The sequence below is a fragment of the Serratia sp. NA_13 genome (assembly GCF_052691735.1).
The window spans coordinates 56,844-113,985 of sequence record NZ_JBQZFV010000004.1; the positions used below are offsets into that span (position 1 = coordinate 56,844).

At 52.6% G+C, this 57,142-nt stretch carries 50 protein-coding genes, 6 tRNA genes, 1 other RNA gene and 3 pseudogenes (2 of these 60 only partly in view); 23 read left to right on the top strand and 37 right to left on the bottom strand.

Going from position 1 to position 57,142, the window contains the following annotated elements; translation table 11 throughout:
* Positions 1-3,859 carry the 3' portion of an enterobactin synthase subunit F gene (locus tag ACUTSU_RS08710; protein WP_445654035.1) on the top strand. 86 nt of this gene lie to the left of the window's left edge, so 3,859 of the gene's 3,945 nt are visible here — the last part of the coding sequence; the start codon falls outside the window, past its left edge; its stop codon occupies positions 3,857-3,859.
* Positions 3,860-4,148: 289 nt separating this feature from the next.
* Here ACUTSU_RS08710 and ACUTSU_RS08715 read toward each other — a convergent pair whose 3' ends face one another.
* Genes ACUTSU_RS08715 through fepD form a run of 3 tightly spaced genes read right to left on the bottom strand, consistent with a single transcriptional unit; the run spans position 4,149 to position 7,044 of the window.
* Positions 4,149-4,949: an ATP-binding cassette domain-containing protein gene (locus ACUTSU_RS08715; protein WP_445654036.1), complete on the bottom strand. Its 801-nt coding sequence runs from the start codon at positions 4,947-4,949 to the stop codon at positions 4,149-4,151.
* A complete protein-coding gene (gene fepG / locus ACUTSU_RS08720) occupies positions 4,946-5,971 on the bottom strand; it encodes an iron-enterobactin ABC transporter permease (protein ID WP_445652430.1) in 1,026 nt (341 codons plus the stop codon). The genes ACUTSU_RS08715 and fepG overlap by 4 nt, the downstream gene beginning before the upstream one ends.
* Positions 5,971-7,044, bottom strand: coding sequence for a Fe(3+)-siderophore ABC transporter permease (gene fepD / locus ACUTSU_RS08725; protein ID WP_445654037.1), 1,074 nt, complete (start codon positions 7,042-7,044; stop codon positions 5,971-5,973). Before fepD ends, fepG begins: the two co-directional genes overlap by 1 nt.
* Before the next feature lie 260 nt (positions 7,045-7,304).
* On the opposite strand from fepD, the gene entS reads away from it, so the two are divergent.
* Positions 7,305-8,573, top strand: a complete 1,269-nt coding sequence (gene entS / locus ACUTSU_RS08730; protein WP_445652428.1) for an enterobactin transporter EntS — start codon at positions 7,305-7,307, stop codon at positions 8,571-8,573.
* Here the strand turns inward: entS and fepB are convergent.
* Complete coding sequence (gene fepB, locus ACUTSU_RS08735; protein ID WP_445652427.1) at positions 8,560-9,519, bottom strand: Fe2+-enterobactin ABC transporter substrate-binding protein; 960 nt, start codon at positions 9,517-9,519, stop codon at positions 8,560-8,562. The two genes, entS and fepB, sit on opposite strands and share 14 nt — an antisense overlap.
* A gap of 198 nt (positions 9,520-9,717) precedes the next feature.
* Between fepB and ACUTSU_RS08740 the strand changes: the two genes are divergently transcribed.
* From ACUTSU_RS08740 to dhbA, 4 genes are read left to right on the top strand one after another with little or no spacing between them, the layout of a single operon-like run.
* Positions 9,718-10,926 carry an isochorismate synthase gene (locus ACUTSU_RS08740; RefSeq protein ID WP_445652426.1) on the top strand — a complete coding sequence of 403 codons (1,209 nt, stop codon included), beginning with the start codon at positions 9,718-9,720 and terminating at the stop codon, positions 10,924-10,926.
* A gap of 8 nt (positions 10,927-10,934) precedes the next feature.
* The gene (locus ACUTSU_RS08745; RefSeq protein WP_445654038.1) at positions 10,935-12,563 is read left to right on the top strand and encodes a (2,3-dihydroxybenzoyl)adenylate synthase; all 1,629 of its coding nucleotides are present in this window, start codon (positions 10,935-10,937) and stop codon (positions 12,561-12,563) included.
* A gap of 3 nt (positions 12,564-12,566) precedes the next feature.
* Positions 12,567-13,421 carry an isochorismatase family protein gene (locus ACUTSU_RS08750; RefSeq protein ID WP_445652424.1) on the top strand — a complete coding sequence of 285 codons (855 nt, stop codon included), beginning with the start codon at positions 12,567-12,569 and terminating at the stop codon, positions 13,419-13,421.
* Positions 13,421-14,179: a 2,3-dihydro-2,3-dihydroxybenzoate dehydrogenase gene (dhbA, locus tag ACUTSU_RS08755; RefSeq protein ID WP_445652423.1), complete on the top strand. Its 759-nt coding sequence runs from the start codon at positions 13,421-13,423 to the stop codon at positions 14,177-14,179. The genes ACUTSU_RS08750 and dhbA overlap by 1 nt, the downstream gene beginning before the upstream one ends.
* A gap of 131 nt (positions 14,180-14,310) precedes the next feature.
* Here dhbA and ACUTSU_RS08760 read toward each other — a convergent pair.
* The 5 genes from ACUTSU_RS08760 to ACUTSU_RS08780 form a co-directional block, all read right to left on the bottom strand.
* Positions 14,311-14,436, bottom strand: a non-coding RNA gene (locus ACUTSU_RS08760) — RtT sRNA.
* Between the two features lie 74 nt (positions 14,437-14,510).
* A tRNA-Lys gene (locus ACUTSU_RS08765) sits at positions 14,511-14,586 on the bottom strand.
* 7 nt (positions 14,587-14,593) lie between these two features.
* Positions 14,594-14,669, bottom strand: a tRNA-Val gene (locus ACUTSU_RS08770).
* Positions 14,670-14,708: 39 nt separating this feature from the next.
* Positions 14,709-14,784: transfer RNA gene (locus ACUTSU_RS08775), tRNA-Val, on the bottom strand.
* A 32-nt stretch (positions 14,785-14,816) separates the two neighbouring features.
* Positions 14,817-14,892 (bottom strand) — tRNA-Val (locus ACUTSU_RS08780).
* A gap of 292 nt (positions 14,893-15,184) precedes the next feature.
* Between ACUTSU_RS08780 and gltX the strand changes: the two genes are divergently transcribed.
* From gltX to ACUTSU_RS08795, 3 genes are all read left to right on the top strand, one after another.
* The gene (gene gltX / locus ACUTSU_RS08785) at positions 15,185-16,594 is read left to right on the top strand and encodes a glutamate--tRNA ligase (RefSeq protein ID WP_445652422.1); all 1,410 of its coding nucleotides are present in this window, start codon (positions 15,185-15,187) and stop codon (positions 16,592-16,594) included.
* A gap of 260 nt (positions 16,595-16,854) precedes the next feature.
* Positions 16,855-16,930, top strand: a tRNA-Ala gene (locus tag ACUTSU_RS08790).
* A 60-nt stretch (positions 16,931-16,990) separates the two neighbouring features.
* Positions 16,991-17,066, top strand: a tRNA-Ala gene (locus tag ACUTSU_RS08795).
* Between the two features lie 164 nt (positions 17,067-17,230).
* Here the strand turns inward: ACUTSU_RS08795 and ACUTSU_RS08800 are convergent.
* Positions 17,231-18,418 carry a NupC/NupG family nucleoside CNT transporter gene (locus ACUTSU_RS08800; protein ID WP_445652421.1) on the bottom strand — a complete coding sequence of 396 codons (1,188 nt, stop codon included), beginning with the start codon at positions 18,416-18,418 and terminating at the stop codon, positions 17,231-17,233.
* Positions 18,419-18,796: 378 nt separating this feature from the next.
* On the opposite strand from ACUTSU_RS08800, the gene ACUTSU_RS08805 reads away from it, so the two are divergent.
* Positions 18,797-20,029: an Nramp family divalent metal transporter gene (locus tag ACUTSU_RS08805; RefSeq protein ID WP_445652420.1), complete on the top strand. Its 1,233-nt coding sequence runs from the start codon at positions 18,797-18,799 to the stop codon at positions 20,027-20,029.
* Positions 20,030-20,233: 204 nt separating this feature from the next.
* Here the strand turns inward: ACUTSU_RS08805 and ACUTSU_RS08810 are convergent, their stop codons facing one another.
* Positions 20,234-20,644, bottom strand: a complete 411-nt coding sequence (locus tag ACUTSU_RS08810; RefSeq protein ID WP_261091188.1) for a DUF2502 domain-containing protein — start codon at positions 20,642-20,644, stop codon at positions 20,234-20,236.
* Positions 20,645-20,873: 229 nt separating this feature from the next.
* Positions 20,874-21,863: an L-glyceraldehyde 3-phosphate reductase gene (mgrA, locus tag ACUTSU_RS08815; protein ID WP_445652419.1), complete on the bottom strand. Its 990-nt coding sequence runs from the start codon at positions 21,861-21,863 to the stop codon at positions 20,874-20,876.
* A 248-nt stretch (positions 21,864-22,111) separates the two neighbouring features.
* Here mgrA and ACUTSU_RS08820 point away from each other — a divergent pair, with 248 nt between their 5' ends.
* On the top strand, positions 22,112-23,773 hold the full coding sequence (locus tag ACUTSU_RS08820; protein ID WP_445654039.1) for an alpha-keto acid decarboxylase family protein: 1,662 nt from the start codon (positions 22,112-22,114) through the stop codon (positions 23,771-23,773).
* On the opposite strand, the gene ACUTSU_RS08825 is transcribed toward ACUTSU_RS08820, so the two are convergent.
* Positions 23,749-24,639: a LysR family transcriptional regulator gene (locus tag ACUTSU_RS08825; protein WP_445652417.1), complete on the bottom strand. Its 891-nt coding sequence runs from the start codon at positions 24,637-24,639 to the stop codon at positions 23,749-23,751. The genes ACUTSU_RS08820 and ACUTSU_RS08825 overlap by 25 nt on opposite strands.
* Positions 24,640-24,797: 158 nt before the next feature.
* On the opposite strand from ACUTSU_RS08825, the gene ACUTSU_RS08830 reads away from it, so the two are divergent.
* Together ACUTSU_RS08830 and ACUTSU_RS08835 are read left to right on the top strand one after the other, a co-directional pair.
* Positions 24,798-25,250, top strand: coding sequence for a multidrug/biocide efflux PACE transporter (locus ACUTSU_RS08830; RefSeq protein WP_445654040.1), 453 nt, complete (start codon positions 24,798-24,800; stop codon positions 25,248-25,250).
* Positions 25,251-25,316: 66 nt separating this feature from the next.
* Complete coding sequence (locus ACUTSU_RS08835) at positions 25,317-26,009, top strand: aspartate/glutamate racemase family protein (RefSeq protein WP_445652415.1); 693 nt, start codon at positions 25,317-25,319, stop codon at positions 26,007-26,009.
* On the opposite strand, the gene ACUTSU_RS08840 is transcribed toward ACUTSU_RS08835, so the two are convergent.
* The gene (locus ACUTSU_RS08840; RefSeq protein ID WP_445654041.1) at positions 26,006-27,253 is read right to left on the bottom strand and encodes an ion channel protein; all 1,248 of its coding nucleotides are present in this window, start codon (positions 27,251-27,253) and stop codon (positions 26,006-26,008) included. The genes ACUTSU_RS08835 and ACUTSU_RS08840 overlap by 4 nt on opposite strands.
* Before the next feature lie 339 nt (positions 27,254-27,592).
* On the opposite strand from ACUTSU_RS08840, the gene glk reads away from it, so the two are divergent.
* Positions 27,593-28,558 carry a glucokinase gene (gene glk, locus ACUTSU_RS08845; protein ID WP_445652475.1) on the top strand — a complete coding sequence of 322 codons (966 nt, stop codon included), beginning with the start codon at positions 27,593-27,595 and terminating at the stop codon, positions 28,556-28,558.
* Between the two features lie 64 nt (positions 28,559-28,622).
* On the opposite strand, the gene ACUTSU_RS08850 is transcribed toward glk, so the two are convergent.
* From ACUTSU_RS08850 to ACUTSU_RS08865, 4 genes are all read right to left on the bottom strand, one after another.
* On the bottom strand, positions 28,623-29,849 hold the full coding sequence (locus tag ACUTSU_RS08850) for an L-lactate MFS transporter (RefSeq protein ID WP_261091220.1): 1,227 nt from the start codon (positions 29,847-29,849) through the stop codon (positions 28,623-28,625).
* 324 nt (positions 29,850-30,173) lie between these two features.
* Positions 30,174-30,908: a LytR/AlgR family response regulator transcription factor gene (locus tag ACUTSU_RS08855; RefSeq protein WP_445652413.1), complete on the bottom strand. Its 735-nt coding sequence runs from the start codon at positions 30,906-30,908 to the stop codon at positions 30,174-30,176.
* Positions 30,905-32,596 (bottom strand): LytS/YhcK type 5TM receptor domain-containing protein, encoded by a 1,692-nt coding sequence (locus ACUTSU_RS08860; protein WP_445654098.1) that lies wholly within the window; start codon positions 32,594-32,596, stop codon positions 30,905-30,907. The genes ACUTSU_RS08855 and ACUTSU_RS08860 overlap by 4 nt, the downstream gene beginning before the upstream one ends.
* Positions 32,597-32,705: 109 nt before the next feature.
* Entirely contained in the window at positions 32,706-33,950 is a 1,245-nt protein-coding gene (locus ACUTSU_RS08865) for a DUF1479 domain-containing protein (RefSeq protein ID WP_445652412.1), read from the bottom strand.
* Between the two features lie 188 nt (positions 33,951-34,138).
* On the opposite strand from ACUTSU_RS08865, the gene ACUTSU_RS08870 reads away from it, so the two are divergent.
* The 3 genes from ACUTSU_RS08870 to ACUTSU_RS08880 all read left to right on the top strand — a co-directional run bounded on the left by ACUTSU_RS08870 (position 34,139) and on the right by ACUTSU_RS08880 (position 36,668).
* Entirely contained in the window at positions 34,139-34,678 is a 540-nt protein-coding gene (locus ACUTSU_RS08870; protein WP_445654042.1) for a GNAT family N-acetyltransferase, read from the top strand.
* Positions 34,679-34,799: 121 nt separating this feature from the next.
* Positions 34,800-36,035 carry an alanine transaminase gene (alaC, locus tag ACUTSU_RS08875; RefSeq protein ID WP_445652410.1) on the top strand — a complete coding sequence of 412 codons (1,236 nt, stop codon included), beginning with the start codon at positions 34,800-34,802 and terminating at the stop codon, positions 36,033-36,035.
* A 108-nt stretch (positions 36,036-36,143) separates the two neighbouring features.
* Positions 36,144-36,668, top strand: a complete 525-nt coding sequence (locus ACUTSU_RS08880) for a cytochrome b (protein ID WP_445652409.1) — start codon at positions 36,144-36,146, stop codon at positions 36,666-36,668.
* 66 nt (positions 36,669-36,734) lie between these two features.
* Here the strand turns inward: ACUTSU_RS08880 and ypdK are convergent, their stop codons facing one another.
* Together ypdK and ACUTSU_RS08890 are read right to left on the bottom strand one after the other, a co-directional pair.
* Positions 36,735-36,809 carry a membrane protein YpdK gene (gene ypdK, locus ACUTSU_RS08885; RefSeq protein WP_112349011.1) on the bottom strand — a complete coding sequence of 25 codons (75 nt, stop codon included), beginning with the start codon at positions 36,807-36,809 and terminating at the stop codon, positions 36,735-36,737.
* A gap of 557 nt (positions 36,810-37,366) precedes the next feature.
* Positions 37,367-37,807, bottom strand: coding sequence for a hypothetical protein (locus ACUTSU_RS08890; protein ID WP_445652408.1), 441 nt, complete (start codon positions 37,805-37,807; stop codon positions 37,367-37,369).
* A 491-nt stretch (positions 37,808-38,298) separates the two neighbouring features.
* On the opposite strand from ACUTSU_RS08890, the gene mltB reads away from it, so the two are divergent.
* Positions 38,299-39,384, top strand: coding sequence for a lytic murein transglycosylase B (gene mltB / locus ACUTSU_RS08895; protein WP_445652407.1), 1,086 nt, complete (start codon positions 38,299-38,301; stop codon positions 39,382-39,384).
* A 250-nt stretch (positions 39,385-39,634) separates the two neighbouring features.
* Here mltB and ACUTSU_RS08900 read toward each other — a convergent pair.
* Both ACUTSU_RS08900 and ACUTSU_RS08905 read right to left on the bottom strand, forming a co-directional pair.
* Positions 39,635-39,962: pseudogene (locus ACUTSU_RS08900) on the bottom strand (porin); the annotation flags it as partial.
* A gap of 50 nt (positions 39,963-40,012) precedes the next feature.
* Positions 40,013-40,552, bottom strand: a complete 540-nt coding sequence (locus ACUTSU_RS08905; RefSeq protein WP_445652406.1) for a DUF2058 domain-containing protein — start codon at positions 40,550-40,552, stop codon at positions 40,013-40,015.
* Between the two features lie 169 nt (positions 40,553-40,721).
* Here ACUTSU_RS08905 and ACUTSU_RS08910 point away from each other — a divergent pair, with 169 nt between their 5' ends.
* Complete coding sequence (locus ACUTSU_RS08910) at positions 40,722-40,847, top strand: ogr/Delta-like zinc finger family protein (RefSeq protein ID WP_445654099.1); 126 nt, start codon at positions 40,722-40,724, stop codon at positions 40,845-40,847.
* Positions 40,848-40,862: 15 nt separating this feature from the next.
* On the opposite strand, the pseudogene ACUTSU_RS08915 reads toward ACUTSU_RS08910, so the two are convergent.
* A pseudogene (locus tag ACUTSU_RS08915) lies at positions 40,863-41,894 on the bottom strand (IS630 family transposase).
* A gap of 844 nt (positions 41,895-42,738) precedes the next feature.
* Here ACUTSU_RS08915 and ACUTSU_RS08920 point away from each other — a divergent pair.
* Together ACUTSU_RS08920 and ACUTSU_RS08925 are read left to right on the top strand one after the other, a co-directional pair.
* A complete protein-coding gene (locus ACUTSU_RS08920) occupies positions 42,739-43,599 on the top strand; it encodes a sce7726 family protein (protein WP_445654043.1) in 861 nt (286 codons plus the stop codon).
* A gap of 27 nt (positions 43,600-43,626) precedes the next feature.
* A complete protein-coding gene (locus ACUTSU_RS08925) occupies positions 43,627-44,571 on the top strand; it encodes a sce7725 family protein (RefSeq protein WP_445654044.1) in 945 nt (314 codons plus the stop codon).
* On the opposite strand, the pseudogene ACUTSU_RS08930 reads toward ACUTSU_RS08925, so the two are convergent.
* The 7 genes and pseudogenes from ACUTSU_RS08930 to ACUTSU_RS08960 form a co-directional block, all read right to left on the bottom strand.
* Positions 44,545-45,722 (bottom strand): annotated as a pseudogene (locus tag ACUTSU_RS08930) (tyrosine-type recombinase/integrase). The gene ACUTSU_RS08925 and the pseudogene ACUTSU_RS08930 overlap by 27 nt on opposite strands.
* 529 nt (positions 45,723-46,251) lie before the next feature.
* Positions 46,252-46,479, bottom strand: a complete 228-nt coding sequence (locus ACUTSU_RS08935) for a hypothetical protein (RefSeq protein WP_445654045.1) — start codon at positions 46,477-46,479, stop codon at positions 46,252-46,254.
* The gene (locus ACUTSU_RS08940; protein ID WP_445654046.1) at positions 46,466-48,283 is read right to left on the bottom strand and encodes a DEAD/DEAH box helicase; all 1,818 of its coding nucleotides are present in this window, start codon (positions 48,281-48,283) and stop codon (positions 46,466-46,468) included. Before ACUTSU_RS08940 ends, ACUTSU_RS08935 begins: the two co-directional genes overlap by 14 nt.
* 413 nt (positions 48,284-48,696) lie before the next feature.
* Positions 48,697-48,957 (bottom strand): ogr/Delta-like zinc finger family protein, encoded by a 261-nt coding sequence (locus ACUTSU_RS08945; protein ID WP_445654047.1) that lies wholly within the window; start codon positions 48,955-48,957, stop codon positions 48,697-48,699.
* A complete protein-coding gene (locus ACUTSU_RS08950; protein ID WP_410071771.1) occupies positions 48,954-49,127 on the bottom strand; it encodes an ogr/Delta-like zinc finger family protein in 174 nt (57 codons plus the stop codon). The genes ACUTSU_RS08945 and ACUTSU_RS08950 overlap by 4 nt, the downstream gene beginning before the upstream one ends.
* A 46-nt stretch (positions 49,128-49,173) precedes the next feature.
* Positions 49,174-49,353, bottom strand: a complete 180-nt coding sequence (locus tag ACUTSU_RS08955; RefSeq protein WP_445654048.1) for an ogr/Delta-like zinc finger family protein — start codon at positions 49,351-49,353, stop codon at positions 49,174-49,176.
* Complete coding sequence (locus ACUTSU_RS08960; protein WP_445654049.1) at positions 49,346-50,197, bottom strand: hypothetical protein; 852 nt, start codon at positions 50,195-50,197, stop codon at positions 49,346-49,348. Before ACUTSU_RS08960 ends, ACUTSU_RS08955 begins: the two co-directional genes overlap by 8 nt.
* Positions 50,198-50,384: 187 nt before the next feature.
* Here ACUTSU_RS08960 and ACUTSU_RS08965 point away from each other — a divergent pair, with 187 nt between their 5' ends.
* A complete protein-coding gene (locus tag ACUTSU_RS08965; protein ID WP_445654050.1) occupies positions 50,385-50,588 on the top strand; it encodes a hypothetical protein in 204 nt (67 codons plus the stop codon).
* Positions 50,589-50,964: 376 nt separating this feature from the next.
* On the opposite strand, the gene ACUTSU_RS08970 is transcribed toward ACUTSU_RS08965, so the two are convergent.
* From ACUTSU_RS08970 to ACUTSU_RS08990, 5 genes are all read right to left on the bottom strand, one after another.
* On the bottom strand, positions 50,965-53,643 hold the full coding sequence (locus ACUTSU_RS08970) for a DUF927 domain-containing protein (protein WP_445654051.1): 2,679 nt from the start codon (positions 53,641-53,643) through the stop codon (positions 50,965-50,967).
* Positions 53,640-54,050: a hypothetical protein gene (locus ACUTSU_RS08975; protein ID WP_445654052.1), complete on the bottom strand. Its 411-nt coding sequence runs from the start codon at positions 54,048-54,050 to the stop codon at positions 53,640-53,642. Before ACUTSU_RS08975 ends, ACUTSU_RS08970 begins: the two co-directional genes overlap by 4 nt.
* An 88-nt stretch (positions 54,051-54,138) precedes the next feature.
* The gene (locus tag ACUTSU_RS08980; protein ID WP_445654053.1) at positions 54,139-54,585 is read right to left on the bottom strand and encodes a hypothetical protein; all 447 of its coding nucleotides are present in this window, start codon (positions 54,583-54,585) and stop codon (positions 54,139-54,141) included.
* A 54-nt stretch (positions 54,586-54,639) separates the two neighbouring features.
* Positions 54,640-54,930, bottom strand: a complete 291-nt coding sequence (locus ACUTSU_RS08985) for a Derepression protein (RefSeq protein ID WP_445654054.1) — start codon at positions 54,928-54,930, stop codon at positions 54,640-54,642.
* Positions 54,923-55,126: a host cell division inhibitor Icd-like protein gene (locus ACUTSU_RS08990; protein ID WP_445654055.1), complete on the bottom strand. Its 204-nt coding sequence runs from the start codon at positions 55,124-55,126 to the stop codon at positions 54,923-54,925. Before ACUTSU_RS08990 ends, ACUTSU_RS08985 begins: the two co-directional genes overlap by 8 nt.
* A gap of 91 nt (positions 55,127-55,217) precedes the next feature.
* Between ACUTSU_RS08990 and ACUTSU_RS08995 the strand changes: the two genes are divergently transcribed.
* Positions 55,218-55,505 (top strand): YlcI/YnfO family protein, encoded by a 288-nt coding sequence (locus ACUTSU_RS08995; RefSeq protein WP_445654056.1) that lies wholly within the window; start codon positions 55,218-55,220, stop codon positions 55,503-55,505.
* 119 nt (positions 55,506-55,624) lie between these two features.
* On the opposite strand, the gene ACUTSU_RS09000 is transcribed toward ACUTSU_RS08995, so the two are convergent.
* On the bottom strand, positions 55,625-55,837 hold the full coding sequence (locus tag ACUTSU_RS09000; protein ID WP_445654057.1) for an AlpA family phage regulatory protein: 213 nt from the start codon (positions 55,835-55,837) through the stop codon (positions 55,625-55,627).
* Positions 55,838-56,196: 359 nt separating this feature from the next.
* A protein-coding gene (locus ACUTSU_RS09005; protein ID WP_445654058.1) for a tyrosine-type recombinase/integrase crosses the window boundary here: on the bottom strand, positions 56,197-57,142 show its 3' portion. The gene runs 290 nt beyond the window's last position; only the last 946 of its 1,236 coding nucleotides appear in the window; its start codon lies beyond the right edge, outside the window; the stop codon is at positions 56,197-56,199.

Consider the following 57,142-nt stretch of genomic DNA (forward strand, 5'->3'; position numbering starts at 1 on the left):
CGACCAAATTTCACCGCACGCCAACGCCTATGCGGTTTCCCACTATATCGAGCTCTGCGGGCCGTTGGATCAGGATTGCCTGCTGCAGGCGATCGCGCAGGGGCTGTCCGAAGTGGATACTCTGCAATTCCGCTTTGAAGAGCGTGACGGGGTGCCGATGCAGTGGCATGACCCGCAACTGGCGATCCTGCCGGTGGAGTTGATTGAGCTGCGCGATTCCCCCGATGCTGCTGCGGCAGCGCGTGCCTTGATGCAACTGGATATGTCCGGTGACTTACGTATCGGCAGCGGCAATGCGCTGTATCGTCATATGTTGATCCGCCTGTCGGAACAGCGTTGGTTCTGGTATCAGCGTTATCACCATATTCTGGTGGATGGCTTCAGTTTCACTGCCATTGCCCGCAGAATTTCCCATATTTACACTCGGATGTCGTGTAATGAGCAGCCGGACCCGACGCCGTTTAGTGCCTTCAGTGAAGTGGTTGAAGAATATCAACGCTACGCACAATCGGCGGCTTGCCAGCGTGACGCGGCCTTTTGGCTGAACAAGGCAAAGCAGTTGCCTGCGCCGGCCACACTCTGTCCGCAACCACTGGCCGGCCAGACGCCGACCACCCGTATTCATCGTTTATCACAGCTGTGTGACCGCCAAGACTTTAGCCAACTGGTGAACGCCGGTCAGCAGCAGTTCAGTGTGGCAGATATGGCGCTGGCGCTGGTGGCGCTGTGGGTGTCTCGCCTGAGCGGTCACGCCAGCTTCAGCGCCGGCTTTATCTTTATGCGCCGTACCGGCTCGGCGGCGTTATGCGCCAACGGCCCGGTGATTAACGTACTGCCGATCGAAATGCACCTTGATCCTCAGGCTCGGCTTGGCGAGGTTGCCGGCAATATCGGCCGTGAGCTGAAAACCGTCCGTCGCCATCAGCGTTATGAGGCGGAACAGGTGCAACGTGATCTGGGGCGAATTGGCGATGCCCAGCCGCTGTATGGCACCGTTTTCAACTTTAAGATGTTCGATTTCCAGTTGGACTTTGGCGGTATCGAAGGCATTACCCATGAGTTGGCCTCCGGCCCGGTACGTGATTTGGAGATCGCGCTGTATCTCGATGAGGCCGGCACGCTGAAGGTCGATCTGTTGGCCAATGCCGAGCGTTATCAGCGGGATGAGTTGGCGGCTCATCTGCAACGCCTGCCGTTATTGTTACGTCAGTTCGCCGCGCAGCCGCAAATGCCGATCGGTGACGCCGACTTGCTCACCGAACAGGATCACCAATTATTGGCTCGGGTCAACGACACCGTTTATCCGGTGGCGCCGCAAACCCTCAGTGGCCTGCTGGCGCAGCAGGCACAGAAAACCCCGGATGCCCCGGCGCTGGCCGATGCGCAGTATCAATTTAACTACCGCGAGACCCGCGAACAGGTCAGCGCGTTGGCGCGCCAGCTGGTGGCTCAGGGCGTGCAGCCCGGCGATATCGTCGCCGTTGCCTTGCCGCGCTCGGTGTTTCTGTCGCTGGCGTTAATGGCCATTGTCGAGGCGGGGGCGGCTTATTTACCGTTGGATACCGGTTATCCAGATGAGCGCCTCAGCATGATGCTGGAGGACGCCGCGCCACGTCTGATTATCACCGAAGCCAGCCAGCAGGCACGTTTTGCCGGCAAGAGTGAAATTTTTCTGTATGACGCGCCGCTGGCCGCAGACAGCGCGGCGGACGTCGTGCTTAGCGGACCCACGCCGCACCATCCGGCCTATATTATCTTTACCTCGGGTTCGACCGGACGGCCGAAAGGCGTGCTGGTGGGGCATCAGGCGATCGTCAACCGACTGCTGTGGATGCAGCATCAGTATCCGATGGCTGCGGGTGATGTGGTGTTGCAGAAAACCCCCTGCAGTTTTGACGTCTCGGTGTGGGAGTTCTTCTGGCCGTTGATGGTGGGGGCTCAGTTGGTGATGGCACCGCCGGAGGCTCATCGCGATCCGGAACAGCTGCTGCAACTGATTGACCGCTATCGGGTCACCACTATGCACTTTGTGCCTTCGATGCTGGCGGCCTTTGTCGGTGCGTTGGACACTCGGCAGGCGGTGGCGTGTTGTGCGCCGTTGCGGCAGGTGTTCTGCAGTGGTGAAGCCTTGCCGGCCGAGCTGTGCCGCCTGTGGCAAAGCCGCACCGGGGTGCCGTTGCATAACCTGTACGGCCCGACCGAAGCAGCAGTGGACGTCAGTTGGCACCCCGCCTGGGGCGAGGCGTTGGCCGCCGTCACCGGGGCTAACGTGCCTATTGGTCTGCCGGTATGGAATACCGGGTTGCGCATTCTTGACGCGCGTTTGCGGCCGGTGCCGCCGGGTGTTGCCGGGGATTTGTATCTCACCGGCGTACAGCTTGCGCACGGCTATCTGGGGCGACCTGAACTGACCGCCAGCCGCTTTGTGGCTGACCCGGCAGGCGACGGTGGGCGGATGTATCGCACGGGTGACGTCGCGCGCTGGTTACCGGGTGGCGAAGTGGAGTATCTCGGGCGCAGCGACGATCAACTGAAAATTCGTGGCCAACGTATAGAGCTGAGTGAAATCGATCATGCGTTGCTGTCATTGCCGGGCATTAAACAGGCGGTGACCCATGCATTGGTGCTGGATAATACGCCGACAGATCCGGCCGGTGGCGATGCCCGCCAACTGGTGGGCTATTTGGTAGCGCAGCCGAGTGTACGCCTTGATCTGGAGGTGTTGCGAGCCGCACTGGCCGATCGCCTGCCGCCACATATGGTACCGGTAGCACTGGTCGAGATGGAGTCCCTGCCGCTGAGTGCCAATGGCAAGCTGGATCGCAAAGCGCTGCCGCAACCGCAAGGCGGGGGCAGGGCCGCAGGACGCGAGCCGGAAGCGGGGCTGGAAACGGCGATCGCGGCGGTGTTCGCCCGTTTGCTACAGCGTGAAACCGTGTTTGCCGATGATGATTTCTTTGCCCTTGGCGGTCACTCGCTGCTGGCGATGCGCCTGGCGGCGGAATTGCGTCGTGAACTGGGTAAAGCGGTTTCGGTCGGGCAGGTGATGGTGGCTTCCCGCGTGGAACAACTGGCGCAACTGCTGGCGGAAGATCGCACGCAGGAAGAGGCCGATAGGACCGGTTTCGACAGCGTACTGCCGTTACGGACCACCGAAGGACCTACGCTGTTTTGCCTGCATCCGGCTTCCGGATTCTCCTGGCAGTTCAGCGTGCTGCCACGCTATATCGACCAGCATTGGTCGCTGGTGGGTATTCAGTCACCGCGCCCCGATGGTCCGCTGGCGCTGAGCGAGAATATGGATCAGGTGTGTGACGCACATCTGGAGCAGGTAGTGCAGGTACAGCCGCAGGGCCCGTATCACTTTATCGGTTACTCATTGGGTGGCACTCTGGCGCAGGGCATTGCCGCCAGATTGCAGGCGCGCGGGGAAGAAGTGGCCTTCCTGGGGCTGCTGGATACCTATCCGCCGGAAACCCAGAACTGGGACGTGATGCTCGATGACAACGTGCTCAAAGAAGTCCAGCGCGAGCGCGAGCAGTTCCTGGCGGTTTCCGAGGATGCGCTTGATCCGGCATTGGGCGAAACCCGGGTGGCGATGTTCGATAATATCGAAGCCAACTATGCCGATTCAGTGCGCCTGCTTTCAGCAACCCATACGGCGAACTTCAAAGGGCAGGCGACGCTGTTTGTCGCGCGTCAGACGTTGCAGGAAGGGATGGACGTGCAGCAGACCTGGTCGCAATACGTCGATGCCTTGCAGGTGCATGAGCTGGACTGCGCGCACGTCGATATTGTGTCCCCGGCGTCGTTCAAGGTACTGGGGCCGTTGCTGAACCGCATACTCCGCGCTCTATAATACCCGTCGTCTTTCAAGCTGCAGCGTTGTTACCTGCACTCAGTTACGTGGCCCATCCGTGGGCCACGCCCCTTAAGGGGCCGCTGCAAGCTGCGTTCAAATCTGTTCCCGACAGATTTGTCACCCCAGTGACTTACTCAAGTAAGCGCCTGGGGGTGAGTGAGCTGGGCGCCTGGCAGTGCTGTACAGGGATGTACAAATGCCGCGAGTGCATGGACGCGCTAGAGCGGCCAACTTGAAATCCATAGGGTATAATTTGATGATATATCCTATGGTTCTACCTATTATTTCATTTGCCTAGTGGCACCACCAATGGCGTATGCGAAACCGGATCGTCAATGATCATGCAGCGCAGCCCGTACACCTCTTCGATCAGTTCCGCGGTCACGATATCCTTCGGTGCCCCTTCGGCCACCACTTTACCATCGCGCATGGCAATCAGATGCGTAGCGTAACGGCAGGCATGGTTGAGGTCGTGCAGCACCACTACCAGTGTATGGCCGTTTTCGCGGTTTAGCTGACGCATCAGCTCCAGCAGATCGATCTGATGGGTGATGTCCAGCCAGGTAGTCGGCTCATCCAGCAGCAGCAGCGGCGTTTGCTGTGCCAGCACCATCGCAATCCACACTCGTTGCCTTTGCCCGCCGGAGAGCGTATCGACCGGCTGTTCGGCCAGTTCGAATACGCCGGTGGAGCGCATCGCCTGATCGACAGCCTGTTGATCTTCTTCGCTCCAACGACTGAACAGGCGCTGATGTGGATAGCGACCGCGGGCCACCAGATCAAACACGGTGATATCACCCGGCGCGGTGGAGCTTTGCGGCAGCAGCCCCAACTGGCGCGCCACCTCTTTGGTGGCGTATTCGCTGATGTGTTTACCGTTCAGCCAGACGGCCCCGGCCTGCGGTTGCATCAGGCGGCTGAGGGTGCGCAGCAAGGTGGATTTGCCGCAGGCGTTTGGCCCGATAATCACAGTCAGTTCGCCGTGCGGGATAGCGACGGACAGGTCGCTGGCGACAATCTTTTTGTCGTAGCCCAGCGTCAGGTGTTCGGCGCGCAATGGCGCGGACTGCAGGGGTTCAGCATTCATTTTTTACGTGACTCACGGATTAATAGCCAAATCAGATAAATGCCGCCCAGACTGACGGTCAACACCCCGACCGGCAACTGATAAGGCATAAACAGGCGCTGCGCCGCGATATCGGCGAGCAACAGCAACAGGGCGCCGATCAGGGCGGTCAGCAGCAGCACGCTACGGTTGGCACACAGGCGTCGTGCAATCTGCGGGGCCACCAGCGCAATAAAGGAGATTGGCCCGGCTACGGCGGTGGCTGCGGCCGTTAGCGTTACGCCGATCAACAGCAGCATAATGCGCGAGCGTTCTACCGGCACGCCCAGCGCGCAGGCGGTATCGTCACCCATATCCAGCAGGCGCATACGGCGGGTCAGGGTAAGCAGTAGCAGGCAGCACAGGGCAATCACCGCCAACACTGGCAGGCTTTTCGCCCAACTGACGCCGTTAAGTGAACCGGCGCTCCACAGCCCGGCGGTCATGGCGGATTCCAGCGAGGCGCTGATGATAATCCAGGTATTGCCGGCCACCAGCAGGGCGCGTACCGCGATACCGACAATAATCAAACGGAATGACTCGACGCCATTACGCCATGCCAGCAGATAAATCAGCGCGGCGGTTAATAGCCCACCGGCCAGCGCCCCGGCGGTAATGCCGATAACGCCACTGTTAAACAGCACTATGGCCACCAGGACGCCGCTGTAGGCACCGGTATTAAAGCCAATCACGTCCGGGCTGCCGAGCGGGTTGCGCAGTATCGACTGGAAAATGGCCCCGCTGAGCCCCAGTGCCGCCCCGAGCAGCAGCGCCATGATCACGCGTGGCAAGCGCCACTGGGTGACGATCACCGCCAGATTGGCCGGGCCTTCACCGCGCAAGGCGTCGATCACCTGTGCCGCCGTCAGTGACAAGGCGCCTGAACCCAGGGCATAAATTGCCAGCGCCAAAGCAGCCAGCAACAGCAGCAAGGCAGTCAGTGCTGGACGCGACAGGGCGCGCATTTTGTGAATGGCCATCAGACGGGCCGCAGACGTCGACATCAGCGCTGCCTCCTGAACATATGGCGTTGCCGCACCAGCATGATCAGCAGTGGGGCACCAATCAGGGCGGTGACGATGGAAACGCGCAGTTCACCGGCCACCAGGAAGCGGCCGATCAGATCGGCGCTCAGCAGCAGGATAGGGGTCAGTACCAGCGTCCATGGCAGCATCCAGTGCAGTTCGGAACCGCCCAGCCGCCGGGCGATGTGCGGCATCATCAGGCCCACAAAGGCGATGGGGCCGACGGCAGCGGTAGTCCCGCCGCACAGCAGAGTAATCGCCAGCAGGCCCAGCAATTGAGTACGGACAATGCCGGTACCCAGCGCGGTGGCCAATTCATTGCCCATGCTCAGGCTGTTCAGCGACTTGCTCATCCATAGCGTAATCAGCGTCCCCAACAGGATCGGCAGGGCGACGGTGCGCACCACCTGCATATTTTGAATATCCAGCGAACCGGCCTGCCAAAAACGGAGCTGGTCGAAAACCAGTGGGTTCAACAGGGAAATCCCGGAGGTCATGCCTTCCAGCACCGCCGCCAGTGCGACACCGGCCAGCGTCAGGCGCACCGGGTTGAGGCTGCTGCCGCCCAGAGCGCCTATTAGCGCCACCAGCAGTGCAGCAAACATCGCGCCGGCAAAGGAGAACCACAAATATTGGCCGACGTCGACGGCACCGAAGAAGGTGATCCCCAGCACCACGGCAAAGCCTGCTCCGGCGTTAACCCCGAGAATGCCCGGATCGGCCAGTGGGTTGCGGGTGAGGGTTTGCATCAGCACGCCGGACAGGCCCAGTGCGATACCGGCCAGAATACCAACCAGCGTACGTGGCAGGCGGGCGTTGGTGATGATGGTGCAGTCCGCGCCGCTGCACTGGCCTTTCAACGCCAGGATAACCGTGTCGAAGGGAATAGATTTAGCGCCGAGTGACAGGCTGAGCAGCATAACGATCAGTAGCGCACCAACGGCAATCAGCAGGCCAAACAGCCTGCGACGAAATGAACGGGAAGTACCGCCAATAAGACGCTCCTGGGGAGCGGGGACGGGCTGTGTGCCTGAGCGTGTAATCCGTAACATACCAATCCATTATTTAATTGAATATAAATGAGTTTTATTATCATTATTGATTGCTTTCGTCTATGGTACCATGAGTCCCTTCGCTATTGCAGCATATACCCTTCATTCTTGAAGCTGCATCTGTGTTGGCTGCGAGCGCTCACCCCAGTCACTTACTTGAGTAAGCTCCTGGGGATTCTCGCTCTTGCCGCCTTGATGCAACTCCAATTATTTTGGCTATAGACGCTGCCCTTTTTTCTTTAGTTTTGGTGAGAAAGCTCATGAGTAAGCCCTCTATTTTGCTTGATTTTGGCCTGCTTAAGACCAATGGCGCTTTTCGTGCCGTTTTTTGCGCGCGCTTTATTTCGATTTTAGCGTTGGGGTTGATGGCCATTGCGATCCCGGTGCAGATCCAGTCCTTGACCGGGTCGACGTTGCTGGTTGGGTTATCGGTAACGCTGGCGGGTAGCGGCATGTTTGCCGGTTTGCTGATGGGGGGCGTGCTGGCCGACCGCTACGAACGCCGTCGCCTGATACTGTTCGCCCGCTCTACCTGCGGTATTGGCTTTGTCGGTCTGTGCCTGAACGCCGCACTGCCCACGCCTTCATTAACGCTGATTTACTTGCTGGCAGTCTGGGACGGTTTTTTTGGTGCGGTTGGCGTCACGGCGCTGCTGGCGGCGACACCGGCGTTGGTAGGGCGTGAAAATATCGTGCAGGCCGGGGCTATCAGCATGCTGACGGTGCGCTTTGGTTCGATCCTCTCTCCGGCGATCGGCGGGCTGGTGATTGCCAACGCCGGTGTGGCATGGAACTACGGTCTGGCCGCATTTGGCACCTTGCTGACGCTGATCCCGTTACTGCGTCTGCCACAGTTGCTACCGCCGCCGCAGCCGCGTGAGCACCCGCTACGTGCGCTGGCCGGTGGCTTTGGTTTTCTGTTCCGCAACCGGGTGATTGGCATGGTGGCGCTGATCGGCGCGCTGTTGACCATGGCCAGTGCGGTGCGGGTGCTGTATCCGGCGATGTCCGGTATGTGGCAGGTCAGTGCGGCCCAACTGGGCTTTATGTATTCGGCGGTGCCACTGGGCGCAGCCATTGGTGCCTTTACCAGCGGCCGGGTGGCTCATGTCGCGCGTCCGGGCTGGATGATGCTGATGACGGCGATTGGTGCTTTCGTCGCTATCGGTCTGTTCGGTCTGATGCCGTGGTACGGCCTGGCGCTGTTGTTCCTGGTGGTTTTCGGCTACCTGAGCGCGCTGAACTCACTGCTGCAATATGGGTTGATCCAGAACCTGACGCCGGATGCGTTCCTCGGGCGTATCAATGGCCTGTGGACGGCGCAAAACGTGGTGGGTGACGCACTGGGCGCGTTGTTGCTGGGGGCGATGGGGGCATTTATGCTGCCGGCAATGACCTCTACCAGTTTTGGTTTTGGCGTGGCGCTGCTCGGCGTGGTGCTGGCTTTTGCGATGCGCGGTTTGCGTCAGGTGGGCAGTGGCGGGCAAGAAAGCGATCTCCAGCCCGCCGCGGGAACTACTGAGAAATAAATTGCTTTTCCAACAGCGTCAGCAGGTTGCTGGCGCTGTAGTAATCGAGCCGGAAGGTGTCGCCGCCCAATGCGTAAACCCGCTTGTGCTGCACCGCCGGCAGGTCAGCCAGAAAAGGATTGACCATCAGCCGCTGGACATCGCTGTCATTGTTGGCGAACAGCATTAGCGTCTGGCCATTCAGGCCTTCCGCCAGGTTCTCCCCGGCCAGTTGAATAATATCTTTGCGGATCCCTTGGCTGTGGCTGTTGTTCAGCTTGGCGGGTAGCGTCGCCAGCGTAAAACCCAACTGCTCGAGCATTTGCCCCTGGGAAGAGGCGGCCGTCCACAGGTTGGCGGATTTGCCGTCGGCGTTGAAGACCAGGGCAGAGACCGGTTGTTCCGGCAGTTTCATGCGTTGCTTCAGTGATTGCTCACGCGCATCGAAATCACTGACGACTTTCTGCGCCTGGGCTTCATGCCCGGTAGCCTGGCCCAGCTCGAGTGCCAGTGCCTGCCAGCTTTTGTCGTCGTAATTGACCACCAGCACCGGGGCAATGGCAGAAAGCTGGTCGTACAGACGTAGGGCGGAATCGGCACCGGTAGCCGAGATGATAATCAGATCGGGAGCCACACCCGCAATGGTTTCTGCGTTGGGTTCGCCGATATACAGACGTTTAACGCCGCGCTGCGTTGCGACAGAGCTCCATTGATGGAAGAACCCTTGTGAGTCTGCCACCCGGTTGTTGGGGGTGGTGGCGCCACTGGCGATCACCGGGGCATCAATCGCCAGCAGGGTACCGGTGACGGTGACGCTGGTAGAAACGATGCGGACAGGGGGCTGCGTGAGGGTCACTACGCCGTGTGAGGTTTCAATTTTTCGTGGCCAACCGGCGTCTGCGGCATGGGCCGAGCCAATCAGCATCAGCCCAAACAGCATCAGGCTGAAGACGGGGTTCTTCTTCACAATGCATTCCTTAGAAGTTAAATAATAATACTTATCATTTATATAATGAAAGCTGCTGGTTTTATATCACGATTATGAATGGAATAACTGTTTACATTTATTGACATAGAATATTCACGAGGGTAATTTAACGCGATTCAATACAAATGATAATCATTATTATACGGGTTATTGTTCATGATGCGAAAGGGAGCACCGATGAGCGTTACATTAAACAGTACCGGGCAGAAGAAGCCGCAAAGCAAGGGTAGCGAACAACCTGCTGCAAATGTGTCGCCGACCTCCGGCTTTTTCTTTACCTCTCCTTTCCGTAGCTTGAGCACCCAAGGCTGTTTCGCCAAAATCACCCTGCCGGCTCAGGGAGGGGATCAGCTTAACGGCGAGTTCCAGCAGGCGGTACAACATGCTTTTGCCGAAGCCAGGCTGGCGGGGGTTAAAAACCCGGTACTGTGCGGCGCGATCCCGTTTGACACTCATCAGCCCTCCGCGCTGTTTATTCCCCAACAAACCCAATGGTTTGAGCGTGATGTCTTTCTGGCTGGCGTAGCTTCTCCGCAAGCCGCGTTGCCGGAAATTATCCGCCAAAATGAAGTGCCTGCCCAGCAACCCTTTATGCAAATGGTGGCGGATGCGGTGGAAGCGACCCGCGGTGATCAGTTGGATAAAGTGGTGCTGTCGCGCCTGCTGGAGATTGAAACCCGTGAGCCGGTAGATCGCCAGGCGTTGATGGCGCGGATCATCGCCCAGAATCCTCATGGCTTCCACTTCCATGTCCCGCTGGAACAGGGGGCATTACTGGGAGCCAGCCCGGAATTGCTGTTACGCAAATCCGGCGCGCAGTTCTATTCCAACCCGCTGGCCGGTTCTGCCCGTCGTGATGCCGATCCGCAGCGGGATCTGGAAGTCAGCCAACGGCTGTTGGTGTCAGAAAAAGATCGCTATGAGCACCAGTTTGTCACTGAAGGAATGCGGCAGGTGTTAGCCGATCGTTGTCGTTATCTGAATATTCCCACCGTGCCTGAATTATTGAGCACCACCACCCTGTGGCACCTGTCCACACCTATTGACGGTGAAGCCGCCAGCCGCGCTGAAAATGCGCTGTCGCTGGCCTGCCTGCTGCACCCGACACCGGCGCTGTGCGGGACGCCGACCGCGTTGGCGCATCAGGTGATCAAGCAGTTGGAGCCGTTCGATCGCGGCCTGTTTGGCGGCATCGTCGGCTGGTGTGACGCCGAAGGCAACGGTGAGTGGGTCGTGTCCATCCGTTGCGGCACGGTGCAGGGCAATCAGGTGCGACTGTTTGCCGGTGCCGGCATTGTGCAAGACTCTTCGCCGGAATCCGAATGGCATGAAACCGGCACCAAACTCAGTACCATTTCGCGGGCGTTTGGCCTGAACCAAGGATAGACATTCCCATGACCATTGCTTTTACCCCCTGGCCTGAGGCGTTAGCCCATCGTTATCGCGAACGCGGCTATTGGACCGACCGGCCCCTGACCGACATCATCACTCGCCAGGCCAAAAATGACGCTATCGCGCTGATCGACCCGGAGCAAAGCCTGAGTTATCGGCGGCTTAATCAGCTCTCCGATCGGCTGGCCGCTGCCCTGCAGCGCCGTGGCATTCAAAGCGGAGAGACTGCGCTGGTGCAGTTGGGCAACGTGGTCGAGTTCTATGTGACCTTTTTCGCGTTGTTGAAAATTGGCGTGGTACCGGTGAATGCGTTGTTCAGCCATCAACGCAACGAGCTGAACGCCTACGCCGTACAGATCAAGCCGGCATTGCTGATTGCCGACCGCCAGCATGGCCTGTTTGGTAACGACGAGTTTCTGACGACGTTTCGCGCCGAGCATCCTTCACTGCGCGTGGTGGCACTGCGCAATCAGAACGGGGGCGAGCAGTCGCTGGCGGCCTGGCTGGAAGAGGACTGCAGTGGTTTTGTCGCGACGCCAAGCCCGGCCGATCAGGTAGCGTTTTTCCAGCTTTCCGGTGGCAGCACCGGCACGCCAAAGCTGATCCCGCGAACCCACAATGATTACTACTACAGCATTCGCCGCAGCGTGGAAATTTGCCATTTCGATGTCGATACCCGTTACCTGTGCGCGCTGCCGGTCGCCCACAACTATCCGATGAGTTCTCCGGGCATCTTGGGCGTGTTTTATGGCGCCGGGTTGGCGGTGTTTGCCAGCGATCCGGATGCCGGACAATGTTTCCGTTTGATCGAGCAGCATCAGATTAACGTGACGGCGCTGGTGCCGCCGGCGGTGACGCTGTGGCTGCAGGCGATTGAGGAGTGGGGCGGTCGGCAGCAACTGGCCAGCCTTAAGCTGCTGCAGGTGGGCGGTGCCAAGCTGGGCGAAACCCTGGCTGCACGCATTCCGGACGAGATCGGCTGCCAGTTGCAGCAGGTGTTCGGTATGGCGGAAGGTTTGGTGAATTACACCCGCCTGGACGATGACGACCAGCATATCCTGACCACCCAGGGCTGCCCGATGTCGCCGGATGACGAGCTGTGGGTCGCTGACGAAGACGGCAACCCGCTGCCGGTGGGGGAAACCGGGCGTCTGATGACCCGTGGCCCTTATACCTTCCGCGGCTATTACCAAAGTCCGGAGCACAATGCTGCCTCCTTTGATAAGGACGGTTTCTACTGTTCCGGTGATTTGATCAGCCTGACCGAAGATGGCTATGTGAAGGTTGAAGGGCGACAGAAAGATCAGATTAACCGTGGTGGGGAAAAGATCGCAGCGGAAGAAATCGAAAACCTGTTATTGCGCCATCCGGAAGTGATCAATGCGGCGTTGGTGTCGATGCCAGACGAGCTGATGGGTGAAAAAAGCTGCGCCTATATCATCGCGACCAGCGCGTTGAAGCCGGTGGTGTTGCGCCGCCATTTGCGCGGCGAGGGCGTGGCCGAATTTAAATTACCCGATCGCTTTATACAGGTTGATACGCTGCCGCTCACCCCGGTTGGCAAAGTGGATAAAAAACTGTTGCGTCAACGCCTGGAGGCGCAACAACTGACTCTGGTCCAGGGAGAATAAGTCATGGCCATTCCAAAACTTAATGATTACGCGTTGCCGACTCAGGCTGAAATGCCGACCAACAAAGTGAGTTGGACGGTGGAACCGCAGCGCGCTGCACTGTTGATCCATGATATGCAAAAGTATTTCCTGAATTTCTGGGGTGAAGACAGCCCATTGATCAAACAGGTGGTGGAGAATATCGCCAACCTGCGTCGTTACTGCAAATCACAGGGGATCCCGGTGTTTTATACCGCACAGCCTAATCAGCAGAGCGATGAAGATCGTGCCTTGTTGAATGACATGTGGGGGCCGGGCCTGAATAAGCACCCGGAACAGCAGGCGGTGGTTGCCGCTCTGGCCCCGGAAGAAGACGATACGGTATTGGTGAAGTGGCGTTACAGTGCCTTCCATCGCTCACCGCTGCAGGAAATTCTGCAGGAGTCGGGGCGCGATCAGTTGATTATCTGTGGCGTCTACGCCCATATCGGCTGCATGACTACGGCTATCGATGCCTTCATGCGCAATATTCAGCCGTTTATGGTGGCTGACGGCCTGGCCGATTTCTCCCGCGAAGAGCATCTGATGGCGCTGCGTTATACCGCTGGTCGTTGCGGCTGCGTGGTGACCACCGCTGAACTGTTGCCGGGTATTGCCAACAAGGCTGCGCTGCGTCAGCAAATCATGCCTTTCCTCGATGAAGACAGCGAAGACATGGGCGACGATGAAAACCTGATCGATTACGGTCTGGATTCGGTTCGCATCATGGAGTTGGCGGCACGCTGGCGTAAAATTCGTGGCGATATTGATTTTATCGCGCTGGCCAAGAACCCGACCATCGATGGCTGGTGGGCGTTATTGTCGGAGGGAAAAGCCTGATGGAGCAACGGGGCGATTTCGCCGGTAAGCGAGTTTGGGTCACTGGCGCTGGGGCCGGGATTGGCCTGGCAACGGCACTGGCATTTGTGCAGGGCGGTGCCGAAGTGATTGGCTTTGATAAACATTTTGGCGAGCCGGAATACGCATTCCGTACCGAAGTGCTGGATATCGCCGACAGTGACGCCGTAGATCGGGTTTGCGGGCGTTTACTGGCGGAACAGGGGGAGTTGGACGTGCTGGTCAACGGTGCCGGCATTCTGCGCATGGGACTGGCGGACGAAACCAGCACGGCAGACTGGCTGGCTTGCTTGGCCGTCAATGCCGGTGGGGCATTTAATCTGTTCCGCCACGCCTTGCCGGTATTCCGTCGCCAACGACGCGGTGCGATTGTCAGCGTGGCGTCTAACGCCGCGCATGTGCCACGCGTAGGTATGGCGGCCTACTGTGCCTCCAAGGCGGCATTACGCAGCCTGTGCAACACCGTAGGGCTGGAAATGGCCCCTTATGGCGTACGTTGCAACCTGGTTTCGCCAGGATCGACCAATACGCCCATGCAGCGCGGTATGTGGCAGGACGAAACCGGCGAGCAGAACACCATTAACGGTTTCCCGGAACAGTTCAAACTGGGTATTCCGCTGGGTAAAATTGCTCAGCCACAGGAAATCGCCGATGCCATTTTGTTCCTGGCTTCCGATCGCGCCAGCCACATCACCATGCAGGATATTGTGATTGATGGCGGGGCGACGCTGGCGGCCTGATATATCCGTCATAAGAAAAATCAGGAAAATCAATTTATTGATTTTCGGCTGTTCACCACAAAGTAGGAAAAACCACGCTTTTTCCTGCTTTGTCAGCAACCTACAGCGGCAAAAGGCGCTTTTTTCTGTATTGGTGGGTCGTGCAGGATTGACTCGGCCTTTGGCCTCGCCCTGCGGGCAACGCTGCGCGTTGTCGTCTCGCTTCGCTCGGCTCGAACCTGAACGCAGGTTCTCATCCAGCACGACACTCTGCGCTATGTTAGAAAGGTGTTTGAGATGATTACGGTGCTGCAGATGCGAAAAAAGCGCCAAAAGGCGCTTTTTTCTGTATTGGTGGGTCGTGCGGGATTCGAACCTGCGACCAATTGATTAAAAGTCAACTGCTCTACCAACTGAGCTAACGACCCGCAGAAGTGGTGGGTGATGACGGGCTCGAACCGCCGACCCCCTCCGTGTAAAGGAGATGCTCTACCAACTGAGCTAATCACCCACTTCAGAACTTCCGGGTACTGCCAAACAAGAGAATGAGTGGTGGGTGATGACGGGCTCGAACCGCCGACCCCCTCCGTGTAAAGGAGATGCTCTACCAACTGAGCTAATCACCCTCATTCTTCTCATTTCTTACTGCTCAACAAGATGGTGGGCGATGACGGGCTCGAACCGCCGACCCCCTCCGTGTAAAGGAGATGCTCTACCAACTGAGCTAATCGCCCCGTCTTGTTGGAGTCGCATTATAGGGATAGTTGAAAGTGAGTCAACGGTTTTTAAAATGATTTCAATCGTTCGCCGCAAATTTAAACAGGATGCGATATTTATCGCCTGCAATGTCGAATCTTTGCACATTGTTATGCGTAAAGCGCCGCAGAGATGATGAAATCAGCCATGGCAATATCGTGTCAGCGTTGAGGAATTAGCGCGTGGTGGTACAATGTTGCCCACTTTTTTAAATTCCGAGCAATCGTCGGCAACCGCCGACACGCGTTGCGTAATAAGGCAGTGAACCCAATGAAAATCAAAACCCGTTTTGCACCGAGCCCAACCGGCTATCTTCACGTCGGTGGCGCCCGTACTGCGCTTTACTCCTGGTTGTTCACCCGTCATGCGGGCGGTGAGTTCGTTCTGCGTATCGAAGATACCGATCTGGAACGTTCAACCCAGGACGCTATCGACGCAATTATGGATGGTATGAACTGGTTAAACCTGGATTGGAATGAAGGCCCGTACTTCCAGACCAAGCGTTTTGACCGCTATAACGCGGTGATTGACGACATGCTGGTGCAGGGTACCGCCTATAAATGCTATTGCTCGAAGGAACGTCTGGAAGCGCTGCGTGAAAAGCAGATGGAAAACGGCGAAAAACCGCGTTACGACGGCCACTGCCGCGACAGCCAGTGCAGCCATACCGATGACGAGCCGCACGTGGTGCGTTTCCGTAACCCACAGGAAGGCTCGGTGATCTTCGATGACAAGATCCGTGGCCCGATCGAATTCAGCAACCAGGAGCTCGATGACCTGATCATCCGCCGCACCGACGGTTCACCAACCTATAACTTTTGCGTAGTAGTCGATGACTGGGATATGGAAATCAGCCACGTGATCCGCGGTGAAGACCACATCAACAATACTCCGCGCCAGATCAACATCCTGAAAGCGCTGGGTGCGCCGGTACCGGAATACGCACACGTTTCAATGATCCTCGGTGACGACGGTAAAAAACTGTCGAAACGCCACGGTGCGGTAGGGGTGATGCAGTACCGTGACGACGGCTACCTGCCGCAGGCGCTGCTGAACTATCTGGTGCGTCTGGGCTGGTCTCATGGCGACCAGGAAATCTTCTCTATTGATGAGATGAAAGAGTTCTTTACCCTGGAAGCGATCAACAAATCTGCCAGTGCTTTCAATACCGAGAAGTTGCAGTGGCTGAACCACCATTACATTAACCATATGCCGGCCGAAGAAGTGGCAGTGCACCTGGCGTGGCATGTTGAGCAACTGGGTATCGAAACTCGTAATGGCCCTGAACTGAAAGATCTCGTTAAACTGCTGGGCGAGCGCTGCAAAACGCTTAAGGAAATGGCCGAGTCTTGCCGTTACTTCTACGAAGACTTCAGTGAGTTTGATGCTGACGCTGCCAAGAAACACCTGCGTCCGGTGGCTCGTCAGCCACTGGAAGCGGTACGCGCCAAACTGGCCGCTATCACTGCCTGGACGCCGGAAAACGTGCATGACGCCATTCAGGGTACGGCAGATGAGCTGGGCGTAGGTATGGGCAAGGTAGGTATGCCACTGCGCGTGGCGGTTACCGGTGCCGGTCAGTCACCGGGTATGGATGTGACCGTTCATGCTATTGGTCAGAAACGTTCTCTGCAGCGTATCGACCTGGCGCTGGCTTACATTGCCGGGCGTGAAGCTTAAGGCTGAGAATATCCCTGCCTGTTAATGACAAAGCCCCGTGGAGCAGTCCCGGGGTTTTTTTATATCTGTCACTTGATGGCGAATTCATGGTGCACCGCGCCAGGGTCATGGTTTTGGTCAGAATGCTCAATTTTCAGCAGCAAACGCGCTGATTTGGCGGCTTTTTCAGCGCTTGAAGCAGGAATGCAATTTAGCCGTTGACAGCTTAGAGTGGGTTTCATATTATGCGCCCCGTTCACAGGATTTTGTGATTGTGGATTGGGGCTATAGCTCAGCTGGGAGAGCGCTTGCATGGCATGCAAGAGGTCGACGGTTCGATCCCGTCTAGCTCCACCAACCTTTATCTCAGAAGGGTTGGGGAATACCGTAACGCCGGTTAAAGCGTACCACTTTTGTGGGGCTATAGCTCAGCTGGGAGAGCGCTTGCATGGCATGCAAGAGGTCGACGGTTCGATCCCGTCTAGCTCCACCACCATTTAAAAAGCCGACCTCAGGGTCGGTTTTTTGCTTTCTGTCTTCCTTACTTACTTACTTACTTACTTACTTACTTACTTACTGCCTTCCCTTTCCCAGGCACCGAATTACAGGCATTAAAAAAGGCCGCCGAAGCGACCTTTCTCTTACTGACGTTTCGGCTTAGCCCAGAACCAGACCTGCGATGGACGCAGACAGGATGCTGACCAGCGTTGAACCGTAAACCAGCTTCAAACCAAAACGGGACACCACGTTGCCCTGATGCTCGTTCAGCCCTTTAATCGCACCGGCAACGATGCCGATGGAAGAGAAGTTGGCGAAGGAAACCAGGAACACCGACAGAATACCCAGGCTGCGAGGAGAGAGTTCAGCAGAGATTTTCTGCAGTTCCATCATCGCCACGAATTCGTTGGATACCAGTTTGGTCGCCATGATGCTACCCACCTGCAACGCTTCGTGCTTAGGAATACCCATAATCCAGGCGAATGGATAGAAGAAGTAGCCCAGAATGTCCTGGAAGCTCTGGCCGAAGATGGCGCTGAACAGGCCGTTAAGCGCGGCGATCAGGGCGATAAAGCCGATCAGCATCGCAGCAACGATAATAGCTACTTTAAAACCAGCCAGAATGTATTCACCCAGCATTTCGAAGAAGCTCTGGCCTTCGTGCAGATTGCCCAGATGCAGTTCTTCTTCTTTACTGGTGTCATACGGGTTGACCAATGACAGCACGATAAAGGTGCTGAACATGTTCAGTACCAGTGCCGCTACCACAAACTTGGCGTCCAACATGGTCATGTAAGCGCCGACGATGGACATGGAAACCGTAGACATCGCGGTCGCCGCCATGGTGTACATGCGCTTTTCAGACATCTTGCCCAGAATATCTTTATAGGCAATGAAGTTTTCAGACTGACCCAGGATCAGCGAACTGACGGCGTTGAACGATTCCAGCTTGCCCATACCGTTGACTTTTGACAGCACGGTACCAATGATGCGGATGACAAACGGCAGTACTTTAATGTATTGCAGAATACCGATCAGCGCGGAGATGAAGACGATTGGGCACAGTACCTTCAGGAAGAAGAAGGCCAAACCTTTATCACCCATACCGCCGAATACAAACTCAGTCCCTTGCCCAGCAAACCCGAGCAGCTTGTCAAACAGCGCTGCGAATCCTTTTACAAAGCCTAAACCCGCTTCCGAATGCAGGAAAAAATAGGCCAGCAGTACTTCAATAACCAACAGTTGAATAACGTAGCGAATGCGGATGCTTTTACGATCGCGGCAGACTAAAAGTGCCAGGATCGCGACCACCACCAACGCTAACGCAAAGTGCGCAATATGGGACATGTTTGCTCCAAACTTGAGGCAGGCTGAATTTCGGATGTCATTTTATGTAACGCCACTTTTAAAAACGAGAGGTCTCTTGCAAATATGGAAATTCATACTGGGAAATGTCCTAAGCTAGTACGGTAAAGCATAAAAAATCAAGAGGTTAATTAAGTTATATGAAATTCCTATTCCTGGGTTAATTTGATAATAAGAAGGAAGGTGTTCTGAATCCGACCCTGAAGAGTGCGGAAAATGTTCATCTACCCGCTAAACCTTTCGTTAAACCCGTGGTTTTTAGCTATCGCAGAGATAAGTATTACCGTTCCAAATGCACTTGATAATTATTATCATTTACATAAAATAACCCTAGGCTTAATAGAAGTAAGGGTTCAGAACATGCTTAACAGTCGCGTGGTTGAGACCACCCCGAGTTCATCCAGGAAAATCAAACTCTCCCTGATGGGCCCCGCATTTATCGCGGCTATCGGCTACATTGATCCCGGTAATTTCGCCACTAATATCCAGTCCGGTGCCTCTTTTGGTTATACCCTGCTGTGGGTGGTGGTATGGGCCAATGTGATGGCGATGCTGATCCAGTTGTTATCTGCCAAACTGGGCATTGCGACCGGAAAAAACCTGGCGGAGCATATTCGCGATCGTTTCCCTCGTCCGGCGGTGTGGGCTTATTGGGTTCAGGCAGAAATCATTGCCATGGCGACAGATCTGGCCGAATTTATCGGCGCGGCTATCGGTTTCAAACTGCTGTTGGGGGTGACGTTGCTGGAGGGTGCGATCCTGACCGGTATCGCGACTTTCTTGATCCTGATGTTGCAAAAACGTGGGCAAAAACCTTTGGAATGGGTGATTGGCAGCCTGCTGCTGTTTGTCGCTTTGGCTTTTATGGTGGAGCTGGTGTTTTCCCAGCCACAGTTGGGCCCGCTGTTAAAAGGCATGGCGCTGCCGGATTTACCGAACGGTGACGCGGTGTTTCTGGCTGCCGGGGTACTTGGTGCCACCATTATGCCGCACGTAATTTATCTGCATTCATCGTTAACTCAGGCAGCCGGAGAAAACTCGAAGGCCGACAGGTATGCTGCCACCAAGGTTGATGTGGCTATCGCCATGACCATTGCCGGGTTTGTTAACCTGGCAATGATGGCCACCGCCGCGGCTGCTTTCCACTTTAATGGCCACAGCGGTATTACCGATCTCGACCAGGCCTATCTGACGCTGCAACCCTTGTTTGGGCAGGCGGCGGCCACTATCTTCGGGCTGAGCCTGGTGGCCGCCGGGTTATCTTCTACCGTGGTGGGCACGCTGGCGGGGCAGGTGGTGATGCAGGGGTTTGTGCATTTTTACATTCCGCTGTGGGTGCGCCGTGTGGTCACCATGTTGCCATCGTTTATCGTCATTATGTTGGGGATGGACGCCACGCGGATTTTGGTACTGAGCCAGGTATTGCTGAGTTTCGGTATTGCACTGGCATTGGTGCCGTTATTGTCGTTCACCGGTAATCGTGAGCTGATGGGCGAGATGGTGAACAGTCGTACCATACAGACGATCGGTAAGTTGATCGTAGTGGTAGTGGTGGGGCTAAACGGTTATCTGCTGATCAGTAGCCTGCTGTGAGCACCGATTAATGAAAGGCCGGCGCAATGCCGGCCTCAGACTGATGACAAACCTCATTCCAGCCCAGAGCGAGTAGAGGTCGATAAATAAAAATCAGGAAAATCAATTTATTGATTTTCGGCTGCTCACCACAAAGCAGGAAAAACCACGCTTTTTCCTGCTTTGTCAGCAACCTAAGGCCGGCGCAATGCCGGCCTTTTAGGGTCAATCGTCGTGGTCGCCATGACCATGATGGCGATGATCACGGTCATCATGACGTCGGTCCTTCCAGTGATGTTTATCATGATGCTTGTAGTAGTGCTTATCGTATTTGCGATAGCGACCTTCATGATAGTAATAATTTTTGCGCCAGTAATCGTTGTCGCGCCAGCGATAACCATCCCAGTTGTAGCCCCGGCGGTTGCGGTCACCCAGGTAGCGTCCCTGATGGCCCTCCCACCAGTCACGGTCACGCCAGTCATAACCGTCCCAGTAACGGCCGCGGTTGTCCTGTTCACCGATGCGTAATGAAACGCCCGGCATCAGATCGATACTGAGGCCGTCAGCCTGGGCTTGCTGCATGGCTGGCAGTGTCGATGCCACCAACAGGGCGGCCAATAACAGAGGTTTAAACATGAATTCTCCTTTCCGCCGCAGCGGCTTGGCCGGTTTATAAGTAATGAAGCGCGTTCATCGGTTTATAAAATGGCCTTATAGTTTTACCTGCAATAGCGGCATCTTAGCCTCTGCGGATAGGGTTGAATCTTAGAGAGAATCTGAAAAACCACAGGGGACGAGTGATTTAAGATTTGTCTGGCGTAAAGAGGGTATCGCCGGTGGGGAAACCGGCAATAATTGTAAACGATTACATGAGTGTTTGTTCGATCTGAGCTATTTCGTCATCGCTGAAGCTGCGATTAGCCAACATGCCAACGGCATCTTCAATCTGGCTGGTCTTGCTGGCACCGATCAGTACTGAAGTGACGCGGTCGCCGCGTAATACCCAGGCCAGTGCCATTTGCGACAGCTTCTGCCCGCGCTGTTGCGCCAGCGCATCGAGCCGACGCACCTTATCCAACTTATCGTCGGTGAGCTGACCGGGTTGCAGGAATTGGCTGCTGCTGGCGGCGCGTGAATCTTGCGGGATCCCCTGCAGATAGCGATCGGTCAGCAGCCCACCGGCCAGCGGTGAGAAGGCAATGGAGCCTACGCCGTGTTCTTCCAGCGTGTCCAGTAATTCTGGCTCAACCCAACGTTCAAACATTGAGTATTTCGGCTGATGGATCATGCACGGCGTGCCAAGTTTTTGCAGAAGGGCAAACGCCTGGCGTGCACGTTCGGCCGGGTAGTTGGACAGCCCGACGTACAGCGCCTTGCCCTGACGCACCAGCAAATCCAGCGCCGCCATGGTTTCTTCCAGCGGCGTATCCGGATCCGGGCGATGATGGTAGAAGATGTCCACATAGTCCAGCCCCATACGCTGCAGGCTTTGATCCAGGCTGGCGACCAGATATTTTTTCGATCCCCAGTCGCCATAAGGGCCTGGCCACATGGTGTAACCGGCTTTCGAAGCGATGATCAGCTCGTCGCGCCAGGGTTTAAGGTCTGTGCTGAGAATACGGCCGAAGTTTTCCTCGGCGGAACCGGGCGGTGGGCCATAGTTGTTGGCCAAGTCAAAATGAGTGATCCCACGGTCGAACGCGCAGTGGATCAATTTACGCGCATTATCATACAGCGTGGTGTCGCCAAAGTTATGCCAAAGCCCAAGTGAAATGGCCGGCAGTTTCAGGCCGCTGCGGCCGCAGCGGCGATATTCCATATTTTGGTAACGTGAAGAATCAGCCTGGTAGAGCATAGAAACCCTTTTCAGCAGAGGTGAAATGAATTTTAGTGTATGCGTTTTCACAAGGGTTGTCAGAGTCCCCGATCACGCTTAATCGCCAAAGCGTTATCAATCTGACTAACAAAGTATTTCTCCTGCCTGCCAATAGGGCATGGGTGTAACGCCGGGTTGCCAAGCGATTTTTAGATATAAAGCTCGAAATTTATCCATCACCTTCGATACTTAATACTAATAATCTCAGGTGCTGGCAGGTGATGATCATGAATAAGACTTATAGAGTGGCTGATTACCTACTCGATCGTTTGGCTCAGATCGGCATCCGGCATTTCTTTGGCGTGCCCGGTGACTACAACCTGCAGTTTCTCGATCATGTCATCAGTCATCCGCAAATTACCTGGGTAGGCTGCGCGAATGAACTTAATGCCGCCTATGCCGCAGATGGTTATGCACGTTGTAAACCGGCCGCCGCTTTACTGACCACCTTTGGCGTAGGCGAATTGAGCGCGCTCAACGGTATCGCCGGCAGCTATGCCGAATACCTGCCGGTGATCCACGTGGTGGGTGCCCCAACGTTACGCGCGCAGCGGGCCGGGGATTTGCTGCACCACTCGCTGGGGGACGGTGACTTTGGCCACTTTGCCCGTATGGCGAAAGAGGTGACCGCCGCGCAGGCCAGCCTTACCTCCGACAACGCCGAGACGGAAATCGACCGTCTGCTGACCATCGCGTTGTTTGAGCACCGTCCGGTCTATATAGTGTTACCCAGTGAGGTGGCGGAAGCCCCCTTAACCTCCCGGCCTGCGCCGCTGGTGCTACGTCAGGCGCACCTTTCCCAGACGTCACTGCAAGCCTTTATCGCTGCTGCGCGACAAATGCTGTTACCGGCCAGGCGGGTTTCCCTGCTGGCGGATTTTTTGGCGGAACGTTTTGGGGCGGAAAAAGTGCTGGAACAGTGGATGAATGAGATCGACATACCGCATTCAACCATGCTGCTGGGCAAGAGCGTATTGGATGAAACCCATGCCTGCTTTACCGGTACCTACGCCGGGGCCGCCAGTGATCCCCAGGTGAAGCAATTGATTGAAGGGGCCGATGTGGTAATTAACGTCGGCGTGCGCTTTACCGATACCATTACCGCCGGCTTCAGCCATCATCTGCCGGCAGAAAAATGCATTGATCTTCAGCCGTTTGAAGCGCGGGTAGGGCAGCAGGTATTCAGCCACATCCCATTGCGTGACGCGGTAATAGCACTGCACCAGTTGACGTTGTCGTTGGCAAAACAATGGCCAGTTCCGTCCATTCAGCGCCCGATGTTGCCGGACTCGACCGGCAGCGGCCTGGATCAGCACGGCTTTTGGCAACAAATACAGGACTTTCTGCGCCCAGGCGATATTTTGATCGCCGAACAGGGCACCGCCTGCTTTGGTGCGGCGGCGCTTGGCCTGCCGCAAGGCTGCCGGTTTATCGTCAAGTCGCTGTGGGGCTCCATCGGTTATACGCTGCCGGCGGCGTTCGGGGCACAGACGGCGGAGCCGGATCGGCGGGTGTTGTTGTTGATCGGCGATGGTTCGGCTCAACTCTCGGCGCAGGAACTGGGTTCGATACTGCGTGATGGGCAAAAGCCGGTGATCTTCCTGCTGAATAATGAGGGTTATACCGTTGAACGGGCGATTCACGGCCCGCAACAGCGTTACAACGATATCGCCCAATGGAACTGGACGCAGTTACCGCAGGCGCTGGCGGGCGAGCATCAGGTGAAAACGTTGCGGGTCGCCGATCCGCAACAGTTGCGCCAGGCGCTGAAAGAAGTGGGCGACAGCCCACAACTGGCCTTTGTGGAAGTGATGCTGCCGAAGATGGATATTCCTGAGCTGCTCGATAGCGTTTCACGCGCCATTCATTCGCGTAACGCGGCTGCCTGATCTGCCGCGTTCTCCAGCAGGCGTTCCAGCAACCAATACCCCGCCGGCCCCGGCGGGGTCAGTTTCGACCATACCGCATCCACTGAAATCAGCTTCGGCCAGCCGCGGGGCTTGAGTTCGGTCAACTTGTCATGGCCGTATTGTTTCACCAGCCAGTTGGGTAACGCGGCCCAACCCACCCCTTGCTCCGCCATTTCCAACAGCATCAGGTAACTGGGGGCCGACCACACCCGGCCCTGAGGACGGGAGGCACCGCTGCCGGTGTAAGTGTTCAGATAGAGTTGGCGGGTGCTGGCCAGCTGCTCCGGCGTCGGGGCGGGCGTCTGAGCCAGCGGGTTCGAGTGGCTGACGAACAGCCCCATTTCCGTTTGTTCCGGCAGTCGTGCAAAGCCGATGTCCGGCGGATAGCTGGCCTGAACCTCCACCATACCCAGATGCGCGCGGCCGCTTTGCAACAGATCCAATACGTCGCCGTCTTCGGCGATCATGCACTCCAGCTCAATATCCTGATAGCGTTGTTCAAAGTGTTGCATCAGGTGATCGTGGTGGCTTGTCTGGTAGGTATCGGAAAATACGATGGTCAGACGGGGTTCTATATTGCCCGCCAGCCGAATGCTCAATGCGTCGAGTCGTTCGCTGGCCGTGAGGATCTCCTGCACATGGCTCAGCACCTTATGGCCGGCGGCGGTTAATACCGGCTGGCGTGCCTGGCGATCAAACAGGATCAGTCCAAGATCGGCCTCCAGGTTGGCGATCGCGGTACTGATGGTGGACTGGCTTTTACGTAGCTTGCGTGCGGCGGCAGAGAACGAGCCGAGGGCGGCAGCCTCAACAAACGCCAGCAGGGCTTCAGGGGAATAGCGCATGATATATCTACTTTATCGATGGAACCTATTTTTAATCTACCCAAAAAATCGATGATAATCACCTCAGTTTATTAGGGGGCGCATATATTCGCTCCAATTAATGTGGTCGCGGCATGCAGCGCCCCTATAAATTAATAAGGTAAAAAAACAGGTGATTTATGCAACTGCAAAACAAGTCTTTCATTGAACGTATCGTCCACGCCGTCGGTTTCGAAGTCATCGCGGTGATGCTCTGCGCCCCGCTGGGCGCGTGGTTGCTAAACCGTTCGATGGTACAGGTCGGTGCGTTGGCGGTGATGTTGTCCACCGTCGCCATGGTATGGAACATGGTTTATAACACCGTTTTTGACCGCCTGTGGCCAGTGGGCCGCGTGGCGCGTAATCTTAAGGTGCGGGGGTTTCATGCCCTGGGCTTTGAGGGCGGGTTTGTGTTGATCGGCGTTCCGATTGCCGCCTGGATGCTGAGCATTTCATTTGTGCAGGCGTTTATGCTGGAACTTGGTTTCTTCCTGTTCTTCCTGCCGTACACCATGTTTTATAACTGGGCGTACGATACCCTGCGTCAGCGCTGGTTCGAGGCTCGCCAGCCGGTCAATTCCTCGGCCAAATAAGGCGTCGTCATCACTGCTATTCTCAGGTAATGTCGGATAATTGCAGCAATGACGGAGGAGCAAGCGATGAAAGTATTAGGCCTGCTGGGCGGCATGAGTTGGGAATCAACCATCCCTTATTACCGCATGATTAATGAACAGGTGAAAGAACGCCTTGGTGGCCTGCATTCGGCCAAAATTGTGCTCTACAGCGTTGATTTTCACGAGGTGGAACGCCTACAGCATCAGGGCGACTGGGATGGCGCGGGGCGTTTGTTGGCTGCGGCTGCGGCCTCGCTGCGTGCCGCCGGTGCGCAGGCCATTGTTATTTGTACCAACACTATGCACAAGGTGGCGGATGCGGTAGAACAGGCCAGCGGCTTGCCGCTGATCCATATCGCCGACGCCACTGCTTTGCAGGTACGCCAACAGGACATCCGCCGCGTCGGGCTACTCGGCACGCGTTTTACCATGGAGCAGGAATTTTACCGTGGGCGCTTGCAGGAAAAATACGGTATTGAAGTGGTGACCCCGGTGGCGACCGATCGCGACATTGTGCACCGTATAATTTATGAAGAGCTGTGCCTGGGGAAGATCCGCGATGCGTCGCGCGATGAATACCGCCGTATTATCGGCAACCTGGAACAGCAGGGGGCGCAAGGCATTATTTTCGGCTGCACCGAAATTGGCCTGCTGGTCGGCGCGCAGGATGCGTCAGTGCCGGTCTTCGACACCACCGCTATTCATGCGCGCGCCGCAGCGGAATATGCGCTCGCTTAATCGTCCTGTGCAGAGTGGCGCTTGCCCACCAGCATCAGCGGTTTGCCCGCCAGCACCAGCCAGGCGGGCAACATCACCACACAGAGTATGGGCAGCAGGTGCAGTTCCGGCACCACGGCAACGGCCATAAACAGGCTGAGCCAGCCGTCACGCGTGACCACCAACACCAATCCCATAATGGCGCAGGAAACGGTAATCGCCGCCGGTACTGCCGGCACATGCTGATGCAGCATCAGGCCCAGCGCCACCCCGACAAATACGGCCGGGAAGATGCGCCCGCCACGAAAGCCGCTGGCGGCAGCAATCACCAACGCTGCCAGCTTGGTCAGTGTAATCAGCAGTAGCTCCGTAACAGAAAAATTCTCGCCGATCGCCAACTGCTTCATTTCATCGAGCCCTTTAAACAGGGTGATGTCACCACCGATTAACGCCAGCAACCCAAGTACAAACCCACCCAATCCCAGCATCAGCACCGGATTTTTTATCGAGTGGAACAGGCGATGGATGTGCGGAAAGCTCCATAGCGCCACCATGCCCAGCGCGATGGCGAGCAGGGCGACGATGGAACCACTGAAAATATCCGTCAGCCGGGTGACGGTATAGGGATCAAGCTGCAGGGCAAAGTTCGGCGTGAAAAATAACTGTGTAGTGACTGCACCGGCGGCCGCCGCCATTAACGGGGCAAATAGCCGATCCCACAGCGGCACGTCATTATTGCCTGCCAGGGTTTGTGAAAAGATCAGCGCAGCGGCAATCGGAGTACCGAACAGTGCGCCGATGGTGCCGGCCGCGGCCAGAATAATCCAGTCCATGCGGGGGACTTTCGGTAGCAGGCGCGAACCTATTGCCACCACCAGCGCAATATTGATGGCGGTGATCGGGTTTTCCGGCCCCAGACTGACGCCCCCCACCAGGCCAAGGAGCAGTGCCAGCGTAAGACCGGGCAGCGCCGAAAGCGGCAGCGGCATGCCGATCAAGGATTCAGTGGCCGGATCGGGCCCTGCATGGCCAGGCATATAGCGGATTATCAACCCAACGGCGACACCGGTCAGCGTCAGAATGCCGATCAGCCACCAAGGCGAATGGGTATCGATATTCATTGCCGCAGGAATATTCACCCACAGCAGCCGCTGCAGCGCATCGGCGAATTTCATCACCAGAATAAGCACCAGGCTTGAGGCCGAACCGATAACGAGAGCGGGCAGAGCGAAAGCCAACATGGCATTGGCGCGCGGGTGCAGCATGCAGGGATCCCTTATCAATGGCCCTGGATGGCAGGCCGAACGGGTGATGGTTGTGGCCACAGCTTGCCAGACAATCGGCATTCTGGCACGCAATGATATTTCCGGCCGGGCGTGAAGGCCACAGCCGGTTAATAGTGCCTTTCTGTCATGATGGTTAACAGTGACCATGGCGCGTTTTTTGCCGCAATTTGTTTCAGATGGGGATGAAAGGGTTGGCTGAAACGTTTTTTGTGATCCGGATCGCTAATGGATGGCCGAGCAGAGGATGGTGATTGTTGTTTTTGCAGCGGGATTTTACAGTGTGGGCAGCTTTCTATTATTCATTTCGCGGAGAAAATACTGATGACTTATGCCCTCGTAGGTGATGTAGGCGGCACCAATGCCCGCCTGGCGTTGTGCACTGTGGCGACGGGTGAAATTACCCAGGCGAAAACCTATTCCGGCCTGGAGTTTGACAGCCTGGAGGCGGTAATCCGCCAATATTTAAAAGATCAGGATATCCAGGTGCAGGACGCCTGTATTGCCATTGCCTGTCCGGTCACTGAAGACTGGGTGGCGATGACCAACCATACCTGGGCATTTTCGATTAAACAGATGCAGGCCAGTCTGGGGCTGAGCCATCTGGAAGTGATCAACGACTTTACCGCCGTGTCGATGGCGATCCCGATGCTGTCGCAAGACGATGTATTGCAGTTCGGCGGTGGCAGCGCGCAGAAAGGCAAACCTATTGCGGTGTATGGCGCCGGAACCGGTTTGGGAGTGGCACATCTGGTGCACGTTAATCGTCGCTGGGTGAGTCTGCCGGGCGAGGGCGGCCATGTTGATTTCGCACCGAACAGTGAAGAGGAAGATATCATTCTGGAGGTATTACGCGCTGAAGTGGGCCATGTGTCTGCCGAGCGCGTACTGTCCGGGCCGGGGTTGGTCAATCTTTACCGCGCTATCGTCAAATCTGATAACCGTCTGCCGGAAAAGCTGGAGCCGAAGGACATTACCGAGCGCGCCCTGGCCGACAGCTGCATCGACTGTCGCCGCGCCCTGTCGTTGTTCTGCGTTATTTTGGGGCGCTTCGGCGGCAATCTGGCGCTGAACCTGGGCACTTTTGGCGGCGTTTACATAGCCGGTGGCATAGTGCCGCGCTTTATGGAGTTCTTCAAAGCCTCTGGCTTCCGTGCGGCGTTCGAGGATAAAGGGCGCTTCAAGGATTACGTGCACGACATTCCGGTATTTATGATCACCCACGGGCAACCCGGTTTGCTGGGTGCCGGCGCTCATCTGCGCCAGACGCTGGGTATGCATTTGTAATCATCGCAGCAATAAAAAAAAGGGGCGCAACCGTTAAGTTGCGCCCCTTTTAGCGTTTAAGACGTTAGGCTTTTGCCAGATCCGCCTGCGAGAAGTGTTCTTCTTCCAGCGCTACCGCTTTCGGTGCCTTGATGAACAGGGTGATTATCAGGGAAGCCACTGACAGCACGCCAATCACGATGAAGGTTGCATGGAAGCCGCCGAAGTATTTGGCGACAAACGAACCGGCCAGTGCGCCCAGACCGAAGCCCTGATAGATGATGCCGTAGTTTTTGCTGTGGTTTTTCAGGCCGAAGAAGTCACCGACAATCGCTGGGAATACGGTGATGTTGCCACCGAAGCAGAAGGCGACGGCACCGACGCAGATGAAGAACAAAGTGTGGTTCAGGGTCAGGAAGCTCAGCGCCACAATCGCCAGTACGGTAACCAGCATGGTGAAGCTGATGACGCGCATGCGGCCCACTTTATCGGACAGCGTACCCAGAATGATACGGCCCGCGGTGTTGAAGATAGCGACGGCAGAAACGGTGTTGGCGGCGGTAGCCAGGTCCATCCCGGCCAGTTGTACGCCCATGTCTTTCACGATGCCAATCAGATACAGACCACTCATACAAGCCGCGAAGAAGATGATGAACAACAGGTAAGCTTCTTTGGTCGCCAGCATTTGGCGGACGCTGAAGTCATTGCCCAGGCCGCTGGTCCCTTGCTGTGCAGACTGGCTCACCAGTACCGGTTCTTTCAGCAGCAGAGAGCCCAACACAATCAGCGCCATCACAATGGCACCCCAGTAGAAGAAGGCAGAGGACACACCAACGTCGGCAATTAGCGCGGCGTTAACGTATTTGAACAGTAGGCTACCGCTACCGAAAGCCCCGACCGAAATACCGGAGATCAGCCCTTTGTTGGCCGGAAACCATTTGATCAGGTTGGACAGGGTAGAGATATAAGCGATACCTACCGCGAAACCAACCACGACCCCAGCCAGCAGATAAACCATATTCAGTGAGCTGACGTAGGCGCTGGCAATCAGGCCCAGACCCACCAGGATACCGGAGCACAGGGTCAGGTTACGGATCCCGAAGCGTTCCTGCAGTTTGCCGGCAAATAAAGTGGCGAAGGCCAGGAAGAAGCTGGTGATGGAGAAGGTAGTGGCGACGTCAGCGAGGCCCCAGTGGAACTTGTCGACCAACGGCTGGTTGAACAGGCTCCAGGTATAGATAGTACCGAGACCCATCTGGCAGATGATGGTACCCAGAACGATTAAGCTGCGATTTGCCGGTTTGGTGTTCATGGCCGGGCTCCTTCCTGTGTGTGCATTGTCGGGCGTTAGCCGTTGGCTGAAATTTACGGGCGCTGTCTTGAACCCCGCGGTATGGGCATATTATATGGCTGGTAGTACCAGCCGGCGGCGGATCGGGAATGAGTTGCACAAGGGAAGGAATGAAATGCCTCTGACGACGCATGAGTTGCCGTTTTAAGGCTTAAAAGGGGATGAAATGCAGCAGGTGGCGCGTGATCTAAATCAAGAATGTTAGCGATTTATCGCCGCTCGCCCGCAGGCGATCGCGATAATCACGGTCATTATTGGACGGTAGCCGCTGGTAACGGCTATTGATTATAAACGCATCAGTTTGCGAAACTCTTTCACCTTGCTGCGGCTGACTGGCACTTCAAAATCCAAATCGCTCAGCCGCAGAATATAAGTGTTGTTGAACCAGGGCACTATCTCGCGGATTTTAGACAGATTGACGCAGTAGGAACGGTGACAGCGGAAGAAATGCTCTTCAGGCAGGCGACCGTAAAACTCGGTCAGGTTCATCGGCATCACAAACTCTTCACGCCGGGTATAAACCCGTGTCACTTTTTCATCGGCGGCGGCATAGTAAATGTCATTAATGTCGGTAACGATGATCCGTTCGTCTTTAATCAGGTTAATGCTGTGGCTGCTGCGATTTGCTGCGCTGGCCTGCTCCGGTAACGTGGCGGGGCGGTTATACAGTGCCTCCAGCTTTTGCAGCATGGTGATGATACGCGCTTCGTGATAGGGCTTGAGGATATAGTCAAAAGCCTCGATTTCGAAGGCTTCCACTGCATGCTCTTTATAGGCGGTGATAAACACAATAGAAGGGCGGTGCGCGAATTTGCTGATGTTCTGCGCCAGCAGTACCCCGTCCAGTGACGGGATATTGATATCGAGAAAAATGGCGTCAACCTGATGGGTTTGCAGGTATTTCAGCACGTCGAGCCCGTCCTCGAAGGTGGCTTCGATGACGATATTGCTGTGTTTTTTAATCAGATAGCTGAGTTCTTCCTGCGCGAGGAACTCGTCTTCAACGATGATGGCTTTCATAGTGGCTCCCCGCCAGGCAATCTGCTGTTTTCCACCGGCAGTTTGCCGCCATTTTTGCTGATGTAAAAGGCAATTTCGGTGCCCGGTTCCAGGCGACGGATGCGTAGCCCTTCGCCGTACAGCAGGGATACCCGGTGATGCACATTCAGCAGACCGATGTTGTGCCCTGGCATCTCGTTGCGGGCCACCCGTTCGATGACCTGCGGGTCGATGCCATGGCCGGTATCCTTGACTGAAATCCTGACCCGGTCACCCTGATCTTTCACCGCAATCACCACCACGCCCTTGCCTTTGCAGGGTTGGATACCGTGTACGATGGCGTTTTCCACCAATGGCTGGATCAGCAAGCTGGGGATGTGTACCGAAATATCGTCATCGATGTCATAAATCACCGTCAGTTTGGCACCGAAGCGTGCCTGTTCGATGGCAATATAATCCTGGATTTGGTGCAACTCCTTGCGGATGTCGATGAATTCGTCATTCAGCTCCAGGTTATAGCGCAGGTAGCGTGACAGGTTGATTATCAGTTGGCGTGCGGTGTCCGGATTGGTACGGATCGAGGACGAAATGGCGTTGAGCGCGTTGAAAAGGAAATGCGGGTTGATCTTGCTTTGCAGGGCGCGCATTTCCGCTTTGTCTGCCATCTGGCGCAGATGTTCAATGCGCGAGACTTCCATTTGGGTGGAGATAATTTGCGACAGGCCGACCGCCATCACCTTTAGCGTATTGGTGATCTGATGGGCGTGGCAGTAGTAAATTTTCAGCGCGCCGGTCACTTCGCCTTTCTCCCACAGCGGGATCACCAATTGTGAGTGGATCTGCGGCGTGGCCGGGTTTTCAAGGTTGTTTTTGATAATGATCTTGCCGTGCCGGATGCTTTCACGGGTCACGCGACTCAGGCCTTCGCGGCCAATCGGGTAGGCTTCTTCACCCACCCCGACATAGGCCAGCACCTGATGGGTATCGGTGATGGCTACCGCATCGGCCTGAATATCCTGGCGAATGATATCGCAGATGGTGGCCAGCGTTTCACTGTTGATATTGCGAAAATAAGGCAGCGTTTTGCGGGCAATATCCAGCGCCAACTTGGCCTGGCGGGCCGCGATCACTTCTTTTTCATCTTCCACGCTCTGCACCAGCAGCACGATCAGGCCAATACATACCGTGCCGAGGATCATCGGCAGGGCAATTTGGGAGACGATATCCAGCCCCAGCTCGGTCGGCTTGGCCCATAGTACAATCAGCAGCATGGTCAGGCATTCACACAGCATGCCGCCGATGATCCCGGCACGCCAGCGCTGCTCTTTCTTCACCTTCAGGTTGATATATCCGGCACCGATCCCGGCAATGATGCTGGTGATCAGGCAGGGAACCGAGGTAATGCCATCGATATCTATCAGGTAGCGATGCACTCCGGCAATGATACCGGTAATAATCCCCACCCAGGGGCCGAACAGAATGCCGCCGGCCATGATGGCGATCACCCGCACGTTGACCAGCGAACCTTCAACGTTAACGCCGGAATAGGTGCTGAACAGGGCAAACAGCGAGAAGATGGCGGTGACCATGGCCAATTCCAGCGGCGTATGGTCTTCTTTTTGCAGCAACTGGCGGAACAACCGGGTGCGGGTGAGGAAAAACAGGCAGATCAACATCAACGCGGCGCGATCAAATACCGCTAACAGCATTTCAAAAAAGGGGTGCACGGCGGGCTCTCGCTGCGGCGGAAAGATACGGGGAGTATATCACAGCGAATGGACCCCGTGACGGCCAGGCGGCGAGCCACGGGGCAGCGTATTATTTAATGCCCAACTGTTCCTTGCCGAGCGGTGTCAGCAGGTCAACCGTGGCCCGGCCGACGAAGTCCACTTCGAAATCATCAGGGGCGAAATCCGGCGGGGTTTTGCCGGCGATAAAGCTGGGCAGTTGACGTTGCAGATAGGCATCGTTTTTCTCGCAGCCCGGTGCGGCAGCGATATACATTACGTTGCTGTCGAATTCGCCGTTATGCTCATTTTCCACCGCGTGGATCACGTCGCAGTGCCAGAAAACCGTGTCACCCGGCTCTAAATCGGGAATAGGGGAAATCCCACTGATTAAAAGGGGATGCCATTTTTCGGAGATCGAAAGTGCCCGGCCAGGGGCGGCATCGCACAGGTCATCATCGGCGACGTCATCCTGCAGCGCACGCAACAGTACATAAGCCATGGCGTTGGCCACCGGCACCAGGTTCAGCGTGCCGGCATGGGTACGCTGCGGCGTCAGCGCCGTCCAGCCCTGGAAGGTGCGGAACATCGAGCATACTGCCGGTGAAGCGATTTCACGTACTTCGGTACGGCCGTCGGCGGCGAAGGGATCATAATCCTGCCAGTTGCCGGAGAACACGTGCCGATAAACATAGCGGAAGTTCTCATCCAGCCAGCGTTCAATGGTGCCGCTGTCTACGTGTGGCGACAGGCCCAGCGAAGAGGAGTTCGGCGGACGACGACGGGTGCGATCGGCGTAAGTGGCGACGCGTGTCGGATCAAAATGCTGTTTTCCGTTGCTTTCTGTTTCCCACAGGCTGTTAAGGAATACCTGAACCGCGTGCATACGGGCGTCCTGGCGGGCTTCCACCTGCGGTTTTGACCAGTAAATGCCGTAGATTTGTGGTTTGCTGGCGGCCAGCTTGCCGAAGTAGTTGTCTTCGGCGGCCCCTTTCAGGCGTTCGACGAAGTTGTTGCGGTCAAGATAGTCGCCAATCTCCCGGTTCCAGGCATCGGCCTTGGCGCGGGGGAAAACACCACGGATGGCGCAGGCACCGCGCTGTTTGATCAGCGCTTTTTGCTGTTCGTTGACGCGCTGTTGCAGAATATCTTCGGCATCGATTTGCGGCACCGGGTTTTGGCCGGCGGCCAGCTCCTCGCGGATTTGTTCGACCTGCTGACGGATGTTGTCTTCCAGTGCCAGAAAGGTCTCGCGGTAATTCGGTAATGCCTGACGCAGTTGTTGTTTGACAGTTTTAATTGCACCTGGAATATCGTCAATCTGTAAGGAAGCCATGGTGTTCTCCTTGCGCTGCGGGTGGGCAACGACAGACGGTTGTAGGGGAGCGGGTAAGGCGTTATGGTTTTGTTGTTTTGACGTTAATTATTATCTGGATTTAATAGAGGAAAATAAAGGGATATCTTTCATTCGTAACTTCCTCATTTTCGCTTTTCGAAGCTCCCCATTTTTAGGAGACAGAAGCAATGAAGTTGGTCACTGAGCGTTTGACCCTGGAGTCGTTGACAGCCGACGATTGGCCGCTGTTTTTAAGCCTGTATCGGGATCCTGATGTGATCCGTTACATCTCCGACCCGTACAGCGAGGAGGGCATCATCAGTCGTTTCGAGGCTCGACTGCCAAGTTGGGACAAGCATTCGGATCAATGGTTGTGCCTGGTATTGCGAGAGAAAGAAAGCGGAGCTGTGGCGGGCATGACCGGTTTTCGTCCTATGTGGCTGCCGCATCAACAGGCGGAAGTGGGTTACGCCTTGCTACCGTCCGCGCAAGGTAAGGGTTATGGCAAGGAATCACTGCGCGCGGTGCTGGACTTTGGCTTTAACGCCTGCGGTTTCCATAAGCTGACCGCGGCGGTGACCGCAGGCAATATCGCTTCGCGCAGGTTGCTGGAGTCCTGTGGTTTTCTGCTGGAAGGTACGCTGCGTGATAACTATCGCCTGGCGGGGCAGTGGTGTGATGACTGGCAGTTCGGGCTGCTGGCGAGGGAATTTAAGGCCGGAGAATAAAAAAGTGGCACTGGCTATCGACAAGCCTGCCGAGGCTGGGATATGTTCAATATCCGGTCAATCTTTAGGTTGACCAGCGTCGCTCGGATGGTCCGGGCGCTAACGTTTCTTCGAGGTATCTATGGCTGATAAAAGTCCGCAACGCCGTTTCACGCGTATTGAACGTCTTCCCCCTTACGTATTCAACATCACCGCCGAACTCAAGATGGCTGCGCGCCGTCGTGGCGAGGATATCATCGATTTCAGCATGGGTAACCCCGACGGGCCAACCCCGCCGCATATTGTGGAAAAGCTCTGTACCGTTGCCCAACGCGACGATACCCATGGCTACTCCACTTCGCGGGGGATCCCGCGTTTGCGCCGTGCTATTTCACGCTGGTATGCCGATCGCTACCAGGTGGAGATCGATCCCGAAAGCGAAGCCATTGTTACCATAGGTTCAAAAGAGGGGCTGGCGCACCTGATGCTGGCAACGCTCGACCACGGTGATACCGTATTGGTGCCGAATCCGAGCTACCCGATCCACATTTACGGCGCGGTGATTGCCGGTGCTCAGGTACGTTCGGTGCCGCTGGTGGAGGGCGTGGATTTCTTTGGTGAGCTGGAGCGCGCCATTCGTGAAACCATTCCACGCCCAAAAATGATGATCCTCGGCTTCCCGTCAAACCCGACCGCCCAGTGCGTAGAGCTGGACTTCTTTGAACGCGTGGTCGCGCTGGCTAAACAGTACGACGTGCTGGTAGTCCACGATTTGGCCTATGCCGATATCGTTTATGACGGCTGGAAGGCACCTTCGATTATGCAGGTGCCCGGCGCCAAGGATATCGCGGTGGAGTTTTTCACCCTGTCGAAAAGCTACAATATGGCAGGCTGGCGTATCGGCTTTATGGTCGGTAACCCGGAGCTGGTCAACGCGCTGGCACGGATCAAGAGTTATCACGATTACGGCACCTTCACCCCGTTGCAAGTGGCTGCTATTGCCGCGTTGGAAGGCGATCAGCAGTGCGTGCGGGATATTGCGGAACAGTACCGCCAGCGCCGCAATGTGCTGGTGAAAGGGCTGCATGAAGCGGGCTGGATGGTGGAAAATCCGAAAGCGGCGATGTACGTCTGGGCCAAAATTCCCGAGCCTTATGCGCATCTCGGTTCACTGGAGTTTGCCAAACGTTTGTTGGCGGAAGCCAAGGTGTGCGTATCGCCAGGCATTGGCTTTGGTGACTATGGTGACACTCATGTGCGTTTTGCTCTGATAGAAAATCAGGATCGCATCCGTCAGGCGGTACGCGGCATCAAAGCCATGTTCCGGGCGGATGGGCTGATTAAACCGGCCAAGAGTAGCCCGGCCACCGCTAAATAATCGCCTCAGGCCGGCGTATTCACGCCGGCTTTTTTCTCGTCGCTAAGGCTTTCTTCATTTTTACCCATTATTCTCTAATAAGATTTTCTTTATTTATCGGGGGAATATATGGGGAACCGTTACGCGAATTCACAAATTGTGTTGCACTGGTTGACGCTGTTGATGGTGATCCTGACTTACGCGGCGATGCTGCTGAAGGATTCGGTGCCGGATGACATAGCGCCATTGATAAAAAATCTGCATTTTAACTTTGGATTGACCGTCTTTTTACTGATGCTAATTCGGTTAGGATTGCGTCGGCGGCATGGCACGCCAGCGACTACACCGCCGCTTGAAGAATGGCAGGAATGGGGAGCCAAAATTTTCCACTGGCTGTTGTATCTGCTGTTCCTGTCTTTACCTTTACTGGGGGTGTTGACGCTGGCATACGGCGGGAAGGAATGGGTACTACTGGGTTGGCAGGTGCCGCAGTTCGTTACGCCGGATCCGCTGTTGCGTCGGGCCATCAAAAGTACTCACGAGACCCTGGCCAATACCGGTTACTTTATCATTGGCGCACATACGCTGGCGGCGCTCTACCATCATTATCTGCGTAAGGATGATACCCTGCGCCGCATGCTGCCGGGGAAATAGCTCCACTCAGAAACAACAAAGGGGCGCATCTGCGCCCCTTTATCTATATTCCCGGTTATGCCTTGGTTATGCAACCATCAGCATAAAGGTGCCAATCCATGTAACTAACATGAATGAAACGCCAAATACGAAATATTTCACTGAACAACTCCCTTCTGGAGTCCCTCGCAAGCCAATGATCCCGATTGTTGTGCTGAGTATTTTTGGATAGTCAGTGGTGGAGAGGCGGATCCTTCAATAGGAAGAACAACGTCCTTGACCACAGATTATCCGGTTGTCGTGCTTCAAAGTCCGTGAGGTAAAACATGAACCACGACAGGATCGGCGTTAATGTACTCCCAATCTCAGCCTGATTACAATACTGTGTTTTTGATCACACTTTTTGACGGTTTTTTAACCAGGCATGACTGTTTCTAAACGATTTTTATTTCTCTTTTTTATCAAGGAAAAAAGGGAGTAGCCCGCTTCAGCGGGCCTTATTATTATGTTTGCTGTGATGTTATGAAAGGGATCAGGCGACGGTGCTGGCACCGGTCAGCAGAATGGCCCAGAAGACAAGGCAAGACAGCAGAATTACGGCCCAGATATTGCGGCGGCTCCACTCCATTTTTAGCCTTCACTTTTTGCTCTTGATGATTCGGTAATGAACACATCGGCGAAAAATGGAGAACATTTAGCCCTCGAAAAAAATATTTTTCTTATTGCTGGCGGATCTCTGCTACCGAGGTTTGTACCTCATATCCTAACAGGTAAAGAGCCTGTTCCAGCGCTTCTACCTTGGAGGCATAGGCAACATCCAACAGGCGGTCCATTTGACCAGCGTTAAAGCCCAATTTACGCGCCAGACTGGCTTTGGAAGTGCTACCGGCCAGCATAATGTTATGCAACTCGAGTTTGAGTTTAACCAGCACCGGCAGGTGGATCGCCAGCTCATCCGGCAAGGCACGAGAAGGGGCCGGTACCGGGCGGCCTTCCTCCATTTCCAGCGCGATGGCAATCAGCAGGCTTTCCTGTGCTTCCAGCTCGATGTCCTCGCGTTTATAGCAGGCGGCCTGCTGCTGAGGAAAATCACGAAACTGAATCTGCCAGGCGTCGCTTTCGTTATCAAAGGCGTAGTGGGCGGGATAGTGGCAAGACATGGTATTTCCTGTTTGGGCCGGAAGTGGTGCGGCATTGTGACCGCTTGGCCCGCAGATAGCCAGTGTTGCGCCTGGTGAGATGATATACCCGTCATCTTTCAAGTTGCAGCGTTGTTATCTGCACTCAATTATGTGGCCCGTCCATGGGCCACACCCCTTTTAGGGGCCGCTGCCAGCAGCGTTCAAATCTGCTCCCGGCAGATTTGTCACCCCAGTTACTTACCTGAGTAAGCGCCTGGGGATGAGCGAGCTGGTCGCCTAGCTGCAACTTGAAAGCTATAGGGTATAGTTGTTCTCATTGGCGTCAGGGATTGGCTGACGTTGGTGCGGCTGCTTACCCTAAGTCATTCGTCGTTTCTGTGTTTCCCATCACGTTTTTTATAGTTTTGGCTTGTGGAGGTGTGATCGGCGACATAATCCAGTTTGTTCGTACCTGACAATGGATTAACATAACCCACACTTATCACTGGCCTGGCTTATATGGATATCCGATGCGTCATTTAGTTGTTCTTCTCCCTCTGCTTACCTTACTCACTGCCTGTAGCAGCGGGCCGAAGTCGACCCCAGCCACGCCTCAGGACAACACCGTGAAAGGCGGTTTTCTGCTGACGCCAGCGCATTCCAGTCAGCCGTTGGGGGGCGATTTTGCCAACAACCCGAACACTGCTCGTTTTATCGATAAAATGGTGCAGGAACACGGTTTCGATCGCCAGCAGTTGCATGACGTGCTGGCCCAGGCCAGGCGGTTAGACTCTGTACTGCGGTTGATGGATCGTCAGGCGCCGACGCCAACTACCCAGGCACCGTCCGGCCCTAATGGTTCCTGGCTGCGTTACCGCAATAAGTTTATTACGCCGAATAACGTGCAAAACGGCGTGCAGTTTTGGAATCAGTATCAGGACGCGCTGCAGCGTGCTTATCAGGCCTACGGTGTGCCGCCGGAGATTATTGTCGGCATTATCGGCGTTGAAACCCGGTGGGGCCGCGTAATGGGTAAAACCCGCATTATCGATGCGTTGTCTACCCTGGCGTTCAACTATCCGCGCCGTGCCGATTACTTTGCCGGCGAGCTGGAAACCTTCCTGCTGATGTCACGTACCGAAGGGGATGATCCGCTGGAGCTGCGTGGTTCCTTCGCCGGTGCCATGGGTTACGGTCAGTTTATGCCGTCCTCGTTCAAGAGTTACGCAGTTGACTTCAACGGCGACGGCCACATTAACCTGTGGGATCCGGTGGATGCCATCGGCAGCGTCGCCAACTACTTTAAAGCACACGGCTGGACCAAGGGTGAACCTGTGGCCGTGCCGGCCAGCGGCCAGGCGCCGGGGTTGGAAAATGGCTTTAAAACCCGTTATTCGGTTGCCAGTTTGTCGGAGGCCGGGTTGACGCCGCAAGGGTCGCTTGGTGGCAATCAGGAAGTCAGCCTGCTGCGCCTGGATATGGGGACCAGCTACCAGTATTGGTACGGTTTACCCAACTTCTACACCATTACCCGCTACAACCACAGTACCCATTATGCGATGGCGGTGTGGCAGTTGGGCGAAGCGGTGGGCCGCTCGGCACGCGGCGGATTCTGATTGAGTTCCAAAACCTAAAAAGGCCGCTTCCGCGGCCTTTTTAGGTTGCTGACAAAGCAGGAAAAAGCGTGGTTTTTCCTGCTTTGTGGTGAGCAGCCGAAAATCAATAAATTGATTTTCTTGATTTTTATTTATCGGCCTCTACTCGCTCTGGGCAGGAATGAGGTTTGTCATCAGTCTGAAAAGGCCGCGGAAGCGGCTTTTTTACGTCGCTAGCGATTAGAAATCGTAATGCAGACGCACCAGCGTCATATCGCCTTACCGGCACGGCGTAACCGGCCAGATATTCCAGACCCCAGGCGTCACCGGCGAAGTAGTCGTTAACGTTGGCTTTTCTGGTGGTCAGGAAGTTGTTGTACCAGCCGCCGCCAAAGGTTAGTGTCACCCAATGAACCGCCGCCCTCGCGCTTGTAGCGCAGGCCATTACCCGGCAGGTACTCATTGTCGCTGAACAGGTAAGAGGCATATACATCCGCATCGCCGAAGGTATTTTTGTACTTCAGCATTTTACGTGAACGGTAAGAACCGTCGTAATCCCCGTTGATGCCGTTCCCCGGAGCCTGGGCCAGCATGTCGTAAATAATAGGCCGTGATATACGGCAGGAGTGTGATAGCAATACGTTCTTTTTTACCACATCAAATCATCAGGGACGACAAAGTCGGCATAAGGATCTTCTTCATCTTTAGCTTCCTTGCTGAGTTCTGCGCTCAGCACTATATAGCTCGCATCTCGTTGTGCAATTTTATCGGCCACGATCGCGGGTATAATAGCATATTCACTATCAACCCCATTATCCGCAACCAGACGCGCAATGGCGAGACGGCCATTAATTAACTGAGCCTGCGTCGTTTTATCGACATCGATATTTTTAATTAAATTATTGTCTGTGAAGTTATAGCTAATGCTTCCCTTTGCAATAACGATCCTGTTCATTTCAATTAACTGCTTAACCTGAGCTTTATACTCTTTAGATAAAGCGGCTTGTTTTTGTTGCTCACTTAGCTGTTTATCACGTTCGATTTGTGCCTTTTTATTGACCTCGACCGCCTCTCTGGCCTCACGAGCCTGAACGCGCGATTTTTTAGCGGTTTTTTGCACCTTCGCCAGTTTCTTACTGTTGACCAATCCGGCTTTAAGCATCTGCTCTTGTAATGTGAGTTTTGTCATGTTCGTTTCAAAATCGAGTAAATAGTATCTGCGATTATACCTTTAATCCTGGAATCTGTGCCAGATTGTGGGCAGTGCTCACGCATCATGCTGATAACAAGGGAGGAATTTAGGCGACGAAAATGACTTAAGGCTATGTGTGACGTGGTTTCTGCGGATTTTGATAGCGGTGATCTCTAAGACAATCAGCAAGCATAAGATGCTTGCTGATGTGTACTGCACATGCAGCAGTCCAGAGTGTGGTCACCGGTTTGTAGCTAATATGACGTATTCTCATACCTTATGTCCTAAATAGCTGCGCCTAATACCGCTACACTTTTCTCAGACCCTGTTTACCTCCGGGGAATGGGCTGATGGTTTTCATAAAATGGTGGACCTTTCTCAGTAACTGCCACATTGAACGGCACTGATGATTCCTCGTTATCGTGTCATGAAGCGCCTGCCATAACCGTTCAACATGATTCACCCATGGCGAGTAAACAGGCTGGTATATAACCCTGAACTTTGGGTTCGCTTTCAGCCAACGCTGTGTCTCATGGCTTTTGTGGATTATGTAATTATCGACAATAAGCGTGATGGTCTTTGCCCGTCGATATCTGGCTTTAAGGTGTTTGAGCAGGTTGATGAACAGCACCGAACTTTTACTGTTGCCGCCAACGTAGCTGACTTTTCCTGTGCCGCTGTGTAACGCTCCGGCAAGATAGTATTTTTCATTCTGTCCTGGCGTGACCACGCGTTTTTGCTGTCCGCGGAGCTGCCAGTCCGCACCGATTTTGGGGTTGAGGTGGATATCCACTTCATCTTCGTAAAAGACCGGATGCTCTGCGCTACATTTTTCAAGCGCATCATAGATAGCAGCCATTTTTTCTTCTTTATGCGGGTCGCGGATATGCAATGTTGGCGCAGCCCTGCGCTACACTAACCCGGCAGAGGGCAACCAGCGGCGCACCGTTCCGGCATGCAACTGACATCCGGTTATCTCATTGATTTTAATTGTGAGTAACTCTGTGCTCCAGCGTGAGCGCTGATAACCAAAATCGCCAGGAGAGTGTTTTATCAGTTCACGAAGCAATGTGCAGATATGTTCGAAGGGCCAACGGCGGGAACGCCCTGCGGGTAAAGATTTCAGGCCTTCAATACCGGACAGTGTAAACCAGTTAATCCAGCGGCCAACAGATGAACGGGCGCAGCAGAGCGTTCGGGCGACATCGCTGACACGTTCACCCCGGTGCAGCATCAGCATGGCGGTGAGTCTGCGGGCATGGTTTTTATCTCGTGTTTTATGGATCGCTTTCCGCATCAGGCATCGTTCGTGACGGGGAATGGGTGCTATGATCGGCATCGCTCAGTCCGGTTGGTGATTTGTTTTGATTTGGCGATTGATCAGATCGCACAATCCGGGCTGAGTTCCCTTTAAGTGATCTACTATTGCGCGCAGCTATTTAGTGCATTGACGCACGGGCATATGATACAGAGTTTGCTTAAGGGGATTACCCCGGATCAACGGGCTGACACTATTGGGTGGCTTAAAGCGGCCCAGGAGAAAGAAATACAAGAGACAAAGGCCAGAGTGCCCGACCCCACAAAACCGATCGTTACGCGGCATAGGCACGCCAATTACGTGGCGGGTCAATAATGGCATTACAGGTCAAGTCGTAAGAGGCTTGTAGAGCGTTTGGTTTACCACCTTTTTCAGTTGGACTATTTTCTTCAATACCCGCAAAGCCGCGCCCTGCGTGGCTTTTGTGTTTTCTTTCTGTGTGTCGCTGGTTTTATTTTTTCCCTGTACCTCCGCGTAAAATAAAATAATTCAATTTAATCAATACCTTATTTTGTCATGCGGTAGTGTGTCTGGAGGCTACAACTGAAAAACACTGAAATTCTTTTCAAACTTTTCAGTTGGGAGTTTTGCGCAGAAGCCCAGGCGTGGCGCGTGCTGGCGTGTGGGTTTGTAGAAAAATAAAACTGAAAAATTTTTACGATCCAAAGTGTGCAGGCGGGTGCGGTGTAGTGCAATTTTGGTCACTTTAGATTTTTTAGAGAGTTATGTAGCAGCATTTTTTCTCTATCTGATATGTGTGAATTCAGCACCAGAAACTCACTTTTCAGTTGCATCTGAGGTTAGTTTAGCTAGTATGTTTATATAAGAGTTAATAGTAGTGATTGAAGTAACTGGAATTTAAAGTATGCAAGACATTGGAAAAATTAACATGATTTATGCTAAAGCATTTCGCCGGCCTTTTTTTACTTCTCTGGCAAAGGGTGAAGATGTTTCTCATGTTTTTTCATTTTTTAAAGATTATATTTCTGATGATAAATCTTACACCGTAAGGGAAATATTCGACTTTCTCTTTGAGATGCTTCGTAAAAATTATAGAAACGAGTATGTTTATAAGTCTGCTATAATAAATAAAATTATTTTTGGGCGTCATAGCCCCAAAACAAGTTCGTCGTCGATAGAACTTCATGTAAGTAATTCAATTGTTGATGTTGCTGTATTTAATGGACATTCAACTGCATATGAAATAAAAACAGAGTTTGATTCACCAAAACGATTGGCCACTCAAACAATTGATTATTTGGACGTGTTTGAAAAAACATACATAGTTACTCATCCAGATTTTGCTGATAAATATGGTTCGCTAAACCTACCTAATGTAGGCGTACTAGTATTAAGTAAAAAAGATTCATTTAGTGTAATTAAGGAGGCTGAAACAAACCTTGAAAATATAAAGTTAGATAAGGTTTTTAGTGTATTACGAAGAGATGAATATGTAAGTATCATTGAGGATTACATCTCAAAAAAAATCAGCATGCCAAATGGGCTTATACATGATTTTTGTAAGGATGTTTTCCTATCAATGCCATTGACAGTAGCAAATGGATATTTCATTAGTGCAATGAAAAAAAGAGCTACTGATAAAGATTTTATTGATTATCTCTATAGTCTTCCTGCTTCATTACGAGCTTTGGGATACGCAACACCACTTTCTAAAAAACAGAAAGATTATCTTATTAATCTAATGGATTCAAAAATTGAAATTTAATTTAATTTTGAGAAAAGGAGCTGTTGTATGTATAGTCCATATCTTTATGCAAGAGGTACGGAGTTATTATCACTGAGAGAGTTGTCTACCTCAAATGTAAATGTGTCAGGTTTACTTCCTGTATTAGAACCCGTAAATTCAAATTCATCAGATCTGATTAGATGTTTGAATATTTGGAATAACGATGTTGTTGTAATACTTAATCCTTACCAAAATGATTTTTCAGGCGGACATAATGTTAATCAGTTTAATGCGGATTTGGCGGGACTAATCTCATCCCAAAATAATATTATCGTAGGTATTGTTGTAAGATCGGGCTTCAGTGTTCAATCCATAAATGGTTTGATTTCTAGCTTCCAGGGGAAACGAGTTGCATTGATTTATGATAACCCTGCACTTGTAGACCAAGATGTTCAACAATTAGGTGTCAATGCTAGAGTTACATATCATATTATTCTGGATAATAGTTTACCCCAACATCAGTATGTATATATTCCTGTAAATAAAATGATATTGATAAATGACGGATTCCGGAAGTTAGCTAGAAATGCTGATTATAATGGGCCTGAATTTTTCACTAATCAACATCAGTATGTAGGAAGAAATTTTCTTGGGTATGGTGATTATACGATCACTGGTAAAACTCTTGACTTAGGGGGGGGCCAACCGTCTGCTGTTGCATCACATCTCATATTTAAAGAGATGAGTAATAACTCTATTTGGATACGACATTTTGTCTCAAGTAATACTCAGCGAGGTGGGGCGGTTGTTGCGACTATGTTCCTTGATGTGGCAGATCAAATTGCTAATTTTGTACCCAACAATTTGAGACAATTTGGGCGTAACATTGGTTTGGATAACTACTATCTTTGCAGCCAATCAAGACACTCGCCAGGCTTAGCTAAAAATAAACAATACCAAATAACACATCATATTAGCTTTATGTTAGATATTCTGGGTGGGGTAATATAGCCTATCAGAATACCAATTTAACATCACAGCACAGTTTTTAATATATTGCGCATGATTGTAAGTTCCTCGTATAGAGTTCTTATCAACATGCGCAAGCTGCATTTCAATCCAGGCGCTTTCAAAGCCATGTTCATGCAAGATCGTACTCATCGTATGACGGAAACCGTGGCCAGTAGCGCGGCCGTGATAACCGAGCATTTTGATCACTTTGTTGATGCTGGCTTCACTCATGGGCTTACGTGCATCATTTCGGCCAGGGAACAGCAACGAATAGCGCCCTGTGAGAACTTTTAGTTTTGGATCTCTAAAGCTTGAGTTGAAAGTGGCACCAGGTGGGGACGACGTTTCTTCATCCGTTCTTTTGATACTTCCCACAATGCATTCTCAAAATCGAATTCTGACCATTCGGCAGCGCGTAGTTCTATAGTGCGAACGCCGGTTAGGATTAGCAGTTGCATAGCATATTTCGTTAGTTTACTGCCCTGATAGTTATTGAGCGCGAGCATAAACTCTGGTAATTCGCTTTCAGTTAAGAAAGGATAATGACCGTTCTTGGGCTTATTCAACGCGCTAGCCAAGTCTGGGGCCGGATTATAGGTAGCTCGACCGGTTACTACAGCATAACGGAAAACTTCACCACAGCGCCTTCTGACCTTACTTGTTAATTCCAGTGCGCCACGTTTTTCTATCTTTTGCAAAACGGTAAGCAACTCCAACGGGGCGATTTGGTCGATTGGCCGTTTACCTATGTAAGGGAATACGTTGTTTTCAATACCCCGCATCACATAATCGGCGTAATCTGTTGACCAGGTTGGAAGCTTGGAAGTGTGCCATTCGCGTGCGATAGCTTCGAAAGTATTGTTGTTGGAGTGGGTGAGGGCAATTTTATTTGCTCTACGCGCGTCGCTAGGGTTTATACCATTGGCTAATTGATTTCGGGCTTCATCTCGCTTTTTTCGAGCTTCAGCAAGTGAAACGTCACCATAAACACCAAAAGAGATCATCTTCGCCTTGCCGGCAAACCGGTAGCGGAAACGCCAGCCCTTGCCCCCGTTGGTATCAATGAGTAGGGATAGGCCGCTCCCATCGTTCAATGTATAGGGTTTGTCCTGGGCTTTAGCACGTCGTATCTGTACATCTGTTAGTAGCATAATGTGTATAACCAAAACTTCGAACCTGGAGTTATACGCAATATTATACACACCAAAACTTGGATTTCACTAAATCGTCTTGGACTTAGTCAGACGAGGTTGATCTCTAACTTATTGGTATAAAATAATTTTATGAACTTATTTGGACGTTATGAGACGTAGTAATGGTGTCCCCGACTGGAATCGAATTTTGTTGTTACTAATTGTTTTTTAAGTGTTTTTATTTTGTTTTTATGGTTTGTGCCCGTGCTTGTACCCGTTCGTGGATTTGTTGAATAAATCAGAGAACTGACCAGCGAAGATGGTTTTAACAACAAAAATAATTCTGTCGCTTCGCGCAATGGTTGTTAGCTGCCACCTAAATTATCGGTTTAATCTTTTTGTCAACTACTTTTTAACCTGGCGCGTAATCTATATTTATTCAACAAAGCCCCTGTTCGATTACGATGCACTTATCTCCAGTTTTAGCAAGGGGGATAAGAACACCCCCCTTGTTTTTTCTATAAAGAACGATTTCTTACTATTAAGTTCATGGCTGTGTTTGAATCTGTTTTTTCAGATCAAGTAATTTCTGTATATCTGCTTCTAATATTTTTAGTGCGCATTCTTCACAGTAATGTTCCCATCCCATACCTTTGCGAACTTTAAGGCGTTTTTGCCCCATTGTTAAAACGTGCTTTTTGTTACGTTGACACTTATGAGATTTTAACGCCTCATCGACCAGTGTATGAGTGACTAAACTTTTAATGTTTCCCATCGATAAACTCCTTTTCAATTTCATTTAAAATTTCAGGGAATTTTTCTTCAATTAGCTCAAGTTGTTGTCTAGAGAACTCTGAACGATTACCGGCTGTCATTCCTACTAAAGAGTTTATTCTTTTGTCAATTTCTGATTTTATCAATATAAGGTTTGTTTTTTGCTTTCTTGGGTCGAGGCTCATTCCACCAGGGTTTATATTATATTTATGTAGTGTCTTTGCAGCGAGTGTTCTGCATGTCATATCTAAATTGCTGCGTTTTGCTTGTCTTTGTCTTTGCTTAGTTACTGGTATTGGTTGAAGAGTTCTATATACTTCATTTATTTGTTCTTCAGTATAACCTTTTTTCTGAAGAAGCATTAATGCTTCTAGCGCTTCTTTATCTTCATATAATTGTATCTCTTCGATACTAACTTCGGATTGAGATCTAACTTCAATTTTATCGCCATCGTCATGCTCTCTAGGTTCTAAAGTTCTAGTATCTCCACCATTATCGGGAACAAAGTCCTCCAAAGGCAAAAGCTGTTCGAAAAACTCTTGGTCAGCTTCACTGAATTGTTGAAAATCTGACCATTGTTTAGCAATGTTAGCTCCTGCATGGAAAACTACCACTCCTTGATTTAGAACACTAACAGGTGAGTTTTGCTCTATAACACGCATAATACGACCAACAAACTGAACGAATGGGGATAGATTGCTAAATATACTAAAGACAGCGGCAACTGAAAGGAATGGATGATCAAAACCCTCTCCCAATTTTCTAACCTGTACTATTACATCGAGTTCATGTGCTTCAAGACGATCCATAACGCGTTTATTCGCATTACTATTTTCTCGTGAATGAACATAATCTGCTTTTTTTCCTCTTGCTCTATAAGCTGCAACAACTTGGCCGCAATGTTCGTAATTAAGTGCAGAGGCAATTATTTTCAATCGGCGTTCACCAGTTAAATCTCTTAGTCTTTCTAGCTCTTGTATAGAGGCATCAACAATAGTATTTAAGGTTTCTTCAGATGTGACGATACTTCTTCTGAACCCAGCGTCTTCCTCGCCAAGCCTTTTGACTTCAGCGAGGAAAACCTCAGTTTCAGCTCCATCTGATTTCCTTACGAATTTTAAACTTTTAGGATTGAGTTGGACTGCCTTAAGTCTTTTTACATACCCATTTTTTATAGCTTGAAATATGGGATATGAATACAGTATTTTACCAGCCATTATTTGCCCATCAGCTCGTAATGGCGTGGCACTGTAGTTTACAATATTTGCATTAGGGAAGTGATCTTTTAGCATTGCCCAACTACTTGCTACGCTATGGTGCCCTTCATCGAAAAGTATAAGATCAAAGAAATCTTTTGGTATGTTTTGGAGCCATTTGTTTTCAGCTCCACCTTGTAATTGCTGAATGTTTGTAATTACTACCTCAGAGTCTTCTAGATCACTCTGGTTTGTATCTTCGCTTCTAATTTCAACAGGCTCTGGATAGGTATTATCAGTAATTATGCAACATTTACGGTAAAACATTTTTTCGTTTGAAGGATCAAAATCGTTCATTAACTGCTTTGCAATAGCCAAACCAGGAGCTACAACTAAAGTTCTTTTCGATTGATAAGCAAAAGGAGTAATTGTTATACACCCAGATTTCCCACATCCAACGGGTAATATAATTCCAACCTCTCTCAATGTATTAGATGTTTTTTGGTGAAGGAAGTGAGTTTCTAAAGCTTTAAAAGCTTCGATTTGAGGTTCGCGAATTGCTGAATTATTATGAATGTTAACCTTTTTTGAGGTAAATGCACTAGCCAATTGGTAACTCCTTGTTTTTAAAATGAAAGGGATATTCTTGGTTTGATGCTTGTAAATTAAATGTTTTACACCTTTTTGAGTGCTGGTTCATCTAAAATTTTGCGGCGCTTCATTTTTTGAGTTTTTACGTCCGCGCGCAATGCTATCCCCGCCACGCCTGCCCGCTTCGCAGGTCGTTTTTAATGCACCCGCATGACCTCACGGAGGCCGCGCCAGCACTGGCGCTTGAGGGAATTAAAATTGTGCAAATTAACGTGCAAAACCATGCACCTGCATGCACAGAAAATTATCGGTATTTAATCTGTTTTAGGCGTGAGTTCTACGGGTAAATCGCCGGATTTCTTGGGGTGGTTTTGAGCATTGTGGGAAGGGGGGATTGGCCGACAAAAATCGGCCTGAGCATCGTGGGGATTTCACTCCAGACGCATGGAAAAACGTGGGTTGTTTTTGGACTGTTGGGGGCGTTCTGGCTCCTGAGTGACCGTCTTTGTCGGCGCATGCGGGTCTCTTGTTGTGGTAATAAACGCCTCAAAACTCTCATAGGTTCTGAAGGTGCATAAACACGCCGCATTATTGCAACGGTAATATTTTTCTTTTACCTGCGCTGACAACATGCGTGACGAGCGGGCTTTGACCTTTATAGTGCAGGCCGGGCAGGGAAACATCAGTATCATAGCGCTGCCTTTTCCGGGATACGAATATATGCCTCAAACCCTTCCACGGTTTTGAAATTCATCAGGCACGATGTATTTTTGCAATGATAATATTTCTCTTTCGTCGTTTCCGTCACAATCCTGCTTTGTTTGACGATAACGCTGCTTTTACATGAGGGGCAAATAAACATGGCGATAAATTTCCTGTTAATTTGGGGAGGTTTCCCTCCCTGAGTATTACACCTGCTTTTGTGGATTAACCGATTCTTTGATGATTTTAATCACCGTTTCTTTCGTCCTGAAAGTGGCCGAGCATTCGATATTCTGACACTGGAGATCTATCTCTTTGCTGCCATCGGGTAAATAACGGCCACCTCTTGTCCATGCGGTGCTTTTACAAAGAGGGCAATTAATCATGGGGCATGCCCTTACGTTTTAAGGCATCTTCTCTTAACTGCAATTCTTTGAATGCTTTTTGGCGCGCGCACGGTGATGACAGATAGTGTTGATTCACGTATTCAACGGCCGGTGGATTAAAGCCGATATCGGACAGCGCCGCCTCTTTATCCATGTTGAATATATAGCCCTCCGCGAGGTGTTTCAGATGCTGGTTAATCTCGTTGAATATCACCCCATCGAGGTTCTGTTCGTATTCGCTGAACATGCCGTTATTCGTGGTAAACGCCTGCTCAATGTCCAGCGCCTGCTGTTTCAGCTTAACCGCACGTGCCAGCCCGGAAAGCGCCGACAGTGAACGGCTCATCTCCTGACTGGCGTAAGCCTGTAGTGCATCTTTGTGAACAAGGTGCAGTCTGCTGGCGGACGCGGAACAGGCCAGCGTCTGACGGTCTTTATCAAGTTCCAGCTCGGCAATCAGACCGTCAAGCTCCCCGGCCAGCTCGCGCTGTGCAATACGTTGCAGGTGCTGTTGCTTCATGTCTTCGGTCATGGCTCCCCGTAACAGGCGGAAGCGAGAACGCCATTCACCTTCGGCCTGTTGACTCTGGCTCTGGGTGGCTTCTTTCTGCTGATGGCAATGATTGATGGCGTTAAGAATACTGTCCATTTTATCAATATCAGACTGATGGTTGGCCTTAGCCGTAATAAGCGCCTGAATGGCAGTATTAACCGTGTCGTTATTCCCCTGAGTGCCACCCAGACCCACCGTAATAGCGCGGGTTAATACGTCAGTATCAAACTGATTCAGCGGCATGACGTCAAGATGCTGCCTGATGATATTAACCACATTGTCGATATTCATTGTCTTTTCCATTATCTCAGTCTCATTGTGTTGGGATGCGTTCATTATCTGACGAACCGGACAACCACTCCATTGAGCGCAGAAGTTTGGGATAAGGCACAACGCCGGTGCCTAACATCTTTTTTTCAATCCGGTAATCTGGTGATGTTGTTTAATGATGAATACAAACACATTGAGGAAATACCCTATGCTGACTCTGAAAATCGGTAATGAACAAATTACACTCCCTCCCCGGGAAGCCGCTCGCTTATCCGAAGGGTTATTACTGGCCGTTCTTGATCCCCAATATGATGACGGTGAGTTTTTTCAATTTGGTGCGTTAACCCTGACGAAAGAACCCGTAACCACGCCAATGAACACGAAGTTGATTTTCAACACTGACGCACCATAAAGCGCGTACAGCCCTGAATATCATCCCTGTCCGAACCGGCCCCACCGGCGTTGTTTCCCGTTATTCAAAAAGCTGCCCGCCAGAAATAAACCTCGTTGCTGTAGAGTTTTTTTTGTATTTTTGACCGCGTACATGTCGTACAGGCGCGTACAGACTTGTTTTAAAAAAGAAAAATCCGTACTACATGTTGGTATTGCACCGCGTACATGTAGTACGGAATATGTGGATCTCGTTATAAATCAGTCTTGTACGCGCTGTACTACATGACTATCTTGATGTAGTACAAAAAAAAGCCTTTAAAAATCAACACTTGTACTCGCTGTACGACATGTACTACATGTAACAGTATTAATATAAGCTACGTGCGAGACTGGCCTTAACCAACGACCTCATGATTCAGCACATACACGAATTTAGGGCCTACTTCTGGCAGGCGTACCTGTTTTTGTATCCGGCTCTCGCTGGTCTCGGTGATCCACCCGGCCTCACGGCACAGTGTGGCGGTTTTCTTGTGGTCTGAGGTGCCGCATATCTCTTTCCAGCCACTCGGCAGAATATAGAACGTGGTGGCGGCCTCCGTGGTGTTACTGCCCCGGGTGACCCGGCGATAACCCACCATGTTAGCCGGACGGTTCTTCTCGTCCTCCCAGTCGGCAAAGCGGGTGTACTGGTTGGCCGTGATAAAACGACGCACCTTCTCCAGCGCGTCCGCTTCTTCCTGATTGGCGGAGTGGCCACGGTCTTTCAGCCATGCCTCAAGGCACATTTTCGCGCCGTTATAGGCGTCATTGGGTTGCCACCCGGTGATACCGGCCTCCGTCGCCAGTTCTCCCGCCACGGCCAGCAGCGCAAAGCGGTCAACGATGCGGCCGACCTGTTTGCCAGAATCTGCCGGTAACAGTGAGCGCTCAAAGTCTTTTTTCATCGTCTTGGTCCGGCTGGTGATGCCCTGCAAATTGCCGGTCAGAAAACGGATCCAGTCACGGAACGGCGCGCCGTGATATTGCTTGCTGGCCTGCTCCAGATGCTCGGCAAACTCTTTGCCGCCGCTGAACCCGTGCAGGATTTCAAAAGCCCCATAAGCCCCCGTTTCGCTGGGGATTTGCACCATGCGCACCCCGACACCAGCCCCGGTGCGCCTCTCTCCGGCCTCGGCGGCATGCTCCATGATGGAGACTTCCCCGGTGGACATATACAGCATCGTCCATGTCACCGGGTCGCGTACGCTGCCATCGACACGGCCGCGGGCTTTCCCCTGACCGTTCCCCAGCATGTAGGCGATACGACTGGCTTCCTTGCCGTCAACCTCGCTGATTTCATCCAGCATCAGCGCGGCGTCATTACGGCGCAGGGCGATCCCTTCGAGCGCGTTACCGGTCGCACGCCACGTTTTCCAGTATTCCGGGCTGCCGCAGACTGATGCGGCGACCTTCATGGTGGTGGTCTTGCCGTCCGTCGATTCTCCCTTGAGGTGGTAACCGCCGCCACCGGCCCCTATCAGGTGCAACAGGGGAGCTGCTAACGCCAGACTGACGCAGAAAATCAGGCGGGAATTGCCCACGCAATAACGTCCGATATGTTCAATCCATTCTTCCGTGGTGCCGGCCATCCTGAAATCATTTTTGGAGGAATAGGCCGACTGCAAAATCACCGACTCGGCCCCGGCGCCAATCACCTCATCCTGTAGCACGTATACCGAGCCATGCCAGCCGGTTTTATTCACGCAGGTGACTTTGCGCACCGGCCGACAGGTGGAGATGTACTCCATCAGGTAGCCCCGCGCTGCGCCGTTGACGCTGATAAAATGCAGGCCGTTCTCCAGCAGTACCTCACGCAGCTCCTGACCGCTCCCGGCTAAAACCGTCATCGGCATGGCCCACTGGTGATTAATGCCGTTGGAGTCTTCCCACTCCAGCAGGCGGCCAAACTTGCCGCCATCTGCATCACAGGTGATGGCCGTGACCCGCAACGGGCTACAGATTTTAATCTGGCGCGTCTGACCGCTGTCGCCGTCGTCGTTGACCGCCTTGTCGAACCACAGGAAATCCTTTGTCAGACGAAAACCATGGGGTAAACGGGTTTCGGTCTGGTTCGGGTTCACCATTTCGTCGGCAAAGGCATCACGGGCGCGCTGGATACCAAATTCACGGCGGTAATCGTCCCAGTCGGCTTTAAACTGGCCCGGTGGGATAGTCACCCAGCCATTAACCGCTTGTGCTGCCTGAAAGGCTTTCTCCCGCCCCGGATTGTCCCGGCCATCGGCAAAGTCATTGTCCCCGGCAATCACCAGTCGTACATCCGGCCAGCGCTCACGCATCACGCGTGCCACATTCAGCAGGTTATTGGCGGAGACCGCTGCGACGCACCAGCCGTCACACAGCACGGAAACGCTGACGGCGGTAGCAAAGCCTTCGGTAATGAGAATGCGCTCGGGGGCCTCTTCCGGCAGGGGGGTTACCGCAAGAAAGGAACCACTCATTTCAGAGCCGCCCAACAGACGTTTATCGCCCTCCGGGCCGATTAACTGCGCGCCGGTTATGCCGCCATCAAGGGCCTGTAACGGCAACAGCAGTGACCCCGGTGGGAAGGTCAGTCCGGCCATGCCGAACGGTTTGGCGGTCAGTAAGTAGGGATGGCCGGTTAAGCCTTTCTTTTTGAGGTAAGCACTCTCGCCGGAGACCGCCTCTTTAACCAGTGCCTGATAGTTCTTTTGCATCTGGGCGCGCTTTTGCGCGTCGGCATCTTCTTTTCTGGCGGGCGCTTTTCCCGGCCGTTGTTGCGGTGTCAGGGACAGCGCCTTGGCTATCGCGGTGGCCGCACTGACCTTGTCCAGCCCGGAAACCAGACAAACCAAATCCAGACCATCGCCGTTCCCGCACTGGTTGCAGAACCACGTACCCCGTCCGGCCTTGTCATCGAAGCGGAAACGGTCTTTGCCGCCACAATGCGGACAGGCCCCGTGCTGACGGTTGGCCGGAACGGCAATCCCTTGCGCCTGCAAAATTAAGGGCCAATGGCCGTTGGCCTTCTGGGTGGTCTCAGAGACGATTTTCATAGCGCCATATCTCCCGTCAGGATTTTTACCGTGGCTTCTGCCGGGAGCACACCATTCACGCCACCCAGGGCGATGCGGCGATAAATATCATCCATGGCAATCTGTCCGTAAGCGGACAGTTGCGGCAGGGGGACGGTCATCGGGCAGTCATCCAGCATGCTATAAAGGCGTTCCGCGTTGATGATTTGTCCGTGGCTGATGCCGTAATCCAGTATGTTTTCACGCTCAATGTAATAGGCAATATTGGCGCTGACGCGGTCAGACGTCAGGGTAATTTCCGCCCCGTTATGGAGATAAACCGGGCGATTATTGTTTACACACATGGCATCAATAAAAGCCTGCGCAATATAGTGGCGCAACAGGGCGATTTTAAATTCCATGGTATTAACCATATGAATGATATTCATGGCATTCTCTTATTCAGATGTGCGCGACCCTGTGCCGGTGCGCACATATAACAGGATTAAGGGTAATAACGTGAGGCGTTTTTAGCCGTTATAAATAGCGGTGATAATTATCAGACTGTCCGCCATGCTGCCGATGTCGCCAGTCCTGCCTTGCCGGACGGTGAGAGGCGACCTGTTGCAGTGTTAATACCTCCGTATCCTCCGGTATGCCATTATTATCACGACGGGCATTCAGCAGGACATTATTTGCCATTTCTTTGAGTACAGCATGACGGTTAGCCGGATCCCGCTTAAACCTGTCTTCACCCATACAACGGTAATCACGCAGAAAGCGCGCCAGCGGTAACTCAATAATCCGTCCATCCTGCTCGATGCGGATAATAATGGAGTAGGGTTTACGGTAGGGATTCCAGACCAGCCCCGGACAACGGTAGGGGAGTTCGTGAGGAATGCCATTATGCAAAATACCGATAACTGTTGCGTCGTCGCCGTTATTCAGGCGGTACTTTTCACCGGGTTGCGGGAAATCAAACATGGTTTGTCTCCTTGCTTGTTATTACAACAAGAAAGTTGGTTTATCAGAGTAAAATTAACGGGGTGAATGCGGCAGAAAATCGGCGCACAATCCTTTTTGTTTTAATTCATCCAAGACAAAACCAATGTCTTCATTCAGGTAACTTAAAATATGCGGAATATAGAGCTGGTGCAGCCCGTTAAGCTCTCGCTGCAATAAATCGCCGCTGATAAATTGCGCCACAGACTGCGAGCGGTTGAGTTTATGGTATGCCTCAATGCTCAGGTGGGCCTTGGGTGACTTACGGCTACCACGACGCACAGAGAGCGTTTTATCTGGGGTTTGGGCTGACGATTGATTATGCATGGTTCACCCCCTGAACAGGCAGGCGACCCGCGAAAGACAGGACAAACTGACCGGCCAGCATCTGACGGGCGGTGCGTTCGTCTGGAGCCGTAATAGCTTCACGGTGAGGACGCTCAGCCGCATCAGAACGCCTGACAGCGAGGAATAGCCAGCAATAGGCTACTGGCGAGAGTGTGGTATGATTCTTGTTAGTCATAGCGTAAATCTCGATTACGTTGTGATTAGACGCCCCGGTAGTGTTCCCGCACTCTGGGGCGTCGCCATTTACAAGGCACTTAGTCGCCTTGGTGAACACCACCTTACACTTAGGTGAACACCACTTCAAGCGTTTTGGTTTGGTTTTTTTCGTGTATACTGAACACCACCAAACATGCGGAGAAGCAGTAATGGCAACAGGTCGAAGAAATAATAAGTCACTACAAACCTCAGTTAGGCTACCCCTTGAGGATTTTGACGCCATTGAAAAACTGAAAGAGGATGGCGAAAGTGTTGCTGGTTTTATTGTAAGTGCAGTGCAGTCCGAGATAAAACGCCGACAGCGTAAAAAGTTGAAACAAGAAATAGAACATGAGTGATTATTTTTAAATATAATTAACATGAAAACACTCCTCTGAATATTGAAAATATGCAGGTTGGATGTTGTTTTTTTGATATCAAATTCCTCTCATAAAAAATGAGAGGTTTTAATGAAGCTTTACTGGTAACGTTGATTTTTTTGAATCTCAATCCATTCTTCAATTTCTTTTTCTAGCCAAGCAACTGAGCGCATGCCAGTTTTAACCTGTTTAGGGAATGAGTTTTTCTTTATGTCTTCATAGATCCTTGTTCTAGACTTCCCGGTTATCTCGATCACTTTTGGCAGGCGAATTAGTTTGTTTGAAAAATTTACTTGAGGTTGTGAGAGCACAGCTTTCCCTCCAAATTAGTTAATGTTTAAAGAGAGTTTAAAGTAACTTACGGTTGTTTACGGGACGTGAAAATACTAAGCAAAACTAGGTCTGCTGTAAAATAAACATGAAATTCACAAAGTTGACAAATGTAAAAAATTTAGATTTACAGAAATATGACCATTTTAAAGAGCTGGAACGAGTTAGAAGCATCTGGAGTGTTTTCGATTGGTTTCTCGATATCTATGCAAAAGAGAAATTTGAAGGGTTTGGACGCGGAATAGCCCGTTATTGGGCTATTTTTAATCAGAAGTTGATGTTTCTTTGGTTTGTTTTGTGACTTGAGTCACATTTTTTCAGTGCCAAAGCTTAAAAATAGTTACTCATCTTGCCACTTAAACGCGTAAGGGGGGATAAAACCGCTCATGCATGCGTCAAGGTAATCAGACCACCACTGTAGCATGGGCCTGCGCTCTTCCATGTGCTCCGCTTTATGGATATATGCCGCCCGAACACTGTTTCTTTCTTGGTGACTCATTTGACGCTCAACTGCGTCTCGAGACCACAAGCCTGACTCTATGAGTGCGCTACAGGCCATTGCACGGAAACCATGCCCGCAAACTTCAGATTTTGTATCAAACCCCATTGTTCGCAATGCCTTATTTATAGTGTTCTCACTCATTGGCTTATACTGATAATGGTCTCCGGGGAAGATTAAGGCTTCATCACCGGAAATAAGTTTTATTTGACTTAGTAACTCCATCGCTTGGCGAGACAAGGGAACAAGATGTGGGGTGTTCATTTTGCTTCCCCTAAAGGAGTAACGAACTTTTTCTATTTCCTCTCGCTGGGCTGGTATTTCCCAGATTGCATGTTCCTCGCTAATTTCCCCCCATCTGGCGAATCTAAACTCACTAGACCTTATGAAGGTTAGCAAATTTAAATGAACAGCAAGCTTTGTTAACCTTCTGCCTGAATATTTTTCAATCTTGTGTAAAAGCTCCGGTATTCGATCCAATGGAAGTGCAGGCCTATGTGTTGATTTTCCGGTTTCAATCGCGCCGGTTAGGTCTTGAGCGGGGTTGTATTTTATAAGCCCACATTGGACGGCGTACCTCATAATAGATGTAATACGTTGTTGTAACCGAGATGCCAGTTCTAACTTACCTGTGTTTTCAACTGCACGTAAAGGTGACAGTAAGTCTTGAGTATTCAAGGCATTTATAGGGAACGACCCAATGGCAGGAAATAGGTGCATTTCAAAGCCCCTAATAACACTCAATGAATGTTGAGCTGACCATGTTTTCTTTCTGGAGTGCCATTCC

Coding starts and splice junctions, on each gene's coding strand:
- ACUTSU_RS08800 (WP_445652421.1), bottom strand. CDS start 18,418: ATGTCCCATATTGCGCACTTTGCGTTAGCGTTGGTGGTGGTCGCGATC.
- fepD (WP_445654037.1), bottom strand. CDS start 7,044: ATGTTACGGATTACACGCTCAGGCACACAGCCCGTCCCCGCTCCCCAG.
- ACUTSU_RS08830 (WP_445654040.1), top strand. CDS start 24,798: ATGCAACTGCAAAACAAGTCTTTCATTGAACGTATCGTCCACGCCGTC.
- ACUTSU_RS08820 (WP_445654039.1), top strand. CDS start 22,112: ATGAATAAGACTTATAGAGTGGCTGATTACCTACTCGATCGTTTGGCT.
- ACUTSU_RS08835 (WP_445652415.1), top strand. CDS start 25,317: ATGAAAGTATTAGGCCTGCTGGGCGGCATGAGTTGGGAATCAACCATC.
- fepG (WP_445652430.1), bottom strand. CDS start 5,971: ATGTCGACGTCTGCGGCCCGTCTGATGGCCATTCACAAAATGCGCGCC.
- ACUTSU_RS08890 (WP_445652408.1), bottom strand. CDS start 37,807: ATGTCTTGCCACTATCCCGCCCACTACGCCTTTGATAACGAAAGCGAC.
- ACUTSU_RS08855 (WP_445652413.1), bottom strand. CDS start 30,908: ATGAAAGCCATCATCGTTGAAGACGAGTTCCTCGCGCAGGAAGAACTC.
- ACUTSU_RS08945 (WP_445654047.1), bottom strand. CDS start 48,957: ATGATACTGATGTTTCCCTGCCCGGCCTGCACTATAAAGGTCAAAGCC.
- ACUTSU_RS08715 (WP_445654036.1), bottom strand. CDS start 4,949: ATGAATGCTGAACCCCTGCAGTCCGCGCCATTGCGCGCCGAACACCTG.
- ACUTSU_RS08840 (WP_445654041.1), bottom strand. CDS start 27,253: ATGCTGCACCCGCGCGCCAATGCCATGTTGGCTTTCGCTCTGCCCGCT.
- ACUTSU_RS08920 (WP_445654043.1), top strand. CDS start 42,739: ATGCAAGACATTGGAAAAATTAACATGATTTATGCTAAAGCATTTCGC.
- ACUTSU_RS08955 (WP_445654048.1), bottom strand. CDS start 49,353: ATGATTAATTGCCCTCTTTGTAAAAGCACCGCATGGACAAGAGGTGGC.
- entS (WP_445652428.1), top strand. CDS start 7,305: ATGAGTAAGCCCTCTATTTTGCTTGATTTTGGCCTGCTTAAGACCAAT.
- ACUTSU_RS08810 (WP_261091188.1), bottom strand. CDS start 20,644: ATGTTTAAACCTCTGTTATTGGCCGCCCTGTTGGTGGCATCGACACTG.
- ACUTSU_RS08985 (WP_445654054.1), bottom strand. CDS start 54,930: ATGCATAATCAATCGTCAGCCCAAACCCCAGATAAAACGCTCTCTGTG.
- ACUTSU_RS08750 (WP_445652424.1), top strand. CDS start 12,567: ATGGCCATTCCAAAACTTAATGATTACGCGTTGCCGACTCAGGCTGAA.
- ACUTSU_RS08860 (WP_445654098.1), bottom strand. CDS start 32,596: ATGCTGTTAGCGGTATTTGATCGCGCCGCGTTGATGTTGATCTGCCTG.
- ACUTSU_RS08950 (WP_410071771.1), bottom strand. CDS start 49,127: ATGTTTATTTGCCCCTCATGTAAAAGCAGCGTTATCGTCAAACAAAGC.
- ACUTSU_RS08850 (WP_261091220.1), bottom strand. CDS start 29,849: ATGAACACCAAACCGGCAAATCGCAGCTTAATCGTTCTGGGTACCATC.
- ACUTSU_RS08935 (WP_445654045.1), bottom strand. CDS start 46,479: ATGGGAAACATTAAAAGTTTAGTCACTCATACACTGGTCGATGAGGCG.
- gltX (WP_445652422.1), top strand. CDS start 15,185: ATGAAAATCAAAACCCGTTTTGCACCGAGCCCAACCGGCTATCTTCAC.
- ACUTSU_RS08970 (WP_445654051.1), bottom strand. CDS start 53,643: ATGAAAATCGTCTCTGAGACCACCCAGAAGGCCAACGGCCATTGGCCC.
- ACUTSU_RS08965 (WP_445654050.1), top strand. CDS start 50,385: ATGCTGACTCTGAAAATCGGTAATGAACAAATTACACTCCCTCCCCGG.
- ACUTSU_RS08745 (WP_445654038.1), top strand. CDS start 10,935: ATGACCATTGCTTTTACCCCCTGGCCTGAGGCGTTAGCCCATCGTTAT.
- alaC (WP_445652410.1), top strand. CDS start 34,800: ATGGCTGATAAAAGTCCGCAACGCCGTTTCACGCGTATTGAACGTCTT.
- ACUTSU_RS08990 (WP_445654055.1), bottom strand. CDS start 55,126: ATGACTAACAAGAATCATACCACACTCTCGCCAGTAGCCTATTGCTGG.
- ACUTSU_RS08960 (WP_445654049.1), bottom strand. CDS start 50,197: ATGAATATCGACAATGTGGTTAATATCATCAGGCAGCATCTTGACGTC.
- ACUTSU_RS08880 (WP_445652409.1), top strand. CDS start 36,144: ATGGGGAACCGTTACGCGAATTCACAAATTGTGTTGCACTGGTTGACG.
- dhbA (WP_445652423.1), top strand. CDS start 13,421: ATGGAGCAACGGGGCGATTTCGCCGGTAAGCGAGTTTGGGTCACTGGC.
- ACUTSU_RS08825 (WP_445652417.1), bottom strand. CDS start 24,639: ATGCGCTATTCCCCTGAAGCCCTGCTGGCGTTTGTTGAGGCTGCCGCC.
- ACUTSU_RS08805 (WP_445652420.1), top strand. CDS start 18,797: ATGCTTAACAGTCGCGTGGTTGAGACCACCCCGAGTTCATCCAGGAAA.
- mgrA (WP_445652419.1), bottom strand. CDS start 21,863: ATGCTCTACCAGGCTGATTCTTCACGTTACCAAAATATGGAATATCGC.
- ACUTSU_RS08870 (WP_445654042.1), top strand. CDS start 34,139: ATGAAGTTGGTCACTGAGCGTTTGACCCTGGAGTCGTTGACAGCCGAC.
- ACUTSU_RS08905 (WP_445652406.1), bottom strand. CDS start 40,552: ATGACAAAACTCACATTACAAGAGCAGATGCTTAAAGCCGGATTGGTC.
- ACUTSU_RS08740 (WP_445652426.1), top strand. CDS start 9,718: ATGAGCGTTACATTAAACAGTACCGGGCAGAAGAAGCCGCAAAGCAAG.
- mltB (WP_445652407.1), top strand. CDS start 38,299: ATGCGTCATTTAGTTGTTCTTCTCCCTCTGCTTACCTTACTCACTGCC.
- ACUTSU_RS08975 (WP_445654052.1), bottom strand. CDS start 54,050: ATGAATATCATTCATATGGTTAATACCATGGAATTTAAAATCGCCCTG.
- ACUTSU_RS08980 (WP_445654053.1), bottom strand. CDS start 54,585: ATGTTTGATTTCCCGCAACCCGGTGAAAAGTACCGCCTGAATAACGGC.
- ACUTSU_RS08865 (WP_445652412.1), bottom strand. CDS start 33,950: ATGGCTTCCTTACAGATTGACGATATTCCAGGTGCAATTAAAACTGTC.
- ACUTSU_RS08925 (WP_445654044.1), top strand. CDS start 43,627: ATGTATAGTCCATATCTTTATGCAAGAGGTACGGAGTTATTATCACTG.